We start from the raw sequence: 56,996 nt of genomic DNA on the forward strand, positions 1-56,996 counted from the left end.
CCCCCCCCCGAGCCCCCCGCCGCCCCCCCCCCCCCCCCCCCCCCCCCCCCCCCCCCCCCCCCCCCCCCCCCCCCCCCCCCCCCCCCCCCCCCCCCCCCCCCCCCCCCCCCCCCCCGGGGGGTGGGCGGTCAGAAGGGGTAGGCGGGCAGGTCGCCGCGCACGGTGACCCACTGGGTCTCGGTGAACGCCTCGACGTTGGCCTGCGGGCCGCCGTGGCGCGAGCCGGTGCCGGAGGCGCCGACGCCGCCGAACGGGGCGACCGCCTCGTCGTTGACCGTCTGGTCGTTGACGTGCACCAGGCCGCTCGGGATGCGCTCGGCGAGCTGGAGACCGGCGGCGACGTCGCGGGTGAGGATCCCCAGGGACAGCCCGTACTCGGTGCCACTCGCCAGGTCCACGACCTCGTCGAGGCCCGAGAAGGGCGTGACCGGGGCGACCGGGCCGAAGATCTCCTCGGCGTAGGCGGGGTGGTCGACGGCGACGCCGCCGAGCACCGTCGGCCGGTAGAAGAGCCCCTCGTACGTGCCGCCGGTGCGCACCGTGGCGCCCCGCTCGACGCTGGCGGTGACCAGCCCGTGCACGCGGTCGCGCTGGCCGGCGTCGATGAGCGGGCCGAGCGCCACCTCCTCGCGGAACGGGTCGCCGACCGGCAGCTCCTCGACCTTCTCGGTGAGCACGGCGGTGTACTCCTCGGCGATCGACTCGTGCACGAGGTGCCGGCTGGTGGCCATGCAGATCTGCCCCTGGTGGGCGAAGGTGCCCCACGCGCCGACGCTCGCCGCGGCGGTGACGTCGACGTCGGGCAGCACGATCAGCGCGGAGTTGCCGCCGAGCTCCAGGTGCGCCCGCTTGAGGTGCTGCCCGGCCAGCGCCCCGACCGCGCGGCCGGCCCTCGTGGAGCCGGTGAAGGCGATGACCCGGGTCTGCGGGACGGTGACCAGCGCCTCGCCGACGTCGGCGCCGCCGGGCAGCACCTGCAGCACCCCGGCCGGCAGACCCGCCTCCTCGAAGACCCGGGCGAACAGCGCGCCGCCGGAGATCGCGGTGCGCGGGTCGGGCTTCAGGACGACGGCGTTGCCGAGCGCGAGCGCCGGGGCGACGGCGCGGATGGCGAGGATGGTGGGCACGTTGAACGGCGCGATGACGCCGACGACGCCGGCCGGCAGGCGGCGGGCGAACGACAGCCGGGGGGCGCCGGTGCGCAGCACCTCGCCGTAGGGCAGGCCCGGCAGCGCGGAGGCCTCGTAGCACTCCTGCGCGCTGGTGTGGACCTGGAAGTCGCCGAAGGGCCGGATCGCGCCGGACTCCCGGGCCAGCCAGCCCGTGATCTCGTCGGCGTGCTCCTCGAGCACCTGACCGGCGCGGCGCAGGACGCGGGCCCGCTCCTCGAACGGCGCGGCCGCCCAGGCACGCTGCGCCCGCGCCGCCCGGCCGGCAGCCGCGGCGACGTCCTCGGGGGTCGCCCGCCCGACCGGCGCGATGACGTCGCCGGTGGCCGGCTCCACCGCGTCGTAGGTGCCGCCGGAGCCGTCGGTCCACGCGCCGGTCCAGACCCTGCCCTGCCACGCGCCGTCGTCCAGGAGTGCCACGTCGGTCCTCTCGCTCGGGTCGTTGCCGTCCCGATCCTCACCGAGGTGTCGTGGCCCCGCGCCGCATGCACTCTGGCGGAGCCCCGGACCGCGAGATCGGCGGACTCGTGGCCATCAGCCGCAGATCGCCACGAGACCGCCGATCTCGGTGCCGGCACTCAGCCGGCGCGCAGCTCCGCCAGCACGGTCGCGGCGACCGTGAACGCGTGGTTGGCGGCCGGCACCCCGGCGTAGACGGCGGCGTGCTGCAGCACCTCCGCGATCTCGGCCTCGCTGAGCCCGTTGCGCACCGCGGCGCGCACGTGCAGCGCGAACTCGTCCCAGTGCCGCAGCGCGACGCAGATCGACAGCGTCGCGATGCTGCGCTCCCGCCGCGCCAGCCCCGGCCGCTGCCACACGTCGCCCCACGCCGTCCGCGTGATGAAGTCCTGGAAGTCCGCGGTGAACGGCGTCGTGCCCGCCACCGCCCGGTCCACCCACGCGTCGCCGAGCACCTCGCGCCGGGTCCGCATGCCCGCCTCGCGGCGGGTGTCGTCGGAGTCGAGGGGCGCCTCGCTCACGCGTGCCGCCCCGCCGCGTCCAGGTGGGCCAGCAGCGCCCCGGTGACCTCCAGCGGCTGCTCCAGGTTGGGCAGGTGCGCGCCGGGATCGACGGTGAGCAGCGTCGAGCCGGCGATCCCGTCGGCGATCGCCTGCTGGTGCGGCGGCGGCAGCGCCGGGTCCTGCGCGCCGGACACCACCAGCGTCGGCGCGGTGACCCGGGCGAGGTCGCCGCGGCCGTCGAAGGTGCCGACCGCCTCACAGCACGCGGCGTACCCCTCGTCGTCGGCCCCGGCGATCATCGCCTCCAGCCGCGCCACCAGGTCGGGGTGCTGCGCGGCGTACGCCGGGGTGAGCCACCGGCCGACGATCGCCGGCGCCAGCGGCGCGGTGCCCCCCGCGCGGGCCTGCACCGCCCGGTCGAGGAACCCCTGCGGATCGGGCGCGGCCGAGGTACACAGCAGCGCCAGCCGGTCCACCCGCGCCGGCTCGCGCGCGGCCAGCCGCAGCGCCGTCATCCCGCCCAGCGACAGCCCGGCCACGTGCGCCCGCCGCACCCCGAGCCGGTCCAGCAGCGCCAGCACGTCGTCGACCAGGTCGTCGACGGTGCAGGGCCCGGGCGGCGCCGGGGACTCCCCGTGCCCGCGGGTGTCGTAGGTGACCACCCGGTAGCGCTCGGCCAGCGCCGGCACCTGCGGGTCCCACATCCCGCGGGTGGCGCCCAGGGAGTTGGACAGGACGACGACCGGCGCGTCGGCCGGCCCGTCCACGGTGTAGCTGACCTCGACCGCGCTCACGGCGCCCCCTCCACCAGCCTCTCGTGCTCGGCCAGCGCCGCGTCCACCTGCGCGCCGGCCTCCCCCACGTCCGGTGCGGCCGCGGCGAGCACCGCGGCGGCGTCGACGTCCTCGCGCGCGGCGACCAGCTCGGCCGGCGGCCGTCCCCGCTCCCGCGCCTCCCGGGCCACCGCGGCGGCCGCGTCGTGCGCAGCGCCCCGGCCCAGCGACGGCGCCAGCGCCTCGGCCAGCGCACCGGCCAGCGCCCCCTCGCCGGCCGCGGCCACGGTCGCCGCCATCCGCGCGACGTCGGGGCGCAGGACGCGCAGGCTCTCGGCCAGCCAGGACGCCGCCGACCCCACCGCGACCAGCAGGTCGGTGAGCGTGGGCCACTCGGCGTGCCAGGCGCCGGCCGCGCGCTCGTGCTCCTGCTCCATCGCGCCGAGCAGCGTGGCCACCAGCCCCGGCGCCCGCCGCGCGCACGCTCGCGCCGAGATCGCCGCCACCGGGTTGCGCTTGTGCGGCATCGCCGACGACCCGCCGCGCCCCTCCCCCGCCTCGGCGACCTCCGCGACCTCCGACTGCGCCAGCAGCACCACGTCGACGGCGACGGTCGCGACCACCCCGGCGGTCGCGCCCAGCGCCCCGGCGAGGTCGGCCACCGGCAGCCGCACCGTGGCCCAGGGCACGGCGGTCGCCACCAGCCCGAGCTCCCCCGCGAGCGCCGCCCGCACCGCGACCCCGGCCCCCGACGACGCCGCCAGCGTGCCCACCGCCCCGCCGTACTGCACCGGCAGCGTGGCCACCACCTCGGCCAGCCGCAGCCGCGCGCCGTCGAGCCCGGCCAGCCACGTCGCCGCCTTCAGCCCGAACGTCGTCGGCAGCGCCTGCTGCATCAGCGTCCGGCCCACGACCAGGTCGTCGCGGTGCTCGCGCGCCAGGGTCGCGCACCGGTCCGCGGCGACGGCCAGGTCGGCGTCGAGCGCGGCGACCGCCGCGCGGGCCAGCAGCACCAGCGCGGTGTCGACGACGTCCTGGCTGGTGGCCCCCACGTGCACCGCGACGGCGTCGCGCTCCCCCACCGCGTCCTGCAGCGCGCGCACCAGCGGCGGCACCGGGTTCCCCGCGTCGGCCGCGCGGGCGACGACACCGGCGAGGTCCAGCCGCGACGGGTCGGCGCACACCGCCGCCACCGCGTCGGCCGCGGTCGCCGGCACCAGGCCCACCGACGCCGCGGCCCGGGCCAGCGCCGCCTCCACCCGCAGCAGGGCGCGGATCCAGGCGTCGTCGGAGACGGCCGCCGCCGCACCGCCGCGGGCGAAGGTGCCGGCGAACAGACCCGTCACGTCGTCCTCCCCACCGCCGGCGCCGCCGCGCTCAGACGGCGAAGAAGACCGTCTCGCGGTCCCCCTGCAGGTGCACGTCGAAGCGGTAGCCGTCGTCGGTGGGCGTCGCCAGCAGCGTGGCGCGGCGGTCCTCGGGCAGCGCCCGCAGGACGGGGTCGGCGGCGTTGGCCTCCGCCTCGTCGGCGAAGTAGACGCGGGTGACGACGCGGTCGAGCAGGCCGCGGGCGAACAGTGAGACGTCGACGTGCGGCGCCTGCAGACCGCCCTCGCCGTCGGGCACGCGGCCGGGCTTGAGGGTGCAGACGGCGAACTCGCCGTCGGGCACCGTCTGCGCCCGGCCGAACCCGCGGAAGCCCGGGAACGCGACGGCGCCGCGCGGGTCGTCGGGGTGGTCGAAGCGGCCGTCGGGGTCGGCCTGCCACGTCTCGACCAGCGCGTCGGGGACGACCGCGCCCTCGCCGTCGAACACCGTGCCGCGGATCCAGATCGCGCCTGGGGTGCCGGCCGGGACGACGAACTCCCCGCCCTCCCAGGTCAGCCCGATCGCCAGGTACGGCCCGACGGTGGCGCTCGGGGTGAGCGGCAGCCGGGCGCTCACGCGACGTCCCCGTCGTCCTCGGTCTCGAACGGCGTCTGCTCGGCGCCGCGCAGCACGATGTCCCACTCGAAGGCCAGCGCCCAGGACTCGACGGTGCGGGCGTGGTCGTACCGGCTGACCGCCGCCGGCCGCGCGGCCTCGGGGATCGCGTTGTAGATCGGGTCCTGGAAGAACAGCGGGTCGTCGGGGAAGTACATCTGCGTGACCAGGCGCTGGGGGAAGGCCCGGCCGAACAGCGAGAAGTGGATGTGCGCCGGCCGCCAGGCGTTGTCGTGGTTGCGCCACGGGTAGGCGCCGGGCTTGACGGTGAGGAACTCGTAGCGGCCCTCGGCGTCGGTCAGCACCCGGCCCAGGCCGTCGAAGTGCGGGTCCAGCGGCGCCGGCCAGGTGTCGACGACGTGCCGGTAGCGGCCCGCCGCGTTGGCCTGCCAGACCTCCACCAGCGTGTGCGGCACCGGCCGGCCGTCGCTGTCGAGCACGCGCCCGTGGACGACGATGCGCTGCCCCACGGCCTCCCCGCCGGCCCGCCGGGTGAGGTCGGCGTCCTCGGGGCGCACGCGGTCCTCGCCGAGCAGCGGGCCGGTCACCTCGGTGAGCCGGTGCGGCAGGTCGACCGGGGTCCGCAGCGGCGCGCGCACCGCGGTGCTGCGGTAGTCGGCGAAGCCGACGGGGGTGCGCGCGGCGGGGTCCTCGCGCAGGTAGCGGGGCAGGTGCAGCCCCGCCGGAGCCGTCGCGGGGGTGGTGCGGGTCATACCGGCAACGTACGGCCGGGCCGGGACGGCTCCCAAGCGCTCCTCTCCGCTGGGCGGAAGGCGGCGGGGTCAGGTCCCGGCCGCGGCGCCGGAGAGCTCCGCGAGGTGCGCGTGCACCAGCGTCACGGCCAGCGCGCCCTCCCCCACCGCCGAGGCCACCCGCTTGACCGACCCCTGGCGCACGTCGCCGGCCGCGAACACCCCCGGCGTGCTGGTCTCCAGCAGCGCGGGCGGGCGGTCCAGCGGCCACGCCGGGGCGGCGTCGTCGTCGGCGAGGGAGGAACCGGTGAGCAGGAAGCCCCAGCGGTTGCGGGCCAGCGTCCCGGCCAGCCAGTCGGTGCGCGGCTCGCTGCCGATCATCACGAACAGCATCCCCGCCTCCTCGGTCTCCGCGCCGGTGTCGAGGTCGCGCAGCACGACGGTCTCCAGGACGTCGGTGCCGCTCCCGCCGACCACCTGGGCGCGGTACCGGATCTCGACCCGCGGCAGCGCGACCAGCTCCCGGATGAGGTAGTCCGACATCGTCTCGGTCAGCGACGCGCGGCGGACCAGCAGGGTCACCTTCTCCGCGTAGCGCGAGAGGTAGACCGCGGCCTGCCCGGCCGAGTTCCCGCCGCCGACGACGAACACGTGCCGGCCGGCCATCGCCGGTGCCTCGCTGACCGCCGCGCCGTAGAAGACGCCGCGGCCGGTGAAGGCCTCCAGCTCCGGCACGCCGAGCCGCCGCCAGGCGGCGCCGGTGGCCACCACGACCGTCCGCGCCTGCACGACCGAGCCGTCGTTGAGGGTGATCCGGTGCAGGCCGTTCTCGGTGGTCAGCGCCGTGGCGGTGCGCATGAAGGAGAACGTGGTGCCGAACGCCCACGCCTGCAGGTAGGCGGAGAACGCCAGCCGGCTGCCGCTGACGCCGGTGGGGAACCCGAGGTAGTTGCGGATCAGCGAGCTCGTGCCGGCCTGCCCGCCGACCGCCTCGCACTCCAGGTGCAGCGTGTCGAGCCCCTCGGACGCGGCGTAGACGCTGGCGCCCAGCCCGGCCGGCCCGGCACCGACGATGGCGACGTCGTGGACGGCGGTGGTGTCCAGCGGGTCGAACAGGCCGAACGCCTCGGCCACCTCCAGGTCGGTCGGGGCCTCGAGGACGGTGTGCTCCGGCCGGAAGCGGACGACGACCACCGGCAGCCGGGGCTGCTGGAGCTCCAGGTCGGCGAGCATCGCGCGACCCTCGGGCGAGCCGGCCTCGTAGACGCCGATCGGGATGCGGTTGCGGGTCATCTGGTCGCGCAGGTGCTGCGCGTGCGGGTCCCACCGGTCCCCGATGATCCGCACCGCCTCGAACCCGCCGCCCCGCCGCGAGGACCACTCGTCGAGGATCTCGGTGACCGAGCGGTGGAACTCCTCGTCGGCGCGGCCCTGCGGGGCGTACACCCAGCGGTCGAGCTGGCCCACGGTGATCGCCTCGAAGATGGGCCGGGCGGTCTCGAAGGCCCCCCAGCGCACCAGCGCCACCGCCACCGCGCCGGGGTACCGGCCGTGGCAGGCCCGCAGCACCTCCAGGCCGTCGGGGTCGGCCTCGCCCAGCCCGCCGAGCAGCACCGCCACGGGCGGGTCGCCGGCGGCGGTCAGCGCCGCCTCCACCTCGGCCGGGTCGTCGCCGGCGAGGACCCGGTAGTCGCTGCCGTAGCGGCGCTCCAGCTCCCGGGTGGTGGCCGTGCGGACGCCGGCGTCGCGGGCGACGACGACCAGCGCGGCGCCGGGCTCGTGGCCGGTCACGACGTCGCCCCGCGGGGACCGGGGGGAAGGGGTTGTCTCAGGGCACGGTGCACGAGGGTCTCCGAGTGCGCGCGTCCCCCGTGCGGTCGTCGGGCGCCGTCATGCAACCACCGTGGCAGGGGCGCTGTCACCGGGATACGGGACGTCTCGGCCGTGCCCGGGCCCCGCGCCCCAGGCCATAGACTCGCCGCGTCGGCGACCCGGACCGTCCGGGCGCCGGGCGACCGGGCGGGAGGTGCCCGTGACCGCAGCGGCGGACGTCCCCGGCGCCGCTCCGCCCGCCATCGCGACCCCCGACCGGCGGCTGCGGGTCTTCGTGTCCTCCACGCTCGAGGAGCTCGCCCCCGAGCGGCGCGCCGTCCGCGACGCCATCGCCCGCCTGCGGCTGACCCCGGTGATGTTCGAGCTCGGCGCGCGGCCGCACCCGCCCCGCGACCTGTACCGCGCCTACCTCGAGCAGAGCGAGGTGTTCGTCGGCGTCTACGGCGACAGGTACGGCTGGGTGGGCCCGGGCATGACCGTCTCGGGCCTGGAGGACGAGCTCGACCTGTCCGCCGGCATGCCGCGGCTGCTCTACGTCCGCACGCCGGCGCCCGACCGCGACCCGCGGCTGCGCGCGCTGCTCGAGCGGGTGCAGTCCGAGGGCGGCGTCTCCACCACCCCCTACCGCGACCCCGCCGAGCTCGCCGACCGGGTGGCCGACGACCTCGCGGTGCTGCTCAGCGAGCGCTTCGGCCGGCCGGTGGGCGCCCCGTCCGGGCTGGCGGCCGGCTGGCTGCCCACACCGCCCACGCCGATGGTCGACCGCGCCGCCGAGCTGGCCACCGTCACCGGCCTGCTGCGCGACGACGCGGTGCGGCTGGTGGCGCTCACCGGCCCGGGCGGCATCGGCAAGACCCGGCTGGCGCTGGCCGCGGCCGCCGCGGTCGAGGACGAGCGGGAGGGCGTCTGGTTCGTCGACCTCTCCGCCGTCCGGGACCCCGCCGACGTCCCCGGGGCCGTGGCCGAGGCGGTCGGGGTGTCGGCCGAGGGCAGCCGCCCGCTGCTCGAGCTGGTGGCCGACCGGCTGGCCGGCCGCTCCGCGCTGCTCGTCGTCGACAACCTGGAGCAGGTGACCGCGGCCGCCCCGCACCTGGCCACGCTGCTCGCCCGCTGCCCGGCCACGCAGCTGCTGGTCACCAGCCGCACCGTGCTGCGGCTGCGCGGTGAGCACGACGTGCCGATCGAGCCGCTCGGGACACCGGCCCGGGGCGCCGGGGACGCCGCCGCGGTGCGCGACGTCCCCGCCGTCGAGCTGTTCGTGGCCCGCGCCCGGCAGGCCGACCCCTCCTTCACCCTCACCGACGCCACGGCCGGGCCGGTCGCCGAGCTCGTCCGCCGCCTCGACGGGCTGCCGCTCGCGGTGGAGCTGGCCGCCGCGCGGGTGCGCACGCTCCCCCCGCGGCTGCTGCTGGCCCGCCTCGACCGCGCCCTGGACCTCGGCGACCTCGACGTCGACGTCCCCGACCGGCAGCGCACCCTGCGGGCCACGATCGCCTGGAGCCACGACCTGCTCGACGAGCGCGGCCGGGCGCTGCTGGCGCGGCTGTCGGTGTGCGCGGACGGCTGCACCCTCGACACCGCCGAGGCGGTGGGCGGCGACCTCGACGTCGTCGAGACGCTGTCGGACCTGGTCGGGCACAGCCTGGTGACCCCCACCGACACCGGCGACGGCGAGCCGCGGTTCCGCATGCTCGAGCTGGTGCGCGCCTACGCCGCCGAGCGGCTGCGCGAGCGGGGCGAGGAGGAGGCCACCCGCGTCCGGTGGGCGCAGCACCTGGCCGCGATGGGCGCCGACGCCGCCGCCGGGCTGGCCGGCCCGGCGGCGCAGCTGTGGCGCGCCCGGCTCGACGCCGAGACCGCCGACCTGCGGGCCGCGGTGCGCTGGGCGGTGGCCACCGACCGGGCCGAGCTCGCCGTGCGGCTGACCGCGCCGCTGACCCGCTGGTGGTGGGCGCGCGGGATGCTGCCGGACATGGCCGGCCTGGCCGAGCAGACCGCGGCGCTGCCCTCGGCCGCGGCCCTGCCCCCCGACCTCGCCGGGCGGCTGACCTGGTCGCGGGCCGCGATGCGGATCGCCCTGGGCTCCCCGGACACCGCGGCGCCGCTGGTCGACGGCGTGGTCGAGGACGCCCGGGCCCGCGACGACGCCTGGCTGCTCGGCCACGCGCTCGGCGCGCGGGCGATGACCCTGCCGCCCGGCGACCCCCGCGTCGTCCCGCTGCTCGACGAGGGCCTCGACCACCTGCGCCGCAGCGGCGACGGCTGGTCGGTGGCCTTCAGCGCGATGCTGCGCGGCGCGGTGGCGCTGGCCGGCGGTGACCTGCCCGCGGCCGAGCGCGTCGCCACGGAGGCGCTCGGCCTGGCCCGCGCCGCCGCCGACGACCAGCTCGCCGCGCTGCTCACCGACACCCTCGCGCTGGCCGCGCTGATGGGCGGAGACCTGGCGCGGGCGCGGGCCCGGCTGGACGAGGCCGCGGCCCTGCACCGCCGCACCCGCGACCTGGAGGGGCTGGCCTCCTGCCTGGAGGTGCTCGCCGGGCTGGCCCTCGCGCAGGGCCGGACCGCGGCCGCCGCCCGGCTGGTCGGCGCGGCCGAGGCCGCGCGCGCCGGGCTCGGGGTGGCGCGGTGGACCCCGCACCAGGCGCTGGCCGACCGGCTCCGCGAGGCGCTGCGCGGCGTGCTGGGTCCCGACGAGGAGGCGCGCGAGCGTGCCGCCGGCGCGGCGCTCGGCCCGTGGGCGACGCTGGACGCGGAGCTCGCGTCCGCCTGATCCAGTCGAAGGACCCCACTGCCCTCCACCGCTCGCAGGCTCGCGGCGGGCCCCTGCCAGCGGGGCCGTTCCAGCACGTCAGAGGACGGCTGCCTCGCGGTACTGGGGTAGAGGCCCGGTGCCGGGGTAGGCCACGGTGAACCGGCCGAACGCGGCGTCGCTGCCGGGGAACGGGGCGGCCGACACGCCGTCGACGGCCCCGAGCGGCCGGCCCGCCGGCAGCGTGCTGCGGTACCCGACGGCGCGGAAGGCCGTCAGCGCCGAGGAGGACAGCTCCAGCCGGCGCAGCCACTCGGCCAGCGGGTGCTCGCCCAGCACGAGCTCGGCCCCGCCGGGTCCCGGGTGCGCCTGCCACCGGGCGGCCACCGGGATGGTGGTCTCCAGCAGCCGCCCGTCCCGCACCGACCACAGCGTCCGCGACGGGCTGCCGCGCAGCGCCGGGCCGCGGGTCCGCACGGTGTGGGTGAGCACCTCGGCGCCGGCCTCCGACAGCCGGACGCGCTGCAGCGCGGGGGCGTCGAGGAAGTCCATGTCGCCGAGCCACTTGGGCAGCCCCCACGCCCCGCGGCCGAGGTCGCGCGCCTCCCGGGAGGTGACCGGCAGCTGCAGCACGAAGCCCCCGGTCGCCGGCCGGGCCCCGCCCCGCGCGGCCGGCCCGGCGAGGACGCCGGCGGTCACCCCGACCTCGCCGTAGGGCGCCACCGTGTGGGTCGCGCCGTCGGCGCCGGTCCAGGTGACCGTGCGGTAGCGGTAGGCGTGCACCGCCACCGGCGTGCGGCCGCCGGGCAGCGGGATCGGCCGCAGCAGCGGCCGGCCGCCCCGCCGCGGCAGCAGCGCGGCGACCGCCTCCGCCGAGGCGAGGTGGTATGAGCTGGCCACCGCGGTGTCGTGGTAGGCCAGCGGCAGCCGGACGGACTCGGTCATGCCCACCTCCCGGGCGTCGCGCCCAGCACACCGGTCCGCCGGTGGGAGCGGCAAGGCCCCGGTCCCGGGGCTTCCGCTGGGTGGGAGACTGCGCGCGTGGCAGGGGGTTCGGCGGAGCGCGGCCGGTCGGTGACCTCCCGCGCGCTGGCGATCCTCGACGCCTTCGACGCCTCGGCCCCCCGGCTGTCGCTCAGCGAGATCGCCGAGCGGTCGGGCACCCCGCTGACGACGACGCACCGGTTGCTCGCCGAGCTCACCGGCTGGGGCGCGCTGTCCCGCCGCGCCGACGGCCGCTACGAGATCGGCCGCAAGCTGTGGGACCTCGGCCTGCTGGCCCCCGTCTCCCTCGAGCTGCGGCAGGTGGCCGCGCCCTTCCTGCTCGACGTGCACACCGCCACCCGCGACACCGTGCACCTCGCCGTCCGCGACGGGACGAGCGCGCTCTACGTCGAGCGCATCTCCGGCCGCGAGTCGGTGCCGGTGGTCAGCCAGGTCGGCAGCCGGCTGCCGCTGCACGCCACCGGCGTGGGCAAGGTGCTGCTCGCCGCCGCCCCCGACGACGTCGTCGCCGAGGCCCTGGCCGCGCCCGTGCGAGCCACTCGGCACACCGTCGTCGACCCCGGGCGGCTGCGTCGCGAGCTCGGCGAGGTCCGCCGGCGCGGCTGGGCGCGCACCGCCGAGGAGATGTCGCTGGGCACGCTGTCGGTGGCCGTGCCGGTGCGGGTGGAGCGGGCCGGGAGCACCGTCGTCGCTGCGGCGCTGGGCATCGTCGTCCCCAGCCACCGGCGCGACCTGCCGCGGCTGGTGCCGGTGCTGGAGGTGGCCGCGCGGGGCATCGGGCGGGCGTTGGCCCGCACCGCGCCCTTCCGCTGACCGGGAGGACGCGGTGTCGCCGGGGGCGTCGCCCGGGTCACACTCGCCGGCATGCGCACCCAGGTGGGGATCATCGGCGCCGGCCCGGCCGGCCTGCTGCTGTCGCGGCTGCTGGCGCTGCAGGGCGTCGACTCGGTGGTGCTGGAGAACCGCTCGCGGGCCTACGTCGAGGCCCGCATCCGCGCCGGCATCCTCGAGCAGAACACCGTCGACGTGCTCACCGAGGCGGGGCACGGCGACCGGCTGCACCGCGAGGGCCTCGAGCACCGCGGCATCCACCTGCAGTACCCGGGCACCCGCGCCACGCTGGACTTCCCCGCGCTGTGCGGCCGCCGGGTCTGGGTCTACGGGCAGACCGAGGTGGTCAAGGACCTGGTCGCCGCCCAGCTCGCCGGCGGCCCGCCGCTGCACTTCGAGGTCTCCGACGTGGCGATCGAGGACGTCGACACCGACAGCCCGCGGATCCGGTTCACCGACGCCGACGGGGTCGCGCAGGTGCTCGAGTGCGACGTCGTGGCCGGCACCGACGGCTTCCACGGCCCGTCGCGCGCCGTCGTCGCGGCGGGCACTGCGCAGCGGCTGTGGGAGCGCACCTACCCCTACGCCTGGCTCGGGATCCTGGCCGACGCCGCCCCGGCCACCGACGAGCTGATCTACGCCTGGCACCCCGAGGGGTTCGCGCTGTACTCGATGCGCTCGCCGTCGGTGTCGCGGCTGTACCTGCAGGTGGACCCGTCGGAGCGGATCGAGGACTGGTCCGATGACCGCATCTGGTCGGGCCTGGCCACCCGGTTCGCGCACGAGGGCTGGGAGATCAGCACCGGCCCGGTGCTGGAGAAGTCGATCCTGCCCATGCGCTCGTTCGTCAGCACGCCGATGCGCCGCGGCCGGCTGTTCCTCGCCGGCGACGCCGCGCACATCGTGCCGCCCACCGGCGCCAAGGGCCTCAACCTCGCCGTCGCCGACGTCGTCCTGCTCTCCCGCGCGCTGGTGCGGCTGCTGCAGGAGAAGGAGACCGACCTCGCCGACGCCTACTCCGACACGGCGCTGCGGCGGGTCTGGCGGGCCACCCACTTCTCCTGGTGGATGACCTCGATGCTGCACACCACCGGCGACCCGTTCGACGCCGAGCTGCAGCTGTCCCAGCTGCGCCGGGTGTGCTCGTCGGAGGCCGCCGCCCGCGAGCTGGCCGAGAACTACACCGGCCTGCCGCTGTAGTCCTGGGGCGACCGCACCCGCTCAGTCGTCGGGCAGCAGCCCGGCGACGGCGTCGGCGGTGCCCGGCGCCAGCGGCAGGTGCGGCAGCACCCCGGTGACCTCCCCGGGCTCGAGCCCCTGCTCGAGCAGGACCGCCACCAGCCGGCCGGCACCGTCCGGCGGCACCGGCGTGGGCAGCCCGGACTCCCGGACGGCGGCCAGCGCGAGGAACAGCGCGCCCGACAGGTCCTCGTCGGGCTCCCGCGGCGGCGAGGGCTCCGCCGCCGCCCGCGCGGTGGCCTCGGCCGCGCGCACCAGCGACAGCGGCAGCCCCTCGGACTCCACCTCCAGCAGCGGCGCGCGGCCCAGCGCGGCCAGCACGAGGTGCTCGGCCTCGGTGCGCAGCGGCTCCTCCCACTCGCCGGCCCGCAGGACGTCGGCCGGGTCGGCGTCGCCGGGGTCCTCCCCCAGCTCGTCGAGCAGCTCGGCCCACTGGACCGGCCGGGTGCGGCGGGCGCGGTCGGCGGCGAGCACGCACGTCTCGTGCACGAACGGCTCGATCACCTCCCGGTCGAACCGGTCGGCGAACACCACACCGTCGGCGTCGACGGCGTTGAGCGCGTCCTGGAAGCTGCCGGGGCGGGCGTCGCCGAGCTCGATGCGGCCGTCCTCCTCCCCCGACAGCGGCTGGCCGTGCGCGGCGCGGTCGCCGATCGTCGAGCCGGTGGCCACCAGCCGGCCGCGCAGCCGCAGGTGGTGCGGCCGGTCGGACAGGCCCACGCTCCACGCGCACGCCTCGGCGATCAGCGCTGCCCGGCGCTCGCGGAGCACCTCGCGGCCGAGCAGGCCGAACCAGTCGGGTTCGTACGTCGTGCCGGGGAACACCCCACCGTTTCTACCCGGCCGTCCGCGCGCGCGGCCCGCGGACGAGGTCGGCCAGGGTGGCGCGGGTCCCCCGCCTCCGCAGCGAGGTCAGCGTGGCGGTGAAGGCGGCGGCCACCCGTGGGTCCTCGGCCAGGTCACCGAAGACGTCGGTCTCGCGGAGGAAGGCCAGCGGGTCGGCGTCGCGGACCCGGGCGAGCAGCGCGTCGCGCCGCGGGTCGCGGAGCTCCAGGGGCCGGCCGGCGTCGTCGGTGCCGTCCGCGGTGCGCGCCCAGGCGGCGAGGACGGCGACCGACCGGCGGAACTCCCGGCCCGCCGCGAGGTCGGCGCGCAGCACCGGCAACAGGAACTGGGGGATGCGGTCGGAGGCGTTCTCGCAGATCCGGGCCAGGGTGTCGCGGACGGCGGGGTTGGCGAAGCGGCCCACCAGGTCGGCCTTGTACCGCCGCAGGTCGAGGCCGGGCACCGGAGCGAGGGTGGGGGTGGCCTCGTCGTCGAGGTAGCCGAGCAGGAACTCCCGCAGCAGCGGGTCCTGGCAGGCCTCGTGCACGTACTCGTGGCCGGCCAGCCGGCCGAGGTGGCCGAGCACCTGGTGGCCGGCGTTGAGCAGCCGCAGCTTCACCAGCTCGTAGGGGGCGACGTCGTCGACGAGCTGCACGCCGACGTCCTCCAGCGGCGGCCGGCCCGCGGGGAAGCGGTCCTCCAGCACCCACTGCGTCCACGGCTCGCAGACCACCGGCCAGGCGTCCTCGACGCCCGTCGCGGCGAGCGCGGCCCGGTCGGCGTCGGTGGTCACCGGGGTGATCCGGTCGACCATCGAGCCGGGGAACGGCACCTCGGCGGCCACCCACTCCCCGAGCGCGGCGTCGCGCAGCGCGGCGAAGGCGGCGAACGCGTCGCGGGCCAGGTGCCCGTTGCCGGGGATGTTGTCGCACGAGGCGACCGCGAACGGGGCCAGCCCGCGCTCTCGGCGGCGCACCAGCGCCTCGGTGACCAGACCGAACGTCGTCCGCGGCGCCGCGCCCGGTCGCAGGTCGGCGAGGACGCCGGGGTCGGTGGTGTCGAAGGCGCCGGTGTCCGGTGAGGTGTTGTAGCCGCCCTCGGTGACCGTCAGCGTCACGATCCGGGTGCCGGGCGCGGCCATCCTCTCCACGACGGCCTCCGGGTCGTCGGGCGCGAGCAGGTACGCCACGATCGAGCCGACCACCCGCGCGTCCAGGAACCCGTCGGGGTGCTTGACCACCACCGTGTACAGGCAGTCCTGCGCCGCCATGACCTGCTGCATGCGCCGGTCGGCGGGCAGCACGCCGACCCCGCAGATCCCCCAGTCCCGCCCCTGCCCCGCCTCCAGCAGCCGGTCGACGTAGACCGCCTGGTGCGAGCGGTGGAAGCCACCGACGCCGAGGTGCACGATCCCGGTCGTCACCGCCGACCGGTCGTAGCGCGGGGTCCACACCGAGGGGCTCAGCCGGGAGAGCGTGGTGGCGTCGAGCCGGGTCATCGGGCGTCCTCCTCGGGGGCGGTCCCCCGGGCTACCCGCCCCGGCCGTCCTCACCCACCGCGCGCGGGGGCACCGGCACGCGCTGCAGGTCGGCCGCGACGACGAGGTCGCCGTCGTACTCGGTGCGGGCCTCGTCCTCGAACCGGCGGGGGTCGTCGTAGCGCTGCGAGAAGTGGGTGAGCACCAGCCGCCGCACCCCCGCCTGCGCCGCCACCCGCGCCGCCTGCCGCGCGGTCAGGTGGCCGTAGCGGTGGGCCAGCGCCGCGTCCTCGGCGAGGAAGGTCGACTCGACGACCAGCAGGTCGGCGCGCTCGGCGAGCGCGGCGACGCCGTCGCACAGCCGGGTGTCCATGACGAAGGCGAAGCGCTGCCCCGGGCGCGGGGCGCTGACGTCCGCCAGGCGCACCGTCGCCTCCCCCACCCGCACCGCACCCTCGCGCTGCAGCCGGCCGACGTCGGGCCCGGCCACCCCGGCCGCGGCGAGCCGGTCGGGCAGCATCCGCCGGCCGTCGGGCTCGACGAGGCGGTAGCCGAACGACGGCACCGGGTGCTCCAGCCGCCGCGCCTCGATCGTCCCGGCGGGGTCCTGCGCCAGGACGCCGTCGCCGTGCACCGGCTCCTCCCGGACGTCGACGAGGTCGGCGAAGAGCGAGGCGTGCCGCAGCCGGTCGAAGAAGACCTGCCCCGACGCCGGGTAGTGCGCCACCACCGGGTGCGCGACGCCGTCGAGGGACATCCGCTGGACGACGCCGGGCAGGCCCAGGCAGTGGTCGCCGTGGAAGTGGCTGACCAGCACCCGGTGGACGGCGCTGCTCGGCACCCCGGCCAGCAGCATCTGCCGCTGGGTGCCCTCGCCGGGGTCGAACAGGAAGCCACGGCCGTCCCAGCGCAGCAGGTACCCGTTGTGGTTGCGGGTGCGGGTGGGCGCCTGGCTGGCGGTGCCGAGCACGACCAGCTCCCGCCCCGCCACGGCCGGGAACCTACCGCCGCCCGGCAGGTGACGTGCTGGAACGGCCCCGCTGCAGGGGCCCGCCGCGAGCCTGCGAGCGGTGGGGGGCAGCGGGGTCCTTCATCCGAAGAGGTCGGACAGGAAGGACTCCTTGCGCTTCTTGCCGTGCGAGCCGTGGCCGCCGTGCCCCGACCCGTGCGACGACGAGCGGCCCACCGCGCCGAGCACCTCGTTCACCACCGCGCCCAGGCCCGCGCCGCCCGCGGCCGGGTACTGCGCGCCGTGCTGCTGGGGAGCGCCGTACTGCTGCTGGGGAGCGCCGTGCTGCTGGTGCTGGGGCTGCTGGTGCTGGGGCTGCTGCCCGGGCCGGGCACCGGCCGCCGCGCCGTGCCAGGAGTTCTCCGCGTCGATCAGCCGCTCGAGCTCACCGCGGTCGAGGAAGATGCCGCGGCACTCGGTGCACTGGTCGACGTGCACGCCGTTGCGCTCGTAGGTGCGCATCGCGCCCTGGCACTTGGGACAGACGAGATCCATGCCGAACGGTACGACGCTCGGAAGGGCCCCGGACAGCGTCGACCCGTGCCACAGTGCGCGCCCGTGACGACGACCCGCACGGTGACCCTCCGGTTCGGCTCGGCCTCCCGGGCGAGCCTGACGCACACCAACCTCTCCGCCGTCCGCAGCGACGGCCCGGTGCTCTGGGTCGCCGGCGACGAGACCGCCACCATCGAGCGGCTCGTCGCCGACGACCCCGCCTCCCCCACCTGCTACGGCGACCAGACCACCTTCTCCCTCGCCGACCTGGTGCCCCTCCCCGGCGGCACCGGCCCCGACGTCGAGGAGGAGGCCGACATCGAGGGCATCGCCCGCCACGACGGCGCGGTGTGGGCGGTGGGCTCGCACAGCCTGCGCCGCCGCCGGATCCGCGACGAGCACGACGGCGCCAGGGCGCTGCGCCGGCTGGCGACCGTGACCGGCCAGCCGCGGCGGCAGGTCATCGTGCGGATCCCGGTGGTCGACGTCGACGGGCTGCCCACCCTGGTCAAGGACGACGGCACCCGCAGCGCCGCCGTCTTCGGCGCCCGCGGCAAGGACCTGCGCGACCTGCTCGCCGACGACGAGCACCTCGGCCCGTTCCTGTCGATCCCGAGCAAGGACAACGGCCTCGACGTCGAGGGCATCGCCGTCGCCGGCGACCGGGTGTACCTCGGGCTGCGCGGGCCGGTGCTGCGCGGCTGGGCGGTCGTGCTGGAGCTGCGGCCCGAGGTCGACGAGCGCGACCCCGCCCGGCTGCGCCTGCGCAGGTTCCCCGACGGCCGCCGCTACCGCAAGCACGTGCTGCGACTGGCCGGCCTCGGCGTGCGCGACCTGTGCCCCCACGGGGAGGACCTGCTGGTGCTCGCCGGGCCGACCATGGACCTCGACGGCCCGGTCCACGTCTACCGCTGGCACGGCGCGCTGGTGTGCGAGGAGCCGACCGTCGTCCGCGGTGACCTGCTCACCCGCGAGCTGGTGCTGCCCTTCGGCGACGGCGACGACCACGCCGAGGGGATCGGCCTGCTCGGCGACCCCGCGGACGGCCGGCTGCTCGTCGTCTACGACAGCCCCGCACCCGAGCGGCTCACCGACGACGGCGGCGTGCTCGCCGACGTCGTCCCGCTGCCCTGAGCGCTCAGCCGATCCGCACCGGGCGGGCGGCGGCCACGCCGGCCGCCGCCAGCCCGGCGCCGAGCGCGAGCAGGAGCAGCAGCGGCGCGGTCCACCCGCCGCTCGCCTGCGACAGCGCACCCACGACGACGGGGCCCGCCGCGCCGACGGAGTAGCCGACCAGCTGGCTCATGCCCGACAGCCGGGCGGCGGTGCCGGCGTCGGCCGAGCGCAGCACGACGAGGGTCACCGCCAGCGCGATGCCGGCGCCCTGCGCGAGCCCGCCGAGTCCCGCCCACAGCGGCCAGCCGCCGGGGGCCACCAGCAGCCCGGCGACCGGCACGGTCCACAGCGCCGCGACGGCGAGCGCGAGCCCGGTCTGGCCCGGCCGGCGGGCGAGCACCGCGGGCACCAGCAGGCTGCCGGCGATGCCGAGCACCTGGAACACCGACGCGGCCAGCGAGCCGGTGGCCGCGTCGGCCCCGGCGCGGTCGGCCAGCAGCGTCGGCAGCCAGGCGGTGAGGGAGAAGTACAGCGTCGAGTGCAGGGCCTGCACCGCGGTCACCGCCCAGGCCAGCGGTGAGCGCCACAGCCGCACGGCGCCGGCCGGTGCCGCGGGGGCCGGGCCGGCGACGACGGCGTGCCGGGCGGCCCGCGCCCACACGACGGCGGCGACCACCGCCGGCAGCCCCTGGGCGGCCAGCGCACCGCGCCAGCCCAGCACGGCCGCCAGCGGCGCGGTGAGCGCGGCGCCGGCGGCGGCACCGGCCACCAGCGCCGCGGTGTAGAGACCGGTCACCGTGCCCGCCGACCGGCCGAAACCGGCCTTGACCACCGCCGGCAGGAGCACGTTGCCCACCGTCATCGCCGCGCCCACCAGCAGCGTGCCGGCCAGCAGCACCGGCGGCCCGCCGAGCACCCGCAGCCCCTGGGCGGCGGCGAGCAGCAGCAGCGACCCGAGGACGGCCGGCCCCGCGCCCAGCCGCCGCCCGACCGCGGCCGCCGCCGGCGCGAGCAGCGCGAAGCACAGCACCGGCAGCGCGGTCAGCAGCCCGGCGGCCGCCGCCGACAGCCCCAGGTCGGCCCGCACGTCGTCGAGGACCGGGCCCACCGCGGCGATCCCGGCGCGCAGGTTGACGGCGGTGAGGAGGACCGCGGCCAGCAGCAGGCGGTCTCCCCCGAGCACCGGCCCATCCTGGGGCCCGGACACGCCCGCGGCGCCCGGGGACTCAGACGTACTCCCGAGTAACCGGTGTGGGATCGTCGGGGGACACGTCGAGACGGCGTGCCAGGACGCCGTCAGGAGAGAGGTCCCATGCGGTTGCAGCTTTCCCCGGAGATGGAGGCCTTCCGGGATGAGATGCGCACCTTCTTCACCACCCGGGTGCCGCAGGAGATCCGCGACACGATCGCGGCCCACCGCCACCTGACCCGCGACCAGTACGTCGAGGCCCAGCGGGTCCTCAACGCCGCCGGGCTCGCCGTGCCGCACTGGCCGGTGGAGTGGGGCGGCCGGGACTGGACGCCGCTGCAGCGCCACATCTGGCGCGAGGAGATGCAGCTGGCCAGCGTCCCCGAGCCGCTCGCGTTCAACACCAGCATGATCGGCCCGGTCGTGGCGACCTTCGGCAACCAGGAGCAGAAGGAGCGCTTCCTGCCGGCCACCGCCAACCTCGACATCTGGTGGTGCCAGGGCTTCTCCGAGCCCGACGCCGGCTCCGACCTGGCCTCGCTGCGCACCACCGCCGTCCGCGACGGCGACGACTGGGTGGTCAACGGCCAGAAGACCTGGACCACCCTCGGCCAGTACGCCGACTGGATCTTCTGCCTGGTCCGCACCGACCCGACGGCGGAGAAGAAGCAGCGCGGCATCTCGATGCTGGTCTTCCCGATGGACTCCCCCGGCGTCACGCTGCGGCCCATCCAGCTCATCGACGGCGGCCACGAGGTCAACGAGGTCTTCTTCGAGGACGTCCGGGTGCCCGCCGAGAACCTGATCGGCGAGGAGAACCGCGGCTGGGACTACGCCAAGTTCCTGCTCGGCAACGAGCGGGTGGGCATCGCCCGCGTCGGCGCGACCAAGAAGCTCATCGCGCAGGCCAAGCAGCACGCCCGCGAGATCACCTCCGGCGGCCGCCCGCTGTCGGAGGACCCCCGCACCGCCGCGCGCATCGCCGAGCTGGAGAACGAGCTGCTGGCCTTGGAGCTCACCGCGCTGCGCGTCGTGGCCAACTCCGCCGACGGCAAGCCGCACCCGGCCTCCTCGGTGCTCAAGCTCCGCGGCTCGGAGCTGCAGCAGGCGGCCACCGAGCTGATCGTCGACATCGCCGGCCCGCTGTCGCTGGCCTCCTTCGCCGACGGCGGCTCGGAGGTCCCCGACTGGGCCCGGGTGGCCACGCCGCAGTACCTGAACTACCGCAAGGTCTCCATCTACGGAGGCAGCAACGAGGTCCAGCGGACCATCATCGCCGGCACGATCCTGGGGTTGTGAGGTAGTCGTGGACTTCACCTACGACAGCGAGCAGAGCGACCTGCGGGAGGCCGTGCGCGGCCTGCTGCAGCGGGCCTACGCCGACAGCGAGCGACGCCGCCAGGTCGTCGCCACCGACCCGGGCTTCGACGAGAAGACCTGGGCTCAGCTGGCCGAGATGGGGGTGCTCGGCCTGCCCTTCGCCGAGGCCGACGGCGGCATGGGCGCCGGCCCGATCGAGGTCGGCATCGTCGCCGAGGAGCTGGGCCGCGTCCTCGCGCCCGAGCCCTTCGTCGAGTCCGTGGTGCTGGCCGGCGGCCTGGTCGCCGCCGTCGGCACCGCCGCGCAGCGCAGCGCCGTCCTCGGGCCGCTGTCGGAGGGCTCGAGCGTGCTCGCGTTCGCGCACGCCGAGCCGGCCACCCGCTGGAGCGCCTCGGCGTCGGCCGTCACCGCCGCCCCCGACGGCGAGGGGTGGCGGCTGACCGGTGTCAAGGAGCCGGTGCCGGGCGGCGCCCGCGCCGACGTCCTGGTGGTCTCCGCCGTCGTCGACGGCGGCACCGCGCTGTTCCTCGTGCAGGGCGACGCCGCGGGGCTGACCCGCACCGGCTACCGCAGCCACGACGGCAGCCGCGCGGCCCACCTCGCCTTCGACGGCACGCCCGCCGAGCTGCTCGGGGAGGGGACCGCCGACCGCGGCGCCGACGTCGAGCGCGCCCAGGCCCTCGCCCGGATCGCCTACGCCAACGAGGCGGTCGGGGCGATGGACACCGCGCTGAAGACCACCGCGGAGTACCTCAAGACGCGCAAGCAGTTCGGCGTCACGCTCAACCGGTTCCAGGCGCTGACCTTCCGGGCGGCGGACATGTACGTGTCGCTGGAGCTGGCCCGCAGCACCGCGCTGTGGGCGAGCATGGTGGCCGACGCCGGCGGCGACGTCGTGGCCGCGGCGAACCGGGCGCGGCTGCAGACCAGCCGCGCCGGCCGCCACGTCGGCAAGGAGGCCATCCAGCTGCACGGCGGCATCGGGGTCACCGCGGAGTACTCGGTCGGGCACTACACCAGCCGGCTCACCGCGATCGACCACCTGCTCGGCGACGGCGACTGGGCCGCCGACCGCCTCGCCGAGTCCGTGGACTCCTACCCGACGGTCGACCCGCTGGGCGCGCCCTACACCGCGTGAGGACCTCCCTGCCCCCCGCCACTCGCGCGCTCGCGGCGGGACCCTGCAGGGAGGCCACGTGTCCGGCTAGCGGCCGGCGTCCCCGTACCGGGGGCGCCGGCCGCGGTCGCCCCGGGGCGCGCAGGACCTAGGGTCGCCTGCCGTGCACGTCGCCTGGCTGTCGGTCCCGCTCGTCCTCGGCGTCCTGCTGGCCTGGGCGGCGGCGCGTCCGGTGCGCCGCCGCCGCGGCCGGGTCGCGGCCGGGCTGGTGGCCGTCCTGGTGTGGACCGCGGTCGCCGCCGGCGGGCTGCAGCTGTGGGCGCGGGCGTCCCTGGACACCTCCGGGGTGGCGCGGGCGCTGGTGTGGATGGACGCCGACGTCGACGACCGCCTCCGCTTCCCCGCCCTCCCGATCCCCGCCGGGGACACCCCGCTGCCGCTGCGCTCCGGCGCCCTGCCGCCCGGCGTCCTCGAGGAGGTGACCGTGCCCGGGTCGGGCGAGGAGGACCTCGACGCGCTGCTCGACCGCACGCAGACGACGGCGTTCGTCGTGCTCCGCGGCGACGAGCTGCTGGTCGAGGAGTACGGCGAGGGCCAGTCCCGGGAGTCGCTGCAGACGTCGTTCTCCGTGGCCAAGTCGGTGCTGTCGACGCTGGTGGGCACCGCGATCGCCCGCGGGGAGATCGGGAGCCTCGACGACCCGGTCACCGCCTACGTCCCCGAGCTGGCCGAGCGCGACCCCGACACCGCCCGCATCACCCTGCGGCACCTGGTCACCATGTCCTCGGGCCTGGCCTACGAGGAGCAGGGCCTGCCGTGGAGCGACGACGCGCGCACCTACTACGACCCCGACCTGCGCGCGCTCGCCCTCACCGTCGAGGTCGTCGAGCCGCCCGGGCGCACGTGGCTCTACAACAACTACAACCCGCTCCTGGTCGGGCTGGCGCTGGAGCGGGCCGTCGGCCGGCCGGTCGAGGAGTACGCCGCCGAGGTGCTGTGGGGCCCGATGGGCGCCGAGGCCGACGCGAGCTGGAGCGCCGACAGCGAGGCCACCCGCTTCCCGAAGATGGAGAGCGGGGTCAACGCCCGCGCGGTCGACTTCGCCCGCTTCGGGTTGCTGTTCGCCCGCGAGGGCCGCGCCGGGGACGTGCAGGTGGTGCCCGCGGAGTGGGTCGCCGAGGCCACCCGCCGTGACACCACCACCGACCCGGCCGAGCACTACCAGTACTGGTGGTGGGTCGACACCGAGCGGGAGGGCCGCTTCTCCGCCCGCGGCAACAAGGGCCAGTTCGTCTACGTCGACCCGGCCTCGGACGTCGTCGTCGTCCGGACGGGGCGGGAGGCCGTGCTCGAGGACTGGCCGGCGGTGCTGCGCGACGTCACCGACCGGGTGCTCGCCGCGAGCTGATCGTCTCCGGCCGGAGTCCGGTCAGACGGCCTCCCTGCAGGGGCCCGCCGCGGGCGTGCGAGCGGTGGGGGGCAGGGAGGTCCTTCACCCGACGACGGCGCGGCGCAGGTCCTCGGCCGCGATGGCGACCTGCTCCAGCACCGCCGCGACGCCGTCCTCGCGCAGCAGCCCGCCGCCGAGCCGCTCCACCGGCACCGGCTCGTGCGCGGGGTCGGCGTGGCGGGCACCGAGCTCGGAGGCGACGCGCAGCAGCGCGCCGTCGGGCGCGGTGGGGTCGTCGGCGGCGGCCAGCGGGACGACCATCACCGGCGGGAACCCCCACTGCTCCAGGGCGACGGCCGACAGCCGCAGCGCCGAGATGCCGTAGCGGCACACCTCGGCGGTGCGGCGCGCGGCCGAGGAGCGGTGCGCGACGGCCAGCGCGCGGTAGCCCGCCGGGTCCTCGCCGTGCAGCAGCGCGGCCCCGACCTGGGCGAGCAGCCCGAGGCACAGGGCGTCCTGCGGCCGGGTGCCCGACCGCGGCGCGAGCACCGAGGCGGCCAGCGCCACACCGGTGCTGCGCGCCCAGAACCCCTCGGGCAGGTGCTCCTCGTCGTCGAGGCAGGTGAGCGCGACCGTCGCCATGGTCCGCACGGCGGTGAAGCCGACGACGGTGACGGCGAACTGCAGCGTCGTCGCCCGGCCGGTCATGCCGAAGTAGGCGGAGTTGGCCAGCTTCATCACCCGGCCGGCCAGGGCGACGTCGCCGGCGAGCACCTCGGCCAGGCGGGCCGCGCTGGCGTCGTCGGTGCTGGCGACGGCGACCACCTGGGCGGCCACCGGCCGCTGCCCGGCCATCGTGTCCATCCCGGCCAGCAGCCGGTCGAGGTCGACCGCCGGGGGCGTGCCCAGCGACAGCCCGCCCGCGGCCGGCACGATCGGCGACACCGCGGTCACCGGGCACCGACCCAGGCGGCCGTGGCGGCGCCGTCCATCGGCCGGGCCAGGGAGAAGCCCTGCAGGTAGGTGGCCCCGAGCTCGGTCAGCGCCGCGACCTGCGCGGGGGTGGCGACGCCCTCGGCGACGGTGGACAGCCCCAGGCTGCGGGCCATCGCGATGACGGCGGTGGCGATCTCGGCGTGGCCGTCGGCGAGCTCGGCGACGAAGGAGCGGTCGACCTTCAGGCAGGTCACCGGCAGGTGCCGCAGCGAGGCCAGTGACGAGTAGCCGGTGCCGAAGTCGTCGATGGCGACCGCCACACCGAGGTCGCGCAGGCCCTGCAGCACCGCGCGGGCGGCGGCGGGGTCGGTCATCAGCGCCGACTCGGTGATCTCCACCGACAGCCGGGCGGGCGCGAGGCCGTGCCGGTCGAGCGCGGCGACGACCGCGTCGCGCAGGCCGCCGTCGAGCTGCAGCGCCGAGACGTTGACGTTGACCCGGGGCGGGGCGGCCGGGCCGAGCTCGCGGTCCCACACCGCCACCTGCCGGCAGGCCTCGTCGAGCACCAGCAGGCCGAGCGCGCCGATCAGGCCGCTCTCCTCGGCCAGGGCCACGAACGTCGCCGGGCTGATCGGCCCGTGCTCGGGGTGCACCCAGCGGGCGAGCGCCTCGACGGCGTCGAGCGACCCGTCGCCGGCGGCGAGGATCGGCTGGTAGTGCAGGCCCACCTCGCGCCGCTCGATCGCGTCGCGCAGGTCGGCGACCAGCCGCAGCTTGGCGCGGGCCTCGGCGCGGCCGGCGCGGTCGAGCACCCGCACCCGGCCCTTGCCCCCGGCCTTGGCCTGGTACATGGCGATGTCGCAGTCGCGGACCAGGTCGGCGGCGTCGGCGTGCTCGGGCGCCTGCACGGTGACGCCGATGCTGGCGTGCGGCCGCAGCAGCACCCCGGCCAGCGACACCGGCGCGGCGAGCGCGGTGCCGATCCGCCCGGCCAGCGCCGTGGCGGCCGCCTCGTCGACGCCGTCGCAGACGACCACGAACTCGTCGCCGCCGAAGCGGGCCACGAGGTCGCCGGGGCGGACGGTGGCGCGCAGCCGGGCGGCGACCACCACCAGCAGCTCGTCGCCGGCGTCGTGGCCGAGGGAGTCGTTGACCACCTTGAAGTCGTCGAGGTCGAGGAACAGGCAGGCCAGTCCGCGGCCCCCGGCGGTGAAGCGGGCGGCGAGGTGCTGGTCGAGCAGGGTGCGGTTGGGCAGGCCGGTCAGCGGGTCGTGGGAGGCCTGGTGGGCCAGCCGCGCCTCGAAGGCCAGCCGCTCGGTGACGTCCTCGACGGTGCCCAGGAAGCCGGCGCCGGAGCCCGGGGTGAACACGTGACCCAGCCGCAGCAGGGCGGACCGCTCGGCGCCGTCGGCGCGCACCAGCCGGGCCCGCACCTCGCCCTCCGCGCCCGGGCCCTCCCCGCTCGCGAGGACGGCGGCCACCGCCTCGACGACGGCACCGAGGTCGTCGGGGTGCACGCAGCCGGTCCAGCCGGTGCCGAGCAGGTCCCCGGCGGGCCGGCCGACGAGCCGGCAGAAGGCGTCGTTGACGTGCGCCAGCCGCATGCCCTGCTCGGAGAGGACGGTCGGCACCGGCGAGCGCGCGGTCAGGGTGGCGAACCGGCGCTCGGCGGCCACGGCGGTCGCCCGGGAGGCGCGCTCGGCGTCGGCGGCCCCGGTGGTCACCGCCAGCGTCCACGACCGCCCGGAGGGAGCCGGGGTGGCCCGGACGACGGCGTCGACGAGCCGCCCGTCGGCGGTGCGCACCGGCAGCGCCAGCCGCGCGGTGCGGCCGCGGCGGAGCAGCACCGGCAGCTCCCCGACCGGCAGGGTCGGCAGCAGCGCGGGGACCGGCGTGCCGCCCGGCACGGGGCCCAGCAGCGCGGTGGCGCTGGCGTTCGCCCAGGTGACCCGCGGCGGGCCGTCGGCGGCCCCGACGACGACCAGCGCGGGCCCGTCGCCGCCGGCCGCCGCGGCGAACACGGCGGCCACCACCTCCGGGCTGGCGGGCACGGGGTCCTCCCTGCTGTCGGTCGGGCTGTCGGTCGGGCTGTCGGTCGGGCTGCTCGTCGGGCCCCGGTGCGGGACTCCCCGGGACCCTCGGCACGCGGCGGGCCGGACTCCACCCGCCGGGCGCGGCCCTCACCCGGGAGGGTGGGCGTGCGATCCACGTCACGAATCCGGACGGGGTCGCCCGGTTCGGCACCGGCTCCTGTCACCATGCAGCACCGGGGTCGGCCGCCCGCCCGCCCCGCGCAGCACCACCCGGTCCGCCGGCGGGGTCGCCGGCCCGAGCTGTCGATGGAGTGCGCGTGCTGATCGGTGTGCCGGCCGAGACCCGACGGAACGAGACGCGGGTGGCCGCGACGCCGGTGAGCGTCGGCCGGCTGTGCGCGCTCGGGTACGAGGTCCTGGTCGAGGCCGGGGCCGGGACGGCGGCCAGCTCCCCCGACGAGGCCTACGTCGCCGCGGGCGCGCGGATCGGTACGGCGGCCGAGGCCTGGGGCGCCGACGTCGTCCTGCACGTCAACGCCCCCACCCTCGACGAGGTCGCGCTGCTGCGCCCGGACGCGGTGCTGGTCAGCCTGCTCGCCCCCGCCCTCTCCCCCGGCCTGCTCGACGCGCTGGTCGCCCGCGGGGTCACCGCGCTGGCCATGGACGCCGTACCGCGGATCTCGCGGGCGCAGTCGCTGGACGTGCTGTCGTCGATGGCCAACATCGCCGGCTACCGCGCCGTCGTCGAGGCCGCGCACGCCTTCGGCCGGTTCTTCACCGGGCAGGTCACCGCCGCGGGCAAGGTGCCCCCGGCCAAGGTGTTCGTCGCCGGCGCCGGCGTCGCGGGGCTGGCCGCCATCGGCACCGCCAGCAGCCTGGGCGCGATCGTGCGCGCCACCGACGTCCGCCCCGAGGTCGCCGAGCAGGTGCGCTCGCTGGGCGGGGAGTACGTGGGCGTGCCCGCCGACGAGACCGAGCAGGCCGCCGGGCCGGGCACCGGGTACGCGTCGGTCACGTCCGAGAGCTTCGACGCCCGCGCCGCCGTGATGTACGCCGAGCAGGCCCGCGACGTCGACGTCGTCGTCACCACCGCGCTGATCCCCGGGCGGCCGGCGCCGCGGCTGCTCACCGAGGAGATGGTGGCGAGCATGAAGCCGGGCTCGGTGGTCGTGGACATGGCCGCCGCGCAGGGCGGCAACGTGGCCGGCTCGGTGCCCGACGAGGTGGTGGTCACCCCGAACGGCGTGACGATCATCGGCTACACCGACCTGCCCGCCCGGCTGCCGGCGCAGGCCTCGCAGCTGTTCGCCACCAACCTGGTCAACCTGCTCACGCTGCTCACCCCCGGCAAGGACGGGCGGCTCGTGCTCGACCTCGACGACGTCGTGGTGCGCGGCATGACCGTGGCGCGGGCCGGGGAGAAGCTGTGGCCGCCACCCCCGGTGCAGGTCTCGGCCGCCCCGGCACCCGCCGCCGCACCACCACCGGCGCCGCTGCCGGCTGCGGCTCCGCCGCCCGCGCCCGGCCGGCGGGCCGCGCTGGTCGGCCTCGGCGCGGCGCTGCTGTTCCTGCTCGCCGCCTTCTCCCCCGACCAGCTCATCGGCAACCTCACGGTGTTCGCCCTGGCCGTCGTGGTCGGCTTCTACGTCATCGGGCACGTCCACCACGCGCTGCACACGCCGCTGATGAGCGTCACCAACGCGATCTCCGGGATCATCCTGGTCGGGGCGCTGCTGCAGCTCGGGCACACCAGCACGGTGGTGACCGTGCTGGCCTTCCTCGCGGTGCTGCTGGCCAGCATCAACGTCTTCGGCGGCTTCGCGGTGACCCGCCGCATGCTCGGCATGTTCCGGAGGGCCTGACCGTGAGCGCCACCACCGCCGCATCCGCGGCCTACATCGTCGCCGCCCTGCTGTTCGTGCTCAGCCTGGCCGGCCTGTCGCGGCACGAGACCGCCAAGGCGGGCAACGCCTACGGCATCGCCGGGATGGCGGTCGCGCTGGTCGCCACCATCGGGCTGGCCGCCCGCGACGGCGACGCCCTGACGATCGGCCTCATCGCCGTCGCCATGGTGATCGGCGCCGCGATCGGCCTGTGGCGGGCCCGGATCGTCGAGATGACCGGCATGCCCGAGCTCATCGCGCTGCTGCACAGCTTCGTCGGCCTGGCCGCGGTGCTGGTCGGTTGGAACGGCTACCTGTCGGTGGAGGGCGCGCCCGCCGGCGAGGCGGAGGTGCTCGACCTGCCCGTCGGCATCCACTCCGCCGAGGTGGCGATCGGGGTCTTCATCGGCGCGGTCACCTTCACCGGCTCGGTCGTGGCCTACCTCAAGCTGTCGGGGCGGATCCGCAGCAACCCGCTGGTGCTGCCGGGCAAGAACGCGCTCAACCTCGGCGCGCTGGGCGCCTTCGCCGTCCTGACCGTCGTGTTCGTCGTCTCGCCGGGGCTGGGCGTGCTGGCGGGCCTGACCGTGCTGGCGCTGGCGCTGGGCTGGCACCTGGTCGCCTCGATCGGCGGCGGCGACATGCCCGTCGTCGTCTCGATGCTCAACAGCTACTCGGGCTGGGCGGCCGCGGCCTCGGGCTTCCTGCTCGACAACGACCTGCTCATCGTCACCGGCGCGCTGGTCGGCTCCTCCGGCGCCTACCTCTCCTACATCATGTGCCAGGCGATGAACCGCTCCTTCCTGTCGGTCATCGCCGGCGGGTTCGGCAACGAGGGCGCCACCGCCGCCGCCGGCGACGTCGAGGGCGAGCACACCGAGACCACCGCCGAGGAGGTCGCGCAGCTGCTGCGCGACGCCGACAGCGTCGTCATCACGCCCGGCTACGGCATGGCGGTGGCGCACGCGCAGAACGCCGTCGCCGAGCTGACCCGCACGCTCACCGACAAGGGCGTACTGGTCCGCTTCGGCATCCACCCGGTCGCCGGGCGCCTGCCCGGGCACATGAACGTGCTGCTGGCCGAGGCGAAGGTGCCCTACGACGTCGTCCTCGAGATGGACGAGATCAACGACGACCTGGCGAAGACGTCGGTGGTGCTGGTGATCGGCGCCAACGACACGGTCAACCCGGCCGCCGCCGAGGACCCGGCCAGCCCGATCGCCGGCATGCCGGTGCTGCACGTGTGGGACGCCGAGCACGTGGTGGTGTTCAAGCGGTCGATGAGCACCGGGTACGCCGGCGTGCAGAACCCCCTGTTCTTCCGCGAGAACACCCGGATGCTGTTCGGCGACGCGCGCGAGCGCGTCGAGGACATCCTGCGGGCCCTGTAGGGCCCCTCGCGAGAGGAGCACCGTGACCACTCACCCCACCGCCGCCGCGCTGGTCAGCCCGGCCTGGCTGATCGGGGGCCTGCGCAACGTCCCCGGCTACCTGGCCACCGCCCAGGGCGGGCTGACCTTCGTCAGCGACACCCCGGTCTTCGACGTGCCGCTGGCCGCCGTCAGCGACGTGTCGTGGCCGTGGTGGTGGTTCGGCGGCGGGCTGAAGCTGACCGCGGCCGGGCAGCGGTGGAAGATCACCTTCGTCCGGCCCAACGGGATGCCGCCGCCGCACCCGTCGATGCTCGACACCGGGGTCGGGGTGTTCGGGCTGCTCACCGGCACCTGGCACGACATCGACGCGATGCGCGGCCTCGCCGACGTCCGCAGCGGGCGCGAGGCGGGCCGGCGGTGGCGCGAGGTGCTGCCGGGCTGAGTTGCGGGCCGGTCGCCGGGGGCGCGACGGTTGCCGGTGTGGACCCCTTCCGCCTCGGCATGCCGAAGATCCCCGGCCTCACCGAGCTGCTGACCGCGCTGCAGGCGCAGACCGAGGCGCTGGCCCAGCTGCCGCGCACCCTCACCGACCTCAACGGCGCCGTCCGCGAGCTCATCGCCGCGACGACGACGGCGACGTCGGCGATCGCCTCGGCGCAGCGCACCGCCGAGCGGCTGGAGGACCTCGTCGGGGAGCTCGAGGAGCCGGTGCGCTCGCTCAAGCCGGGGCTGGAGCGGGTGGGCCGGGTCCTCGACGACCCCGCGGTCGACGCGGTGCCGGACATCATCCGCACCATCGACGAGGACCTCATGCCGATGATCGCGACGATCCGTCAGGCGCAGAACCGGGTCGCCGGCGTCACCGGCCTGCTGCGTCGCCGCGGCCGTCCCGACGACGACGGGGACGCCGTGCCGTGACCGGTGCGGCGGTCGCGGCGGTCGTGGCGGTCGTGGCGGTCCAGTGCGCGGGGCGCTCGAGCGCGGCCGGCAGGCGGGTGGCGCCGTCGCCGCGGGCCGCGGCCACCTGCGGGCGGGTGAGGAACAGCGCGCCGGAGAGGTCCGCGCCGCGCAGGTCGGCCGCCCGCAGGTCCGCGCCGAGCAGGTCGACGGCGGTGAGGTCGGCGCCGCGCAGGTCCGCGCCGATCAGGTAGGCGCCGCGCAGGCTGCTGCCGCGCAGGTCGGCGCGGCGCAGGTCGGCGCCGATGAGGTCGGCGCCGCGCCGGTCCCGCCCCCCGGGACGGACGGCGGCGCTGACCCGGCCGAGCAGCTCGCCGGCCTCGGCCCGCAGCGCAGCCGCGTCGACGGCGGCCAGCTCCGCCGGGTCGCCGGCGGCGAGCCGCTCGGTGCGCTCGGTGAGAAGGGCGACGTCGGTGCGCAGCGGCGCCGGCAGGCGCAGCGCGGCGGACTCGGCGAGGTACCAGAGCAGCTCGTGCAGCTGCCGCAGCACGGGGAAGGCCGCGGCCACGCCCGGGTCGGCCGCCGGTCGCTCGACGGCGGCGACCTGCACCAGCCGCTGGCCGGCGCCGAAACAGTCGAAGACCGTGCAGCCCGGGAACCCGCGCTGCCGCAGGTCGGCGTGGATGCCGCAGCGGGCGTCGGGGGCGAGGTGCACGCAGGCCCGCCCGGCCGGCTTGTCGATCGCGAAGTCGGCCGAGGCGGCGAAGGCGGGCAGCACGCAGCACAGGCCCGCGCAGGCGGAGCAGTCGGCGCGCAGCTCCCGCCGCCGGTCGACGGGGGCCGCCGCCGGGGAGGCGGGAGGGGTCACCGCTCGAGGGTAGGCGCGCGGGCGGTCCCGGCCCCTCCCCCGTCGAGATCGCGCGGTGGCGGCCAGGATGGGCGGCGTGGACGTGCTCAGCAGTCGCGTGCTCCTGCGGCCCACCGACCCCGACCGCTCACAGGCGTTCTACCGCGACGTGCTCGGGCTGGCCGTCTACCGCGAGTTCGGCCCGCCCGGGCACCGCGGGCTGGTGTTCTTCCTCGGCAACGGCCTGCTGGAGGTGTCCGGCCGGGCCGACGAGCGCCCGCGCGGCCTGGCGCTGTGGGTACAGGTGCGCGACCTCGCCGCCGAGGTGGACCGGCTGGCCCGGGCGGGCGTCCCCGTCGTCGACGGGCCGGACCGCAAGCCGTGGGGACTGCTGGAGGCCACGGTCAGCGACCCCGACGGCGTGGCGATCGTGCTGGTCGAGGTCCCCGCCGACCACCCGCTGCGGGCGGACGTGCGCCCGCCCGGCTGACCACCGGGCTCAGGACCTCTTCCCGCCCTTCTTGCCGAGCTCGCTCTGGGCGGCCGAGCTCTTGCGGGGGTTCTTCTCGCCCTCCTTCTCCGCCTTGGCGTTGGCCTTCTTCGCCGTGTCGCTGCCCTTGCCGCTCTTCGCCGCCATGCCGGCCTCCCGGTCGGGGGTCGCCGTCCGGGTCCGGACGGTCGGGGCGCAGCCCCTACCCCGGGCCGAGCAGCCGGAACACCGCGGCACAGCCGGCCGTCGGGGTGCGACGCCGGTCCGGCGTTCCCACGGAGACGTGACGCGGGGCTGCACCCTCGACGACGTTCCCGCGGGAACGCCCGGCACGGGCTCGTGGGGCTCCGCCCTGGTGAGCCGGCTCGTGCTCGCTCTAGCGTGAGCCATGCGCGCTGCGGTGATCACCGCGCTCACCGGGCCGGACGCGGTGCAGGTCCAGGAGCGGCCCGACCCCGTGCCGGCGTCGCACCAGGTGCTGATCGACGTCGAGTACGCCGGTGTCACCTTCCCGGACGTGCTGCAGACCCGCGGCCTGTACCAGCGGCGTCCGGACGTGCCCTTCACCCCCGGGTGGGAGGTGTCCGGGGTGGTGCGGGCGGACGCCGGCGGCTTCCGCGCCGGTGACCGCGTCGCGGCCATGCCGATGACCGGGGGCCTCGCCGAGAGCGTCGCGGTCGACGGGCACCTGGTGTTCCCGCTGCCCGACGGCCTGCCCTTCGACGAGGCTGCTGCCCTGCCGCTGAACTACCTGACGGCGCACTTCGCGCTGACCCGCCGCGCTCGACTGGAGGAGGGCGAGAGCGTTCTGGTGCACGGGGCCGCCGGGGGCCTCGGCACCGCCGCCTGCCAGCTGGCCGCGGCCTACGGCGCGCGGGTGATCGCGGTCGTGTCCACGCCGGAGAAGGGGGAGGTCGCCAGGGCGGCTGGAGCGCACGACGTCGTGCCCGTCGGCGGCTTCCGCGACGCGGTCCACCGGCTGACGGGGGGCCGCGGGGTGGACGTGGTCGTGGACCCGGTCGGCGGTGACCGGTTCACCGACTCCCTGCGGTCGCTGGCGCGGGAGGGCCGGCTGCTCGTCCTCGGCTTCACCGGCGGCGAGATCCCCACCGTGAAGGTCAACCGGCTGCTGTTGACCAACACGTCCGTGCTGGGCGTGGCCTCGGCCGAGTTCTGGGCCGACGAACCCGACTGTCCCGGCCGGCAGTGGCGCGAGCTGGTACCGCTGATCGAGTCCGGCGCGATCGACCCGCCGCTCGGGCCGCTCTTCGCGCTGCGAGACGCCGCCGCAGCGATCCGCGAACTGGACGAACGCCGCGCCGCCGGCAGGGTGCTCGTCCGAGTGCGCTGACGGGCAGGCTCGCTTCGAAGGCAGGTGTGTCTGGAGCCGGCCTCGGTCATGCGCCGGCGGGAGTGTCTCTGAGCGGCCCACTATGAGACACCTCTGAGGGGCAAAGGATTGTCGGGACGCAGGAGTGACGCGATGCGGACGGCTGCGTCGAGGCGCAGGTGGGTCTTGGCGTTCCTCTGCACGGTTCAAGATCCGATGCGTCTCCCATCCCCGCTTCGCCGACCCTCGGATGCGAAGGGTGAGAGACGCGCCTCGTGAACCGGGGTGCCGCTGTGACCCGTGTTCTTGGCCGCAGAACGGTGCCAGGGTTGCGTCCGCAGGCCCAGGTCCCGCGGGACCCCGCGGGGCCCGGTGCACCGCTCACAAGAAGGTGGCCACCATGGCAGCTGGCACCGAGACCGCGGGGATCCCGACCTGGATGCGCATCTACGTCGAGGCATGGAACAGCCACGACCCGGCCAAGGTCCTTGCCTGCATGACTGAGGACGTCCTCCGGGACGACAAGGGACTGGGCGAACGCCTGGAAGGGGCCGATGCCGTCCGCCAGTCGATTGTGGACACGGCGGAGAACTTCTCCAGCGACTACCGCATCGATCTTGGTGAACTCATACTCGCGACTGATGCGATGTACGCCGCCGAGTGGACGATGTCGGGCACCAACGACCGAGAGGACAAGGCACGAGGTCTGCCGAACACCGGCCGCCAGTTCCGCATCCAGGGGCTGTCGATCGGGCGGCTGCGCGACGGGAAGGTGGCCGAGGAACGCCTGTACTACAACATGGCCGATTACCTCACCCAGATCGGCCTGATGCCCCAAGCCCCTGCGCCGGCCACTGTCTGACCGTCACGCGTCGGAGTCGTCCTCCCAGGGAGGATTCCTCCCTGGATCAGGCGTCCCCAAGCCGCCTTCACGGCGGGCGCCCCGGTGTCCCTGAGCGGCCCACTCAGGGACAGCCGTGGCTCAGGAGTCGCGGAGCGGACGCGTTGGCCGGTGACGTCGCATGACGTTCCGGGTGCTCGTACCTACGGCGGACGACGGTCCCCGATGGCTGCCAGGTTGGGGGCAGAGCGCTGCAGGCCTGTCCAGGTGAGGCCGAGCCTCACAAGGCGCGCAAGAGGGCATAGCCTGAGTCTTCCGGAACCAGGTGCGCTGACTGGTGAGGACGGCGGCCATGAGACATGCCGTGAGGGGACGCGAGGACATCCCGCGCGCTGTTGCGGGCCTGAGCTGGGTCCTGCTGCTCTTCGGCCTTCTCTACCTCATCGCCGCAGCAGCGCCGGACAGCGGCATGTACTGGGACGTCGAGCGGCAGTCGACGACTGCGTGGATCGGCATCGGCTTGCTGGCCACGGCTGTGCCCGTGGGAGTGGTGGCCCTCGTCCTGGACCGGTACAACCACGTCCGCGACTACGCCCCCGGAGAGTCCCGCGCCGGGATCCGGCACCCGGTCGCGCTCGCCGCTGCTCTCGCCTTGGCCGCCCTGACAGCGGTGGTTCTCACCGTCATCGTGGCGCGTGCGTTCTGAGCCTGTACGCACCGTCCGCCGGCAACCGCCCGGCGACATCTGTACGAGATGACCCCGTGGTAAGCCATGGGAGGCCGCACCGTGATCCCTTTCTCCGGCTGTCCGATCGGCCGCCCTCCCGCGAGTCCGGCCCATGTGCCAACGCGGCCCACCATGAGGCAGGCACCCGACGCGGATCCCCAGCGTCCAGGTTGTCGGAACCCGCCCAGCGGACGGGGACCAAGGGCACTGCGATCGGCAAGGGCTGCTCCCTAGGTTCAGCGCCGTGACGAAGAAGCCACTGAGATGCCGACTCGGGCTGCACGCGTACGTCACGGAGCATCCCTCCGACGAGCGTCTCCATGGAGCCTTGGGGCGCCTATGCCGACAGTGCGGGAAGCGACAAGGCGATTACGGTGACGCCAACTTCTCCATCGGAGGGCCGAGCTGAGGTTGCCTTCCGCGGATGATCGGTCGCGTGCCCGTCTCTGGAGCCGCCTCTGAGGCCAGTCAGGCCGGCGTCCTCAAGCGGCCCACTGAGGGACACCCTCGCCATCCGGCCAACCAGGGGTCGCCTGGCAGCGTCGAGAGCTGCGCGTCGACGCCGCTATCGCGCCTGGGCGCGAGACCGCGCGGCGACGTCGAGCGGTTGGGCGAGTTGCGCGCCGCCATCAGGGAGTGCCTACCGGACGGCCAGCAGAAGCACGACAGGAAGACCTGCCCCCAGCATGATGTGAGCCGCCGTGGTCCCTATTGACTCCGGTCAGAAGCCGGGTCAAGTGTGCGGTCGACGCCAGGCAACCAGGAGCGTCAGAGTCGAAGTTCCAGCTGGAAACGAGGGCTGCTCACCTCCCTACTGCACGCCGCCCGGCGGAGGCATTCTCCGGCTGATCGCGGCGGTCCTTGCCGTCCGCTCAACGGCGGGGCTCTCGCTTCCTGCTCACCACAGCTGGCCCCGACTGGCGGAGGAGAGGAAGAAACAATGCGTCGTTCAGCCCTCATTGTCGGAATGATCGCCTGCGTCCTTGCCTTCGGGGTGGTCCCACTCGCGCAGGCAGCGCCTCCCGTCGAGCGGTTCCACGACACCGGCACGGACACCGACGACAACTTCTGCGGCACCGGCGAGGTGGTCACCGTCACCTTCGACGTCCGGGGAACCGTCCATGCGGATGACGGCCTGGACATCTTCGTGACCGCTCACGGCACCCAGACGTTAACCGCGGAGTCGACCGGACAGAGCGTCATCTTGCACTTCGCTAACCGGTTCGTCAGCCACGGCGTGGAGAACCCAGACGGAACCGTGTCATTCACGGACACGGTCACCGGCCTGCCCGAGCAGTTCCGCACCCCCAACGGCGGGGTGATCACGCTTGACGCGGGCCTGATCGTGTTCGAGGGGACGCTCGACGCCGACGGGGAATTTGTCGAGCAGCACATCGTGGTGGTCCACGGCCCGCACCCTCAGGCAGAGAGCGAATTCGAGCTCTTCTGCCAACTGATCCCGGAGGCTCTGGGCATCGGCTGAGGAGCCTCTACCGGTTTCTCCCGCGATCCTAGCCGTCGGCACGCGCTGTTCCTCGGCGTGTGTCGACGGCCAAGGTCCCGTGGTGGCCACGGGTAGCGTCGCCGAAAGGGCAAGGCTAGGCGAGGAGCAGAAGATCGACCCGCCTCGCCGCGTCCAAGTGAGCAAGCGAGCACCTCTGCTGTCCGACATTCTCCGGCGCCGCCGCGCCCTGGACCGAGAAAGGAAGAACAGTCGCTTCGGGCGTCTACTGGAACGTGCACAGCGGACTGTCCGTGAAGCCGCCTTCGAGGCCAGTCAGGCCGGCGTCCTCAAGCGGCCCACTCAGGGACACACCGATATTGGCCGGGGTGGGCGGTTTGGCGCCCACCCGGTTGCCTGCACGGGCCCGACTCGAACGGGCAGTTCCCCTCCACAACGGACGCATGAGCCAGGCGGGGCAACCCATGCGCCGAGGCCGCGGCCAAGGCCGACGGGCCAGCGACCCCGTCGACGTTTCGATTGTGACCGAGTACCGGCGGCCAGCGGCGTCACCAATCGGTGTGTCCCTGAGCGACCCCTCCGGGACAGGCTTCGGTGACGCCTGCCCCGCAGGCCGGACGGGTGCGAGCTCGGCGACAGCCCTTAGAGGACGTTGCGGAAGTCCATGCCGACCGAGCTCGTCGGCAGGCCACGCAGGTCAACCGCCCGTGGCGCCGCGCGCCGACCACGCACTGGCGCACTTCCGCAACGACTCCTTAGTCAACCAGCCTGTTCGAGGTGGAGCCAGCGACATATGGTCGGCGCCCGTCCCGTTCAAAGGAGTCACCCATGACACAGGTTGAATCCCGGCTGTCGTCTCCGGAATCGGTGGGGATGAGCGCCAACCGGCTGGAGCGCATCGCGCCTGCGCTCCAGAAGTACGTCGACGAGCGCGGCTATCCAGGCTTCGCGACGCTGGTGTCACGCCGCGGCCGGCTCATCCATGCCGGACTGGTCGGTTGGCAGGACCGTGAAGCAGAGGTGCCCCTGGCGGAGAACACGATCTACCGGTTGTACTCGATGACCAAGCCGATCATCTGCACGGCGCTGATGACGCTCTTCGAGGAGGGGAGGTTCCAGCTCGTCGACCCTGTCGCCAAGTGGATTCCGGCGTTCGGGGCAACGAAGATCGCCGGGCCCGGCGGGACGCTCGAGGACCAGTCGCCGCTGCGCCCGATGCAGATCCGCGACGTGCTCACCCACACGAGCGGGCTCACCTATGACTTTCTCGAGGACTTCCCGGTGGCGGAGCAGTGCCGCGAGCACCGGATCTGCAACGACCCGACGCGCACGCTGGAGCAGTTCGTCGACGAGCTCGCGACGCTCCCGCTCGCCTTCGCGCCCGGGACGCAGTGGCACTACAGCGTGGGCATCGACGTCGCGGCCCGTCTCATCGAGGTCATCTCAGGCCGAAAGCTCGGGGACTTCCTCCAGGAGCGCCTGTTCGGGCCACTCGGCATGACCGACACCGCCTTCGGCGTTCCCGAGTCAGCCCGCGACCGCCTCGCCGCCATGTACGGCCTGCCAGACATCGTCGGCAAGGACATGACCTTCAGCAAGCTCGCGATGGCGTTCGCCACGGGCGATCTCGGCCGCCGGGAGGTGGAATCGACCTACCCGAGCGACACGCCGGAGGTCTTTCAGCGCGGCGGCCACGGCCTGTTCGGCACCGCCTCGGACTACCTGCTCTTCGCGAACATGCTGCTCACGGGGAAGGCGGAGGACGGCAGCCGCATCATCGGGCGCAAGACACTCAAGCTGATGCACACGAACCATCTCACCCCGGCACTGCTCCCGTACGTGCTAGGGGGCATACCGGCGCCCGGCTACGGGTTCGGCCTAGGCTCTCGCGTCGCCATGGACATCGGCCAGACCGCGCTGGCCGGCTCCCCCGGCGAGTTCGGCTGGGCTGGTGCGGCGAAGACCTATTTCTGGGTCGACCCGGTCGAGGAGATCGTCGGCGTGCTCATGACGCAGCACATGGTCGGCTTCGACCTGCCCGAGGCCGACTTCCGGTCGGTCGTGTACGGGGCAGTCGAGGACTGACCAGCGGGTGCCGGGCGGCGGCGGCTTCTTCGCCGCCACCTGTGGTCGGTCATCGCGTACCACTAGTACGCCGATCAACTGCTCGACTCCTGCGCGAGCCAGTCGTGAATCGCAGGCCCGGCCCGTGGCGCGGATTGCCGACCAGTCCGCGCCTGGGTGTCTCAGAAGCCGCCTTCTGGGACAGCGGCGGAGGAGACGAGACCCGCGGGACGGGCGTCAGTCGTTGCCGGCCTCCATGGCGGCGCGGTCGAGCAGCTCGTCGTCGCCGGCCGGGCCACCGCGGGCGGCGATCGCCTCGGCGCCGCCCTGGGTCATGGCGCCGATGAGCCCGGTGGCGGCGGCCTGCGCGGCGCCGATGGCGACCCGCTCGGGGCCGGTGCCCACCATGCCCAGCGCCGCGTACTGCTCGAGCTTGGCCCGAGAGTCGGCGATGTCGAGGTTGCGCATGGTCAGCTGGCCGATGCGGTCGGTCGGCCCGAACGCCGGGTCCTCGGTGCGCTCCATCGACAGCCGGTCGGGGTGGTAGCTGAACGCCGGCCCGGACGTCTCCAGCACCGACCAGTCCTCGCCCCGCCGCAGCCGCAGGGTCACCTCGCCGGTGACCGCCATGCCGACCCACCGCTGCAGCGACTCCCGCAGCATGAGCGCCTGGGGGTCGAGCCACCGGCCCTCGTACATCAGCCGGCCGAGCTTGCGGCCCTCGGTGTGGTAGGCCGCGAGGGTGTCCTCGTTGTGGACGGCGTTGACCAGCCGCTCGTAGGCCGCGTGCAGCAGCGCCATGCCCGGCGCCTCGTAGATGCCGCGGCTCTTGGCCTCGATGACCCGGTTCTCGATCTGGTCGGACATGCCCAGCCCGTGCCGGCCGCCGATGGCGTTGGCCTCGAGCACCAGGTCGACGGCGGAGTCGAACTCCTTGCCGTTGATCGTCACCGGCCGGCCCTGCGCGAAGCCGACGGTGACGTCCTCGGTGGGGATCTCCACCGCGGGGTCCCAGAAGCGGACGCCCATGATCGGCTCGACGATCTCGATGCTGGCGTCCAGGTGCTCCAGGCGCTTGGCCTCGTGGGTGGCGCCCCAGATGTTGGCGTCGGTGGAGTAGGCCCGCTCGGCGCTGTCGCGGTAGGGCAGCCCGTGGGCGGTCAGCCACTCCGACATCTCCCGGCGCCCGCCGAGCTGCTCGACGAACGCGGCGTCCAGCCACGGCTTGTAGATCCGCAGCGACGGGTTGGCCAGCAGCCCGTAGCGGTAGAAGCGCTCGATGTCGTTGCCCTTGAACGTCGAGCCGTCGCCCCAGATCTGGACGTCGTCCTCGAGCATGGCGCGCACCAGCAGCGTGCCGGTGACCGCGCGCCCCAGCGGGGTGGTGTTGAAGTAGCTGCGCCCGCCGGAGCGGATGTGGAAGGCACCGCAGGTCAGTGCCGCGAGCCCCTCCTCGACCAGCGCCTGCCGGCAGTCGACCAGCCGGGCGACCTCCGCGCCGTAGGCGGTGGCGCGGCCGGGCACCGAGTCGATGTCGGGCTCGTCGTACTGGCCGAGGTCGGCGGTGTAGGTGCACGGGACCGCGCCGCGGTCGCGCATCCAAGCCACCGCCACGGAGGTGTCGAGACCGCCGGAGAAGGCGATCCCGACGCGTTCGCCGACGGGCAGGGACGTGAGCACCTTGGACACGGGGAAGATTATGCACGACCACGCATGACCATGCAGACAGGGTCAGGACGGCGGCGTGTCCCGGTCCGTCGGCGACCGGCGGACGACGTCGGCGAAGGACTCCTCCAGCCGCGCCCAGGTGGAGCTCCACTCCACCAGCGGGTCGAGGATCCGCTCGAAGACGGCGAGCTGCTCGTCGAAGGCCTGCAGCTGCCCGATCAGGCCCTCGATGAGCTGCCGCTGGGCCTTCACCGACGCGGCGACCGAGCGCACCTGGGCAGCCGACATCGCCCCGGGCGGCGAGGGCAGCCGCGGCAGCGACAGCCCCGACGGCACGGCGCCGGCGGCCAGCCGGGTGGCCCGGTCGGTGAAGCCGCGCAGCTGCGCGACGAACTCCTCGACCGAGCGGGCCACCAGCCCGCTGTCGCGGGGCCTGTCCTCGGACTCGCTCACGCGCACCTCCCCCGGCCCGCCCGCCCCGGTGGGCGGGAACCGGCCCCAGTCTCGCGGCTGGGGACCTCAGCCGCCGGTCAGCGCGCGCAGTGTCTCCGCGTTGCGCACGGCGTGGCCGTGGCCGTCGTTGTTGAAGTAGGCGTAGACGTCGCGGCCCTGCGCCGTCCACTCCCCCACCCGGTCGGCCCACCAGTGCAGGTCGGCGTCGGCGTAGGAGCCGGCGTAGAGGTGTCCGGGGTCGGGGCCGTGCAGCCGGACGTAGACGAACGGCGCCGTGGCCCGCAGCACGCACGGCAGGCCGGCGCCGCTCATGACGCAGTAGGCGGCGCCGTGCCGCTCCAGCAGCGCGAACACCGCGTCGTCGTGCCAGCTGGGGTGGCGGAACTCGACGGCCACCCGCACCCACTCCGGCAGCAGGGACAGGAAGAAGTCCAGCCGGGCGTCGTCCCGGGCGGCGGCCGGGTGCAGCTGCACCAGCAGCACGGCCCGCCGCGGCCCCAGCTCGTGCCAGGCCGCGGTCATCCGCTCCACCCACACCTCGGGGGCGTAGAGCCGCTTGGCGTGGGTCAGGCCGCGCGGTGCCTTGACCGACAGCTGGAAGCCCTCGGGCAGCCGGCGCCGCCACGAGGCGAACGTCGCCGTCCGCGGCCAGCGGTAGAAGCTGGCGTTGAGCTCGACGGTGCCGAACCGGCGCACGTAGTGCGCCAGCCGGTCCCGGGGCGGCGTCCCGGGCGGGTAGAGGACGCCGTCCCAGTGGTCGTAGCTCCAGCCGGAGGTGCCGACGTGGACGGCCATCGCCCGGTGCGGGCCCTCAGGCCCGGCGCAGCCCCGCCAGCCGGGTCGCCCCGGCGAGGAGGTGGCCGTAGGAGCCGGGTGCCAGCCGCACCAGGACGTCGGGGACGGCGGCGCTCGCGCCGATGAGCAGCCGCGGACGGCGCCGCTCGACCGCCGTGACGATCCGCGCGGCGGCCCGGTCGGCCGGGTAGCGCAGCATCTTCGAGAACTCGCGCTTGCCCTGCTCGGCCTCCGCCGGGTCCACGCCGCTGGCCACCCGGGCGGTCTCGGCGATGCGGGTGGCGATGCCGCCGGGGTGCACGCTGGTGACGCCGACGCCGTCGTCGGCCAGCTCGTGGCGCAGCGCCTCGGTGAAGCCGCGGACGGCGAACTTGCTCGACGAGTACGCGGCCTGCCCGGCCGGGGCCATGATCCCGAAGATGCTCGACACGTTGACCAGGTGGGAGCCGGGGTGCGCCTTGAGCGTGGGCAGCAGGGCGTGGCTGAGCCGGACGGCGGCGCGGAAGTTGATGTCGAGGACCCAGTCGAACTCCTCGAGGGTCACCTGGTCGAACCGCCCGCCCAGCGCGACGCCGGCGTTGTTGACCAGCAGCGTCGTCCCGGGGTGTCCGGCGACGATCGCCTCGCCGGCCTCGCGCACCTGCCCGGCGTCGGCGAGGTCGGCGACCACGGTGTCGACCGACCGGGCGGGGAAGGCCGCCCGCACCGCGGCCGCGACCCCGGCGAGCCGCTCGGCGTCCCGGTCGAGCAGGACCAGGTCGTTGCCGCGGGCCGCCAGCGCCGGTGCCAGCGCGGCGCCGATGCCGCTGGCCGCGCCGGTGACGACGGCGGTGCCGGTGAAGTCGTAGGGCCGCATCACGCCGCCACCTCGCCGACGCCGGCCGTGGCGGGCTCGCGGACCGGGCGGGTGAACCGGATGCCCTCGTCCTCCAGCGGCCCGCGGCGCATGAGCAGCACGTCGCGGACGTAGTTCTGGTACAGCTTCCACGGCGCCCGGGACCCCTGCTTCGGCAGCGCCGCGAGGCTGCGCTGCACGTAGCCGGACGACAGGCCGATGAAGGGCGCGGTGCCGCCCTCGGGCGGGGCGAGCGGGGTGGCCGCGGCGTAGCCGTTGCGGTCGAGGTGCTCCAGCAGCCGGCAGACGTAGCGGGCGACCAGGTCGGCCTTCAGCGTCCACGAGGCGTTGGTGTAGCCGATCGTCATCGCGAAGTTCGGCACGCCGGAGACCATGAAGCCCTTGTAGGAGACGGTGCGCGACAGGTCGACGTCCTCGCCGTCCACGCGCAGCGCCATGCCGCCGACGGGCAGCAGGTTCAGCCCGGTGGCGGTCACGACGACGTCGGCGTCGAGGTGCTCCCCCGACTCCAGCGCGATGCCGGTCTCGTCGAAGCCGGCGATCCGGTCGGTCACGATCGACGCCCGGCCCTCGCGCAGCACGCGGAACAGGTCGCCGTCGGGCACCACGCACAGCCGCTGGTCCCACGGGTCGTAGGGCGGGTTGAAGTGCGTGCCGACGTCGACGCTGCCGGGCAGCTCCTTGGCCGCCGCCTTGGCGAGGACCCGCTTCATCAGCTCGGGCCGGCGCCGGCTGAGCTGGAAGGACGCCATCGAGACCAGCACGTTCTTCCACCGGACCACCGGGTAGACGACGCGGTCGGGCAGCCGGCGGCGTAGCTTCTCGGCGAGCGCGTCGCGGCCGGGCAGGCTCACGACGTAGGTGGGGGTGCGCTGCAGCATGGTCACGTGCGCGGCCCGCTCGGCCAGGCTGGGCACGAGGGTGACGGCGGTGGCGCCGCTGCCGATGACGACGACCCGCTTGCCGGTCCAGTCGAGGTCGTCGGGCCAGTGCTGCGGGTGCACCACCTGCCCGCCGAAGCGCTCCTCGCCGGGGAACCGCGGGCGGTGGCCCTCGTCGTAGCGGTAGTAGCCGGAGCAGACCGACAGCCACGAGCAGGTCCACGTCTCGGTCTCGCCGGTGCCCGCGCGCTCGGCGGTGACCGTCCACCGCGAGTCCTCGGTGGACCACGAGGCGGCGACGACGCGGGTGCCGTAGCGGACGTGCCGGTCGACGCCGTACTCGCGGGCGGTGTCCTGCACGTACTCGCGGATGGAGGCGCCGTCGGCGATCGCCTTCGGGTCGGTCCACGGCCGGAAGGAGTAGCCGAGCGTGAACATGTCCGAGTCCGAGCGCACGCCCGGGTAGCGGAACAGGTCCCAGGTGCCGCCGATGGCCTCACGGGCCTCGAGGACGGCGTAGGTCCGGCCCGGGGCCTCGCGCTGCAGGTGGCAGGCCGCGCCGATGCCGGAGAGTCCGGCGCCGACGATCAGCACGTCGACGTGGCGGGCGGTGCTGGGCTCGGTCATGGCGCTCCTCGGGACGGCCGGGGTGACCTGCACGACGGTACTCGACACACTGTCGAGTCGGTCGACGGCGCGTCGGTCAACCGGGGGCGGCGGCCGGGCCGTCACCGCCGTAGACGGTGCGCAGCCACACGGTGAGCAGCACGTCGAGCAGGTCGTCCTCGGCCAGCGCGGGCGTCGTCCCGGTGGCGGTCGCGTGGATGACCCGCTCGTCCATCCAGTTCAGTGCGACGGCGAGGTCGCGGGCGGGCGGCCCGGGCGGGGCGGCGCCCCGGGCCCGCTCGGCCTCGATGGCGGCGGCGGTCTCGGCGACGAACTGCTCCATCACCTGCGACCACAGCGCGCGCACCTCGGCGCTGGTGGCCAGCAGGGACGCCGCCGCGGTGGTGAGCGCGCGGTGGGCGAGGAAGGTGTCGCGGACCGCCTCGAGCGCGCCCCGCCAGCCGGCGCGGACGTCGTCGCCGGCCCGCCGCAGCGCCGCGGCCCGGGAGGCGCGCGCCTCCTCGACCACCCGGTCGAGCAGCGCGAGCACGACGGCGTCCTTGGACGGGAAGTAGAAGTAGAAGGTCGGCCGGGAGATGCCCGCTCCCCGCGCGAGGTCGTCGACGGAGATGTCGGCCAGCGGACGCTGCCCGAGCAGCTCCTCGGCGGTGGTGAGGATGGCCCGCTCGCGGTCGTCGCCGGAGGGGCGGCGGGCGCGGCGTCCGCGGCTGCCGCCGGGCGGGACGGGGAGCGGTGCGGCCACGGCGGCGACCCTACCGAGCGCGGCTCGGTGCCCGGGGGCGCTCAGGGCAGCCGCCACACCGTGGTGCGGCGCAGGCCCGGGCCCTCGGTCTCGGGCACGTCGAGGACGGTGACCGGCTCGAGCCGCTCGTGCGGCAGGTAGGGCCGGCCCGGGTCGCCGACGAGGACGGCGCTGCCGCGGGCGCGGGCCCGGTCGAGGAAGGGCAGCACCCGCTCGGTCATCACGCGGTCGTAGCAGACGTCCCCGGCCAGGACGAGGTCGACGTCGGGGGGCTCGCGGTGCAGGACGTCGCCGATGACGCTGATCCCGGTGACGCCGTTGAGGACCGCGTTGACCGCGACCGCCGTCCGGGAGAACGGGTCGACGTCGCTGGCCAGCACGTGCCGGGCACCGGCGAGGACGGCGGCGACGGCGACCAGCCCGCTGCCCGACCCGAGGTCGAGGACGCGGCGGCCGGCCACCGGGACGGCGCCGTCGAGCACGGCCCGGGCCAGCGCCTGCCCGCCGGGCCAGGCCGCGGCCCAGAACGGCGGGTCCTCACCGGCCCCGCCGGCGTCCTCCATGGCCTCCCACAGCGCGACGACGTCGTCGGCGACGTGCAGCCGCACCTCCGGGACGAGGGAGGGCCGGCGGACCTGGGTGTGCGCGCGGACGAACGCCGCGGGCACCACCCTGGTCACCGGCCCTCCCTCAGTGACGTACCGGAACGGCCCCCCTGGGTGACGTGCTGGAACGGCCCCGGTGCAGGGGCCCCCGCCGAGCGGAGCGAGGTGTGGGGGGCAGCGGGTCCTTCTAGTACCAGCCGGTGGCCTGCGAGTGGGCCCAGGCCTCGCACGGCGAGCCGTAGCGGTCGTTGATGTAGATCAGGCCGGCGTCGATCTGCAGGTAACCGTCGGAGGTCTTGGCGATGCCGGTGCTGGCCCAGGTGGAGTCGAGGAACTGCGCGATGCCGTAGGCGGTGCTGGTGGGGTTCTGCGCGGTGGGGTTCCAGCCGCTCTCCTTGCCCCACAGCTTCTCCAGGCAGGAGAACTGCTCGGCGCCGACGAGGCTGAGCGCGTAGTCCTTGAACGACCCGCTCTTGGCGGTGCTCGAGCCGCTGCTGCTGGCGGCCGGCGCCTCGGTGGCCGCGGCGGCCGGCGCGGCGGCAGCGGCCTGCTCGGCAGCAGCCTGCTCGGCGGCGGCCTGCTCGGCCGCGGCAGCCTCGGCAGCGGCCTGGGCCTCGGCGGCGGCCTGGGCCTCGGCGGCGGCGCGGGCGGCCTCCTCCTCGGCGGCGACGCGGGCGGCCTCCTCGGCGGCGGCCTGCTCTGCGGCAGCCTGCTCGGCGGCGGCCTGGGCCTCGACGGCGGCGGCGTCGACCGCGGTGCGCTGGTTGCGCGAGGCGGCGAGGTCCTCGAGGGAGGCGAGGGTGTCGTCCCCGATGGCGCTGGTGGTGGCCGCGTCCTCGTCCTCGGACTGCGGCGGGATGCCCAGCGCCTCGGCGACGCCCACGGAGGCGCTCGCGGTGTCGGTCCCGGTGTCGGCGCTGCCGCCGGTACCGGTGGCGGTCAGGACGCCGACGAGCAGGGCGCCGGCGGTGGCGGTGCCGAGCAGCAGCGCCGGACGGCGGGAGCCGAGCAGGCCGCGGCGGCGGGCGGGGGCCTCGTCGACGTCGGTGACCTCGACGGCGGCGGCCTCGAGGGTCTCCGGCGTGTCGGAGGCGGTGTGGCGGTTACGGGGCATGAGGGTGGGAACTCCGGGGGGAGAGAGCACGCGGCGGCCCGGGGCGTGGGCGCGCACACGCGGTCGCGGTCTACGGGGTCTGGCGGAGTGCGGGTCTCCGGCGGCTCCGGCGGTGCCGGGCGCGGCAGGGCAGGGTCGAGCCGGCGTCAGGAGGACGCGAGGGCACGCTGCGCGCGCCGGCGGCTGCACCTGCGGGCCACGGGGGCCCGGAGGCGGGGCATGCGGAGACTCCGTTCCTTCCGTGAGCCGCCTACCGAGTTAGCTGACGGGTTCGGGCGGGAAGCAGCCCTACGCGCCGGCGAGCGGAGCTCGCCGGGTGCGATTCACCCCGGCACTGCGGTGGGTCCCCGGCTCGCGTCCGCGGGGACGGACACGACTCGGCGGCGTCCGGCCAGGTTCCCCGGACGGGGAGGGACGACCAACCGGACGCCCGCCACGGTAGAGGCCGTTACCGGTCCGTGACAACACGGGGACCGGAGGGACGGGCGGGACAGGTGGGGTGCAGGCGGGACGGACGCCGACCCCGCGGCCGGCGTCCGCCCTGCTCAGCGAGCCGGTCAGGAGGCCGCGGCGACCTCGGGCCGGCCGGCCCCGTGCAGCATCGTGAGCTGCGACGCATCACCGACGGCGACCGGGTCGCGACCGTCCGGCACTCCGGCGGTCCCCCGGCGCTCGGCGAGGACGGGGACGTCCTCGGGCAGCGCCCCGGCGACGACCGCGAGGGCCCGGTCGATCTGGCCGGTCAGCCCGAGCAGCCACTCGCGGGCCTGGTCGCGCTCGTCGCGCAGCGGCGCGAGCTCGGCCTCGGCGGCCAGCCGGCGCTCGAGCGCCTCGGCGTCGGCCCGGGCGCGCACCTCGGCGGCCTCCCGGTCCCGCTGCTCGCGCGCCTCGGCGGCCGCGCGGTCGAGCCGGGCGCGCTCCTCGGCCGCTGCCCGGCCCACCTCCGCCGCCTGGCGGCGGGCCGCCTCGAGCACGGCCGCGGCCTCGCTGCGGGTCTGCTGGCGCAGCGCGATGACCGCCTCGCGCATCTCGGCGACCCCGCGGAGCCGCGCCTCGGCCTCGGTGCGGGCCTCGGCGAGCAGCCGCCGGGCCTCCTCCTCGGCGGTCGAGGTGACCGCGGCGGCCTCCTGCTCGGCCCGGGCCACCAGGGCCCTGGCCTCCTCCGGCCCGGGCAGCGACTGCCGCTCGCGGACCAGCGCCGCGAGCCGGCGCCGGGCGTTCTGCAGCTCGGTCGAGCAGGCGGCGTAGCGGCTGAGGAGGTGGTCGTTCTCCCGCCGCAGGACCATGACCTCGGTCTCGGCCCAGTCCACGTAGGTGTCCACCTGCGCGCGGTCGTAGCCGCGCACCGCCGTCTTGAACACCGGCCCCGTGCCCAGCAGGCCGTCGAGCCCGCTCGGTGCCCGTCTCGGGTCGTCGTCCCCGGCCGCTGCGTGCCGTGCGCGCCCCTCACCCACCTGCGACATCCCGGTCCCCCTCGGTACGCCGTCCGATCCGGTTCCCCGCTGGCCGGTCGGAGTGATCACAATCTCCCACCCCGGGGGACCGGCCGGACCGGCCCGACGGGCAGCGGACCGGGCCGTCGGAGTGGGGTCGTCGCGACGTGCCGGGGTGATCACGCAGCGCAGTGGATGTGTCTCGGCACGGTCACGAGAGCCTGGGAATGGATCCGGGTGGCCGGGGGTTCGGCGGAGTGCAGTAGTTGCACGCTCAACCACATGGAGCACGAGATGCAGTTCGGCGTCTTCTCGGTCAGCGACATCACGACCGACCCCACCACCGGCCGCACGCCCAGCGAGGCGGAGCGGATCCAGGCCGTCGTCCGGATCGCGGAGAAGGCCGAGGAGGTCGGCCTGGACGTCTTCGCCCTCGGCGAGCACCACAACCCGCCGTTCTTCTCGTCCTCGCCCACCACGACCCTGGCCTACGTCGCGGCGCGCACGCAGCGGCTGCAGCTGTCGACGGCGACCACGCTGATCACCACCAACGACCCGGTGAAGATCGCCGAGGACTACGCGATGCTGCAGCACCTCGCCGGCGGCCGCGTCGACCTCATGCTGGGCCGCGGCAACACCGGCCCGGTCTACCCCTGGTTCGGCCAGGACATCCGCGACGGGCTGCCGCTGGCGGTCGAGAACTACGCGCTGCTGCGCCGGCTGTGGGACGAGGAGGTCGTCGACTGGTCGGGCCGCTTCCGCACGCCGCTGCAGGGCTTCACCTCGACCCCGCGCCCGCTCGACGGCGTCGCGCCGTTCGTATGGCACGGGTCGATCCGCTCGCCGCAGATCGCCGAGCAGGCCGCCTACTACGGCGACGGGTTCTTCTCCAACCACATCTTCTGGCCGAAGGAGCACACGCAGCGGATGGTGGAGTTCTACCGCCGCCGCTTCGAGCACCACGGCCACGGCAGCGCCGACCAGGCGATCGTCGGCCTCGGCGGTCAGGTGTTCGTGCGCAAGAACTCGCAGGACGCCGTGGACGAGTTCCGGCCCTACTTCGACAACGCGCCGGTCTACGGCCACGGCCCGTCGCTGGAGGACTTCTCCCGCGAGACGCCGCTGACCGTCGGCTCCCCGCAGCAGGTCATCGAGCGCACCCTCGGGTTCCGCGAGTACGTCGGTGACTACCAGCGCCAGCTGTTCCTCGTCGACCACGCCGGCCTGCCGCTGAAGACCGTGCTCGAGCAGCTGGACGTCCTGGGCGAGGAGGTCGTGCCGGTGCTGCGCCGGGAGTTCGCGGCGCTCAAGCCCGCGCACGTGCCCGACGCGCCCACCCACGCCTCGCGGGTCGCCGCCCGCGGCGGCGCGGTCGACCCCACCGTCCACGCGCCCGGTGACGACGTCACCGGGCGCACCGCCGAGGAGGTCTCCGCGTGACCACCCGCACCCTGGCCGTGGTCAGCGCCGGGCTGTCGACGCCGTCGTCGACCCGGCTGCTGGCCGACCGGCTGACCGCCGCGACGGTGGCCGCCCTGCGCGAGCGGGGCGAGGACGCCGTCGTCGAGGTCGTCGAGCTGCGCGAGCACGCGCGCGACCTGGCCGACGCCTTCGTCACCGGCTTCCCGAACGCGGCGCTGCGCGCGGCGATCGAGACGGTGACCGGCGCCGACGCCGTCATCGCGGTGACGCCGGTGTTCACCGCCTCCTACAGCGGGCTGTTCAAGTCCTTCGTCGACGTGCTGGAGAAGGACGCGCTCACCGGCACGCCCGTCCTGCTGGCCGCCACCGCCGGCACCGCCCGGCACTCGCTGGTGCTCGAGCACGCCATGCGGCCGCTGTTCGCCTACCTGCGCGCGGTGACCGTGCCGACCGCGGTGTTCGCGGCGAGCGAGGACTGGGCCGGCGGCGACGGTGCCGGCGGCGAGCTGGCGGCGCGGGTCGACCGCGCGGCCGGCGAACTGGCCGACGTCGTCACCGGACGGCCGGCGTCGGCTCGCCCGGCCGACCCGTTCGCCGACGTCCCCTCCTTCGAGGACCTGCTGCGCGGCGGCGCGGCATAGGAAGCGATCCCCACGTCCTGGCGCCCAGGACGTGGGGAGAGCTTCCTATGCCTGGGCGTCCTCCGAGGGGGGTGCCGAGCCGCCCTGGGGGGCCTCGGCCGTCATGACCGCGACGATCTGCTCGCGGTCGGCGGCCGAGGGCAGCCCCCACCCGGTCTCGTAGCCGTAGACCTCGCCCAGCGGGGTCGACGCCGTCCGCCCGGTGAGCACCTCGACCGAGCCGGTGTCGATCAGCCCCGGGTGCTCGACGCCGCAGGCCTCGGCCACCTTGAGCAGGTCGCGGCGCAGCGTGGCGACGTAGTTGGCCAGCCGCACCGACTTCAGCGCCGGGTCCAGGCCGTGGCTGAGCCAGGCGTTCTGCGTGGCGACGCCGGTCGGGCAGGTGTCGGTGTGGCACTTCTGCGCCTGGATGCAGCCGATCGCCAGCATCGCCTCGCGGGCGATGTTGACCATGTCGCAGCCGAGGGCGAACGCCACGATCGCGTTGTCGGGCAGCCCGAGCTTGCCGGCGCCGACGAAGGTGACCTGCTCGGCCAGCCCGCGCCGGGCGAAGGTCGAGTACACCCGGGCGAAGCCGAGCTGGAACGGCAGGGACACCGAGTCGGTGAAGATCAGCGGCGCGGCGCCGGTGCCGCCCTCGCCGCCGTCGACCGTCACGAAGTCCACCCCGCGGCCGGTGCCGGCCATGAGCGCGGTCAGCTCGTCCCAGAAGGCCATGTCGCCGACGGCGGACTTGATGCCCACCGGCAGCCCGGTCTCGGCGGCCAGCAGCTCCACCCAGTCGAGCAGGCCGTCGACGTCGCCGAACTCCGCGTGCCGGGACGGGCTGACGCAGTCGACGCCCTCCGGCACTCCGCGGGCGGCGGCGATCTCGGCGGTCACCTTCGCCCCCGGCAGCACCCCGCCCAGGCCGGGCTTGGCGCCCTGGCTGAGCTTGACCTCCAGCGCCCGCACCGGCGCGGACGCCACCAGGTCCTTGAGTCGCTGCAGGTCGAAGCGGCCTCGCTCGTCGCGGCAGCCGAAGTAGGCGGTGCCGATCTGGAACACCAGCTCCCCGCCGTGCCGGTGGTGCACCGACAGCCCGCCCTCGCCGGTGTTGTGCAGGCACCCGGCCAGCGCCGCGCCCCGGTTGAGCGCCTCGACCGCCGCGCCCGACAGCGACCCGAAGCTCATCGCCGACACGTTGACCACCGACGCCGGCCGGAACGCCAGGCGCCGCCCGCGCGGGCCGCCGAGCACCTTCGCCGAGGGCAGCGCGACGTCGGAGGCGGAGTGCGGGTGCGACGGCGGGACGGCGCGGCCGAAGGTGCGGTGGTTGATCACCGGGTAGCCCGCCGTGTACTCGAGGTCGTTGTCGGTGCCGAACCCGAAGTAGTTGTTCTGCCCCTTGGCCGAGGCGTAGACCCACCGGCGCTGGTCGCGGGTGAAGGGCCGCTCCTCGTTGTTGCCCGCCACCAGGTACTGCCGCAGCTCCGGCCCCATCGACTCCAGCAGGTAGCGGGCGTGCCCGATCACCGGGAAGTTGCGCAGCAGGGTGTGCTCCCGCTGCAGCAGGTCCCGGGCGGCCACCGCCGCCACCGCGCCCAGCCCGGCCACCGCGGCCCGCGCCGCACCCCTCATGTCGCACCTCCGCTTGCGGTCAGGGCGCCATCCTGGCGCGGGACGACGGCGTCCGCGCCTCGGTGGCGCGCGGTCAGACCGGGTGGCCCGACGGGGTGTCGTCGAGGGCGTCCAGCGTGGCCAGGACGTCGGCCAGCGCGTCGGCGGACCGCTCGACCAGCGGGCGCACCCGGCGGTAGAGGTCCGCGGCGGCCGGGTCGGGCTCGACGGGGTCGGAGACGCCGACGAGCGCGGTCGCCGCGTCGAGGTCGGGCAGCGCGCCGAGGGCGTGCAGGCCGAGCAGCGCCGCGCCCAGGCCGGTGCCCTCCGGCGAGTCGGCCACCCGCACCGGGAGGTCGAGCGCGGCCGCCAGCGTGCGCACCCACAGCGGGGAGGCCACCGCGCCGCCGGTGGCGCGGACCTCGGTGACCGGCACGCCGGTGGCCGAGAACGCGTCGCGGACCAGCGCGAGCTGCTGGCACACCCCCTCGACGGCGGCCCGCACCAGGTGCGGCCGGCGGTGCTCGCGGCGCAGGCCGACGTAGGCGCCGCGCAGCCCGGAGCGCCACCACGGCGCCCGCTCGCCGAGCAGGTAGGGCAGGCACAGCAGCCCCGCGCTGCCGGCCGGCACCTCCTGCGCCTCGGCCAGCAACCGGGCGTCGAGGGCGTCGGCGTCCTCCCCCGTGAGCGCCTCCCCGCCGGCCAGGGCCTGCCCCGCCCAGCGCACCACCGAGCCGCCGTTGTTCACCGCGCCGCCGACCACCCACTGGTCGTCGGTGAGCGCGTAGCAGAACAGCCGGTGCGCGGGGTCGGTCGTGGGCTCGGGGACGACGACCCGCATCGCGCCGCTGGTGCCCAGCGACACCGCGGCGACCTGCGGGCGGACGGCGCCGAGGCCGAGGTTGGCCAGCACGCCGTCGGAGGCGCCGATGACCACCGGGGTGTCCCGGGGCAGCCCGGTCGCCGCGGCCACCTCCGGGCGCAACCCAGGCAGCACCGCCGTCGTCGGCAGCACCACCCCCAGCTGGTCGGCGCGCACCCCGGCGATCTGCAGCGCCTCGGGATCCCAGGACCCGGTGCGCAGGCCGTAGAGGCCGGTCGAGGAGGCGCACGAGCGGTCGAGCACCTGCGGGCCGCCGTGCAGCGCCGCGACGACGAGCTCCTTCACCCCGCCCCAGCGCGGCACGCCGGCCAGCCGGTCGGGGTCCTCGGCGCGCAGCCAGGCGAGCTTGAGCAGCGGGGACATCGGGTGCACCGGCGTCCCGGTGCGGGTGTGCAGCCCGCCGGCGCGGCCGTCGGCGCGCAGCGCCCCGGCGAAACCGGCGGCGCGGTCGTCGGCCCAGGTGACCACCGGGCCCAGCGGCCGGCCGTCGTCGTCCATGGGCACCAGACCGTGCATCGCCGCGGACAGGGAGATCCCCACGACCCGGTCGCCGCGCCCGTGGACGGCGGCGCTGACGGCGGCGAGCGCCTGGACGGCGGCGTCGGCGAGGCGCCGTCCGTCGAGCTCGGCGCGGCCGGGCGCGGGCATCGACAGCGAGTAGCCGACGCTGACCAGGTCGCGGACCCGCCCGTCGACTCCCGCGGTCACCGCCTTGGTGGCCGTCGTCCCGCTGTCCAGCCCGACCACCACGTCCATGCGCGCGATCCTGCCCGCGGCGGCGGTGCGGACGCGAGGTCAGCGCATGATCTCGACGAGCAGCACCCAGGCGTTCGCGCAGGCCGCCGCGATCCCGCCGACGAGGGCCCCGGCCAGCCAGTACAGCCCGCCGCCGTCGCCGAGGGCGAGCGACCCCGCCGCCGCCAGCAGGGCACCGGCCGGCAGCAGCACGATGACCGCCCGGCTCACCCGCCTGCCCCGGGGACGGCCGGCCTCCCCCTGCACCGGGACCAGCTCGGCGGCCCCGGTGACGGCGAGCACCAGCCCTGTGGCGGCGAGCTCGGCGGCGAGCACCGACAGCGGCTGGCCGGGGACGAGGACGAACAGGCCGGCCGCCAGCAGTGCCACCAGCAGCACCAGCGTCGCCCCCGCGCGGCGGGGCAGCCAGGCGTAGGACAGGATCCGGTCGAGGTTGATCGAGACCGCGACGAACAGCAGCCCGGTCAGGGCCGCGGTGGCACCGACCGCCGCCACCGCCAGGTCGTGCCAGGCGTCGGGGCGGTAGGCGTCGGTGCCGCCGGCCTCCACGCCGGCCGATCCTGCCGCACGCTCAGCGGTAGGCCGAGCCCCCGCGCAGCCGGGCGGTGACGGCGGCGTGCAGCGGGGCGAGGACGACGCCGTCGCGGGCCAGCCGGGCGCGCAGCACGCGGCGGTGGCGCAGCACGCCGACCAGCCCGACCGCCCAGAACACGTACTGGACGGCGAACGCGGCGCGGAAGGCGCCGAGGTCGTAGGCGGTGGAGCCGCCCGGGGTGAGCGCGTCGAGGACCGCGCCGATGGCGAGGATCGTCAGCAGCGAGGCGACGAACCCGCCGACGTTGACCACGCCGCTGGCGCTGCCCTGGCGCTCGGCGGGGTTCCAGGTGCGGGCGTAGTCGAAGCCGATCATCGAGCCCGGGCCGTTGGTGCCGAGGACCACGACCAGCACCACCAGCAGCCACAGCGGCGCCCGGCCGGGCCACAGCAGCACCGCCGTCCAGGTGGTCGCGGTGAGGCCGAGGATGCCGAGCACGAGGACCGAGCGGCGCAGCGGCCACCGCCCGCACAGCCGGCCCAGCAGCGGGCCGACGGCCATGCCGACGACCACCAGCAGGCTCAGCAGCCCGGCCGCCGTCGCCGGGGCCAGCCCCTGGCCGAGGACGAGGAACGGATAGCCCCACAGCAGCGCGAAGACGGTGCCGGAGAACTGCGTGACCAGGTGGGTGTAGAGGCCGATGCGGGTGCCGGGCTCGCGCCAGGTGAGGGTCAGGCTGCGGCGCACCTCGGCCAGCCCGGCGGCGCTGCTCGCGGGTGTGCCGGGCGGGGCGTCGCGCAGCGTGGCCGACGCCAGGACCACGACGAGCACGCCGACCGCCGCGGCGCCGAGGAAGGTGCTGCGCCAGCCGGCGGCGTGCAGCAGCGCGACCAGCGGGTAGGCGGCCACGATCTGCCCGACCTGCCCGAGGATGCCGGTGAGCTGCGTGACGACCGGGACGGTGGGGCCGGGGAACCAGAACCCGATCACCCGCAGCACGCTGATGAAGGTCATGGCGTCCCCGGCGCCGACGAGCACCCGGGCGGCGACCGCGGTGGGGACGTCGGTGGCGATCGCCAGCACCAGCTGGCCGGCGGCCATCGTCAGCCCGCCGGCGAGGATCAGCCGTCGCGAGCCGAACCGGTCCAGCGCCACCCCGACCGGCACCTGCAGCCCCGCGTAGACGGCCAGCTGCAGCACGAGGAACAACGACACCGCCGAGGCGCCGGCGGAGAACCGCTCCTGCGCCTCCACGCCCGCCACGCCGAGGGAGGCGCGGTGGAAGACCGCGACGACGTAGGCGGCCAGCGCGGTCAGCCAGACGGCGTAGGCGCGCAGCGGCGCACGGGCAGGCGTCGGGGGCGTCACCCAGGGGACGACAGCCCCCGGCGGCGATGTGTTCCCGGGGCGGGCGGTGAACCGCCTCACCGCCGCCGCCGGCCGCGGCGTCGCGGGCCGGTCCGGGGGCCCGGCGGCCGTAGCATCCCGGCCGTGGAAGCCCTGGTCTCGCCGGCCGACCTCACCGAGGAGGACGCCGCCCGCCGGGTGCGCATCATGCTGGCGCTGGCCACCTGCATGGCGGCCAAGGGCTACCGCGCCACGACCATCTCCGACATCGCCCGCGAGGGCCGGGTGTCCAAGACCGTCGTCTACGCGCACTTCCGCGACAAGGAGCACTGCCTGCTCGAGCTCTACACCCGGGCCAGCGACAAGATGCTCGCCACGGTGCGGGCCGCCCAGGCCGCCGCGGCCGGGCTCCCCTGGCGCGACCGGCTGCGGACGGCGGTGCGCGCCTACCTGGAGGTGCTCGCCGCCAACCCCGAGGTGGCGTGGGCGTCGCTGGTCGAGGTGCAGGCCGCCGGCCGCCCGGCACTCGCGCTGCGCCGGCAGGTCATCGACCGCTACGTCGAGCTGATCAGCGGGGTCGCCGCCGACCTGGCACGCCGGCACCCCGGCGAGGTGCGCCCGGTGGACCGCGCGCTGGTGCTCGCTGCCGTCGGCGGGCTCAACGAGCTGATGCTGGCCCGGGTCGAGCGCGGCGAGGCCGCGGCGCTCGCCGAGGACACCGACGTCGCCACTGAGGTGCTCGTCCAGCTCGTCGCCCGCACCGCCTGAGCCGGCTCACCCGGCGGCGGGCTACCGGCCGGTAACGTCGCTGGTTACCCTCCGTCGAGACCTCGCTCACAGCGATCGGAGTTCCATGGCCTCACCTGCGGACGTCGGCGTCCCCGCCGCAGAGCCGGCGACCGGGACGGCGCCGCGGGCGGGCTCCCCGCGCACCGTCGTGCAGCTGCGGGTCGACCGCGAGGCCCTCGTCCCCGCCGTCGCCGCGGCCCTGGTGGCCGTGCACCTGCTGCTGCGCGCCTGGACGGCGGCCGGCGGCTGGCTGACCCGGCAGGACCTGCTCGCGCCGGCCTCCCTCATCGGGCTGACCGGCGAGGTGCCCGGCCCGCCCGCGGCCGCCGCCCTCGCCCGCGGCGTGGCCTCGGTGGCGCCCTACTCCTGGCCCGGGCTGGTGGCGCTGGAGGTGGCCGGCCAGCTCCTCGTCGACCTGCTGCTCTACCGGCTGCTGGTCGAGCTCGCCGGCCGCCGCCCGGCGGTGCTGCTGCCGTTCACCGTCTACCTCACCAGCTCGCTGCCGCTCGTCGGCGGGCTGTGGTGGAGCGCCGCGCTCGTCCAGCTGCCCCTGCAGCTGGTCCTGCTGACGGCGGTCGGCGCGCACGTGCGGCACCTGCGGACCCGCGCCCCCGGACCGGCGGTGGTCGCCGGGCTCGCGGTGGCGGGAGGGCTGCTGTTCGCCGGCTGGGTGGCGCTCGTCCCGGTGCTGCTCCTCGCCGGCACGCTGGCGTGGGCCACCGCCGGACCGCTGCGGGAGCGCGTGCGGGCGCTCGCGCGGTGGCGCACCGCGTGGGCCGCGCAGGCCGCCGGCGTGTTCGCCGGGCTGCTCGCCCGGGTGCTCACCGACGCCGGCCCGCTGCTCGACCCCACCCGCCTCCGCGCGGCGGCCGGGGCGGCCCCCGGCGAGCTGGCCCGCACGGTGCTGCCCGGCCTGGTCGGCGGCCCGTGGGGGTGGCGGCCGGTGGCGCTGCCGTTCGCCGTCCCCGAGCCCCCGCCGGCGCTGGTGTGGGGCGCGGGCGCCGTCGTCGCCGCCGTCGTGGTGGGCAGCGTGGTGCTCGCCGGCGGCGCGCTGCGGGCGTGGCTGCTCGCGGCCGCGGCCGGCGCGGTCGTCCTGCTGGCCGAGGGTGCCGCGCCCGACCGGGCCGACGTGACCGGCGGGCTGCCCGCCGGCACCGTCGCGCCGGCGACCCTGGCGCTGCTGGCGGCGCTGGGCCTGACGCTGGCCGTGCTGCCCGTCGTCGGCGCTCCCCCGGTGCTCCGGCGGCGCCGGGCGGCGGGTCTCCCCGCCCGCCTCGCCCGCCCGGCGCTGGGCGTGGCGGTGGGCGGCGCGCTCGCCGTCGGCTGCGTGCTGTCGACCGCCGGGTTCGCCTCCTTCTGGTCGGTCAACGCCACCCGCGACTACGTGGCGGAGGCGCGGGCGTCGGTGATCGGGCGGCAGGACCTCGTCGTCGCCGACACGACCGTGCCCGAGGAGGTCGTGCCGGGGGCGCTCGCGCCGGCGAACCGGGCCTCGGTGGTGCTCTCCGGGCTGCCGGCGCAGCCGCACTTCCTGCAGGTCGGCGAGGTGACCCACCAGCTCGCCGCGCTCGACGACCGGGGCCGCGGGCAGCTCGCCGCCGTCGACCCGGTGACGACGTCGGGCCCGGGGCCGCAGCCGGACTGCGGCTGGCAGGTGGCCGGCGCGCCGGTGACCGTCCCGCTGCGCCAGGCGGTGCCGCCGGGCCGGTGGATCGTGCAGGTCGCCTACATCGCCGGCGGCGCCAACGCCGTCACGGTGCAGGCCGGGGACACCCTCGGCGGCACGCTGGTCG

The 56,996-nt window shown here is 75.8% G+C and carries 51 protein-coding genes and 1 riboswitch (1 of these 52 running past the window's edge); of the genes, 21 read left to right on the plus strand and 30 right to left on the minus strand.

Features of this window, described 5'->3' with window-relative positions; all coding sequences use genetic code 11:
- Positions 1 to 128: 128 nt before the first annotated feature.
- From ACI8AD_RS11905 to ACI8AD_RS11935, 7 genes are all read right to left on the minus strand, one after another.
- A complete protein-coding gene (locus ACI8AD_RS11905) occupies positions 129 to 1,589 on the minus strand; it encodes a benzaldehyde dehydrogenase (RefSeq protein WP_456870733.1) in 1,461 nt (486 codons plus the stop codon).
- Between the two features lie 158 nt (positions 1,590 to 1,747).
- Complete coding sequence (gene pcaC / locus ACI8AD_RS11910) at positions 1,748 to 2,149, minus strand: 4-carboxymuconolactone decarboxylase (RefSeq protein ID WP_456870734.1); 402 nt, start codon at positions 2,147 to 2,149, stop codon at positions 1,748 to 1,750.
- Positions 2,146 to 2,925 (minus strand): 3-oxoadipate enol-lactonase, encoded by a 780-nt coding sequence (pcaD, locus tag ACI8AD_RS11915; protein ID WP_456870735.1) that lies wholly within the window; start codon positions 2,923 to 2,925, stop codon positions 2,146 to 2,148. The genes pcaC and pcaD overlap by 4 nt, the downstream gene beginning before the upstream one ends.
- Positions 2,922 to 4,250, minus strand: a complete 1,329-nt coding sequence (pcaB, locus tag ACI8AD_RS11920; protein WP_456870736.1) for a 3-carboxy-cis,cis-muconate cycloisomerase — start codon at positions 4,248 to 4,250, stop codon at positions 2,922 to 2,924. Before pcaB ends, pcaD begins: the two co-directional genes overlap by 4 nt.
- A gap of 31 nt (positions 4,251 to 4,281) precedes the next feature.
- Positions 4,282 to 4,848, minus strand: a complete 567-nt coding sequence (gene pcaG, locus ACI8AD_RS11925) for a protocatechuate 3,4-dioxygenase subunit alpha (protein ID WP_456870737.1) — start codon at positions 4,846 to 4,848, stop codon at positions 4,282 to 4,284.
- Positions 4,845 to 5,600 (minus strand): protocatechuate 3,4-dioxygenase subunit beta, encoded by a 756-nt coding sequence (gene pcaH, locus ACI8AD_RS11930; protein WP_456870738.1) that lies wholly within the window; start codon positions 5,598 to 5,600, stop codon positions 4,845 to 4,847. The genes pcaG and pcaH overlap by 4 nt, the downstream gene beginning before the upstream one ends.
- A 69-nt stretch (positions 5,601 to 5,669) precedes the next feature.
- Positions 5,670 to 7,370, minus strand: a complete 1,701-nt coding sequence (locus ACI8AD_RS11935; protein WP_456870739.1) for an FAD-dependent oxidoreductase — start codon at positions 7,368 to 7,370, stop codon at positions 5,670 to 5,672.
- A 241-nt stretch (positions 7,371 to 7,611) separates the two neighbouring features.
- On the opposite strand from ACI8AD_RS11935, the gene ACI8AD_RS11940 reads away from it, so the two are divergent.
- Positions 7,612 to 10,182 (plus strand): ATP-binding protein, encoded by a 2,571-nt coding sequence (locus ACI8AD_RS11940; RefSeq protein WP_456870740.1) that lies wholly within the window; start codon positions 7,612 to 7,614, stop codon positions 10,180 to 10,182.
- A gap of 78 nt (positions 10,183 to 10,260) precedes the next feature.
- Here the strand turns inward: ACI8AD_RS11940 and ACI8AD_RS11945 are convergent, their stop codons facing one another.
- Complete coding sequence (locus ACI8AD_RS11945; protein WP_456870741.1) at positions 10,261 to 11,106, minus strand: acetoacetate decarboxylase family protein; 846 nt, start codon at positions 11,104 to 11,106, stop codon at positions 10,261 to 10,263.
- Between the two features lie 96 nt (positions 11,107 to 11,202).
- Between ACI8AD_RS11945 and ACI8AD_RS11950 the strand changes: the two genes are divergently transcribed.
- Together ACI8AD_RS11950 and ACI8AD_RS11955 are read left to right on the plus strand one after the other, a co-directional pair.
- Complete coding sequence (locus tag ACI8AD_RS11950; RefSeq protein WP_456870742.1) at positions 11,203 to 11,979, plus strand: IclR family transcriptional regulator; 777 nt, start codon at positions 11,203 to 11,205, stop codon at positions 11,977 to 11,979.
- Between the two features lie 51 nt (positions 11,980 to 12,030).
- Entirely contained in the window at positions 12,031 to 13,197 is a 1,167-nt protein-coding gene (locus ACI8AD_RS11955; protein ID WP_456870743.1) for a 4-hydroxybenzoate 3-monooxygenase, read from the plus strand.
- Positions 13,198 to 13,218: 21 nt separating this feature from the next.
- On the opposite strand, the gene ACI8AD_RS11960 is transcribed toward ACI8AD_RS11955, so the two are convergent.
- The 4 genes from ACI8AD_RS11960 to ACI8AD_RS11975 all read right to left on the minus strand — a co-directional run bounded on the left by ACI8AD_RS11960 (position 13,219) and on the right by ACI8AD_RS11975 (position 17,042).
- Positions 13,219 to 14,061, minus strand: a complete 843-nt coding sequence (locus ACI8AD_RS11960; protein ID WP_456870744.1) for a hypothetical protein — start codon at positions 14,059 to 14,061, stop codon at positions 13,219 to 13,221.
- Between the two features lie 10 nt (positions 14,062 to 14,071).
- Complete coding sequence (locus ACI8AD_RS11965) at positions 14,072 to 15,559, minus strand: mannitol dehydrogenase family protein (protein WP_456870745.1); 1,488 nt, start codon at positions 15,557 to 15,559, stop codon at positions 14,072 to 14,074.
- Positions 15,560 to 15,590: 31 nt separating this feature from the next.
- On the minus strand, positions 15,591 to 16,529 hold the full coding sequence (locus ACI8AD_RS11970; protein WP_456870746.1) for a ribonuclease Z: 939 nt from the start codon (positions 16,527 to 16,529) through the stop codon (positions 15,591 to 15,593).
- Positions 16,530 to 16,628: 99 nt separating this feature from the next.
- Positions 16,629 to 17,042: a TFIIB-type zinc ribbon-containing protein gene (locus tag ACI8AD_RS11975; RefSeq protein ID WP_456870747.1), complete on the minus strand. Its 414-nt coding sequence runs from the start codon at positions 17,040 to 17,042 to the stop codon at positions 16,629 to 16,631.
- Between the two features lie 63 nt (positions 17,043 to 17,105).
- Here ACI8AD_RS11975 and ACI8AD_RS11980 point away from each other — a divergent pair, with 63 nt between their 5' ends.
- The gene (locus tag ACI8AD_RS11980; RefSeq protein WP_456870748.1) at positions 17,106 to 18,176 is read left to right on the plus strand and encodes a DUF3616 domain-containing protein; all 1,071 of its coding nucleotides are present in this window, start codon (positions 17,106 to 17,108) and stop codon (positions 18,174 to 18,176) included.
- Between the two features lie 4 nt (positions 18,177 to 18,180).
- Here ACI8AD_RS11980 and ACI8AD_RS11985 read toward each other — a convergent pair whose 3' ends face one another.
- Complete coding sequence (locus ACI8AD_RS11985; protein WP_456870749.1) at positions 18,181 to 19,341, minus strand: MFS transporter; 1,161 nt, start codon at positions 19,339 to 19,341, stop codon at positions 18,181 to 18,183.
- 129 nt (positions 19,342 to 19,470) lie between these two features.
- On the opposite strand from ACI8AD_RS11985, the gene ACI8AD_RS11990 reads away from it, so the two are divergent.
- The 3 genes from ACI8AD_RS11990 (at position 19,471) to ACI8AD_RS12000 (ending at position 23,192) form a co-directional block, all read left to right on the plus strand.
- On the plus strand, positions 19,471 to 20,646 hold the full coding sequence (locus tag ACI8AD_RS11990) for an acyl-CoA dehydrogenase family protein (RefSeq protein WP_456870750.1): 1,176 nt from the start codon (positions 19,471 to 19,473) through the stop codon (positions 20,644 to 20,646).
- 7 nt (positions 20,647 to 20,653) lie between these two features.
- Positions 20,654 to 21,805 carry an acyl-CoA dehydrogenase family protein gene (locus ACI8AD_RS11995; protein WP_456870751.1) on the plus strand — a complete coding sequence of 384 codons (1,152 nt, stop codon included), beginning with the start codon at positions 20,654 to 20,656 and terminating at the stop codon, positions 21,803 to 21,805.
- A gap of 142 nt (positions 21,806 to 21,947) precedes the next feature.
- The gene (locus tag ACI8AD_RS12000; RefSeq protein ID WP_456870752.1) at positions 21,948 to 23,192 is read left to right on the plus strand and encodes a serine hydrolase domain-containing protein; all 1,245 of its coding nucleotides are present in this window, start codon (positions 21,948 to 21,950) and stop codon (positions 23,190 to 23,192) included.
- An 84-nt stretch (positions 23,193 to 23,276) separates the two neighbouring features.
- Here ACI8AD_RS12000 and ACI8AD_RS12005 read toward each other — a convergent pair whose 3' ends face one another.
- Both ACI8AD_RS12005 and ACI8AD_RS12010 read right to left on the minus strand, forming a co-directional pair.
- Complete coding sequence (locus tag ACI8AD_RS12005) at positions 23,277 to 24,119, minus strand: HDOD domain-containing protein (RefSeq protein WP_456870753.1); 843 nt, start codon at positions 24,117 to 24,119, stop codon at positions 23,277 to 23,279.
- Positions 24,120 to 24,124: 5 nt separating this feature from the next.
- Positions 24,125 to 26,161, minus strand: a complete 2,037-nt coding sequence (locus ACI8AD_RS12010; protein WP_456870754.1) for a putative bifunctional diguanylate cyclase/phosphodiesterase — start codon at positions 26,159 to 26,161, stop codon at positions 24,125 to 24,127.
- 311 nt (positions 26,162 to 26,472) lie between these two features.
- On the opposite strand from ACI8AD_RS12010, the gene ACI8AD_RS12015 reads away from it, so the two are divergent.
- From ACI8AD_RS12015 to ACI8AD_RS12030, 4 genes are read left to right on the plus strand one after another with little or no spacing between them, the layout of a single operon-like run.
- A complete protein-coding gene (locus ACI8AD_RS12015) occupies positions 26,473 to 28,005 on the plus strand; it encodes a Re/Si-specific NAD(P)(+) transhydrogenase subunit alpha (RefSeq protein WP_456870830.1) in 1,533 nt (510 codons plus the stop codon).
- A 2-nt stretch (positions 28,006 to 28,007) separates the two neighbouring features.
- Positions 28,008 to 29,417: a Re/Si-specific NAD(P)(+) transhydrogenase subunit beta gene (gene pntB / locus ACI8AD_RS12020; RefSeq protein ID WP_456870755.1), complete on the plus strand. Its 1,410-nt coding sequence runs from the start codon at positions 28,008 to 28,010 to the stop codon at positions 29,415 to 29,417.
- 22 nt (positions 29,418 to 29,439) lie between these two features.
- Positions 29,440 to 29,841 carry a hypothetical protein gene (locus ACI8AD_RS12025; protein WP_456870756.1) on the plus strand — a complete coding sequence of 134 codons (402 nt, stop codon included), beginning with the start codon at positions 29,440 to 29,442 and terminating at the stop codon, positions 29,839 to 29,841.
- A 38-nt stretch (positions 29,842 to 29,879) separates the two neighbouring features.
- Positions 29,880 to 30,317, plus strand: a complete 438-nt coding sequence (locus ACI8AD_RS12030) for a hypothetical protein (RefSeq protein ID WP_456870757.1) — start codon at positions 29,880 to 29,882, stop codon at positions 30,315 to 30,317.
- Here ACI8AD_RS12030 and ACI8AD_RS12035 read toward each other — a convergent pair.
- Positions 30,259 to 31,164 (minus strand): pentapeptide repeat-containing protein, encoded by a 906-nt coding sequence (locus tag ACI8AD_RS12035; protein WP_456870758.1) that lies wholly within the window; start codon positions 31,162 to 31,164, stop codon positions 30,259 to 30,261. The genes ACI8AD_RS12030 and ACI8AD_RS12035 overlap by 59 nt on opposite strands.
- Before the next feature lie 76 nt (positions 31,165 to 31,240).
- Between ACI8AD_RS12035 and ACI8AD_RS12040 the strand changes: the two genes are divergently transcribed.
- Complete coding sequence (locus tag ACI8AD_RS12040; protein ID WP_456870759.1) at positions 31,241 to 31,633, plus strand: VOC family protein; 393 nt, start codon at positions 31,241 to 31,243, stop codon at positions 31,631 to 31,633.
- Between the two features lie 9 nt (positions 31,634 to 31,642).
- Here the strand turns inward: ACI8AD_RS12040 and ACI8AD_RS12045 are convergent, their stop codons facing one another.
- A complete protein-coding gene (locus ACI8AD_RS12045; protein ID WP_456870760.1) occupies positions 31,643 to 31,780 on the minus strand; it encodes a hypothetical protein in 138 nt (45 codons plus the stop codon).
- A 241-nt stretch (positions 31,781 to 32,021) separates the two neighbouring features.
- Here ACI8AD_RS12045 and ACI8AD_RS12050 point away from each other — a divergent pair, with 241 nt between their 5' ends.
- The 5 genes from ACI8AD_RS12050 to ACI8AD_RS12070 all read left to right on the plus strand — a co-directional run bounded on the left by ACI8AD_RS12050 (position 32,022) and on the right by ACI8AD_RS12070 (position 38,078).
- Positions 32,022 to 32,984, plus strand: coding sequence for an NADPH:quinone oxidoreductase family protein (locus ACI8AD_RS12050; protein WP_456870761.1), 963 nt, complete (start codon positions 32,022 to 32,024; stop codon positions 32,982 to 32,984).
- 379 nt (positions 32,985 to 33,363) lie between these two features.
- Positions 33,364 to 33,825, plus strand: coding sequence for an ester cyclase (locus ACI8AD_RS12055; protein ID WP_456870762.1), 462 nt, complete (start codon positions 33,364 to 33,366; stop codon positions 33,823 to 33,825).
- 343 nt (positions 33,826 to 34,168) lie between these two features.
- Positions 34,169 to 34,510, plus strand: a complete 342-nt coding sequence (locus ACI8AD_RS12060) for a hypothetical protein (protein ID WP_456870763.1) — start codon at positions 34,169 to 34,171, stop codon at positions 34,508 to 34,510.
- Positions 34,511 to 35,471: 961 nt separating this feature from the next.
- The gene (locus ACI8AD_RS12065) at positions 35,472 to 36,014 is read left to right on the plus strand and encodes a hypothetical protein (RefSeq protein WP_456870764.1); all 543 of its coding nucleotides are present in this window, start codon (positions 35,472 to 35,474) and stop codon (positions 36,012 to 36,014) included.
- Between the two features lie 807 nt (positions 36,015 to 36,821).
- On the plus strand, positions 36,822 to 38,078 hold the full coding sequence (locus tag ACI8AD_RS12070; protein WP_456870765.1) for a serine hydrolase domain-containing protein: 1,257 nt from the start codon (positions 36,822 to 36,824) through the stop codon (positions 38,076 to 38,078).
- Positions 38,079 to 38,294: 216 nt separating this feature from the next.
- Here the strand turns inward: ACI8AD_RS12070 and argG are convergent, their stop codons facing one another.
- The 9 genes from argG to ACI8AD_RS12115 all read right to left on the minus strand — a co-directional run bounded on the left by argG (position 38,295) and on the right by ACI8AD_RS12115 (position 47,261).
- On the minus strand, positions 38,295 to 39,746 hold the full coding sequence (gene argG / locus ACI8AD_RS12075) for an argininosuccinate synthase (RefSeq protein WP_456870766.1): 1,452 nt from the start codon (positions 39,744 to 39,746) through the stop codon (positions 38,295 to 38,297).
- 42 nt (positions 39,747 to 39,788) lie between these two features.
- Positions 39,789 to 40,178, minus strand: a complete 390-nt coding sequence (locus ACI8AD_RS12080) for a hypothetical protein (RefSeq protein WP_456870767.1) — start codon at positions 40,176 to 40,178, stop codon at positions 39,789 to 39,791.
- Between the two features lie 66 nt (positions 40,179 to 40,244).
- Positions 40,245 to 40,973, minus strand: coding sequence for a DUF72 domain-containing protein (locus ACI8AD_RS12085; RefSeq protein WP_456870768.1), 729 nt, complete (start codon positions 40,971 to 40,973; stop codon positions 40,245 to 40,247).
- A 16-nt stretch (positions 40,974 to 40,989) separates the two neighbouring features.
- Positions 40,990 to 41,829, minus strand: coding sequence for an SDR family NAD(P)-dependent oxidoreductase (locus ACI8AD_RS12090; protein ID WP_456870831.1), 840 nt, complete (start codon positions 41,827 to 41,829; stop codon positions 40,990 to 40,992).
- Positions 41,829 to 43,337: a flavin-containing monooxygenase gene (locus tag ACI8AD_RS12095; RefSeq protein ID WP_456870769.1), complete on the minus strand. Its 1,509-nt coding sequence runs from the start codon at positions 43,335 to 43,337 to the stop codon at positions 41,829 to 41,831. The genes ACI8AD_RS12090 and ACI8AD_RS12095 overlap by 1 nt, the downstream gene beginning before the upstream one ends.
- A 76-nt stretch (positions 43,338 to 43,413) precedes the next feature.
- Positions 43,414 to 44,079, minus strand: coding sequence for a TetR/AcrR family transcriptional regulator (locus tag ACI8AD_RS12100; protein ID WP_456870770.1), 666 nt, complete (start codon positions 44,077 to 44,079; stop codon positions 43,414 to 43,416).
- 41 nt (positions 44,080 to 44,120) lie between these two features.
- Complete coding sequence (locus ACI8AD_RS12105) at positions 44,121 to 44,759, minus strand: class I SAM-dependent methyltransferase (RefSeq protein WP_456870771.1); 639 nt, start codon at positions 44,757 to 44,759, stop codon at positions 44,121 to 44,123.
- A 112-nt stretch (positions 44,760 to 44,871) separates the two neighbouring features.
- A complete protein-coding gene (locus tag ACI8AD_RS12110) occupies positions 44,872 to 45,798 on the minus strand; it encodes an aggregation-promoting factor C-terminal-like domain-containing protein (protein ID WP_456870772.1) in 927 nt (308 codons plus the stop codon).
- A 231-nt stretch (positions 45,799 to 46,029) separates the two neighbouring features.
- Positions 46,030 to 46,191, minus strand: a riboswitch (cyclic di-AMP (ydaO/yuaA leader).
- A gap of 164 nt (positions 46,192 to 46,355) precedes the next feature.
- Entirely contained in the window at positions 46,356 to 47,261 is a 906-nt protein-coding gene (locus ACI8AD_RS12115) for a DivIVA domain-containing protein (RefSeq protein WP_456870773.1), read from the minus strand.
- 252 nt (positions 47,262 to 47,513) lie between these two features.
- Here ACI8AD_RS12115 and ACI8AD_RS12120 point away from each other — a divergent pair, with 252 nt between their 5' ends.
- Together ACI8AD_RS12120 and ACI8AD_RS12125 are read left to right on the plus strand one after the other, a co-directional pair.
- Positions 47,514 to 48,671, plus strand: coding sequence for an LLM class flavin-dependent oxidoreductase (locus ACI8AD_RS12120; protein WP_456870774.1), 1,158 nt, complete (start codon positions 47,514 to 47,516; stop codon positions 48,669 to 48,671).
- Positions 48,668 to 49,294: an FMN reductase gene (locus tag ACI8AD_RS12125; RefSeq protein ID WP_456870775.1), complete on the plus strand. Its 627-nt coding sequence runs from the start codon at positions 48,668 to 48,670 to the stop codon at positions 49,292 to 49,294. The genes ACI8AD_RS12120 and ACI8AD_RS12125 overlap by 4 nt, the downstream gene beginning before the upstream one ends.
- A gap of 45 nt (positions 49,295 to 49,339) precedes the next feature.
- On the opposite strand, the gene ACI8AD_RS12130 is transcribed toward ACI8AD_RS12125, so the two are convergent.
- From ACI8AD_RS12130 to ACI8AD_RS12145, 4 genes are all read right to left on the minus strand, one after another.
- Entirely contained in the window at positions 49,340 to 50,914 is a 1,575-nt protein-coding gene (locus ACI8AD_RS12130; protein ID WP_456870776.1) for an FMN-binding glutamate synthase family protein, read from the minus strand.
- Between the two features lie 73 nt (positions 50,915 to 50,987).
- Entirely contained in the window at positions 50,988 to 52,532 is a 1,545-nt protein-coding gene (locus ACI8AD_RS12135) for a gluconokinase (RefSeq protein WP_456870777.1), read from the minus strand.
- A 39-nt stretch (positions 52,533 to 52,571) separates the two neighbouring features.
- The gene (locus tag ACI8AD_RS12140) at positions 52,572 to 53,081 is read right to left on the minus strand and encodes a hypothetical protein (protein ID WP_456870778.1); all 510 of its coding nucleotides are present in this window, start codon (positions 53,079 to 53,081) and stop codon (positions 52,572 to 52,574) included.
- A 22-nt stretch (positions 53,082 to 53,103) separates the two neighbouring features.
- Positions 53,104 to 54,435 carry an MFS transporter gene (locus ACI8AD_RS12145; RefSeq protein ID WP_456870779.1) on the minus strand — a complete coding sequence of 444 codons (1,332 nt, stop codon included), beginning with the start codon at positions 54,433 to 54,435 and terminating at the stop codon, positions 53,104 to 53,106.
- A 123-nt stretch (positions 54,436 to 54,558) separates the two neighbouring features.
- On the opposite strand from ACI8AD_RS12145, the gene ACI8AD_RS12150 reads away from it, so the two are divergent.
- Together ACI8AD_RS12150 and ACI8AD_RS12155 are read left to right on the plus strand one after the other, a co-directional pair.
- Positions 54,559 to 55,182 carry a TetR/AcrR family transcriptional regulator gene (locus tag ACI8AD_RS12150; protein WP_456870780.1) on the plus strand — a complete coding sequence of 208 codons (624 nt, stop codon included), beginning with the start codon at positions 54,559 to 54,561 and terminating at the stop codon, positions 55,180 to 55,182.
- Positions 55,183 to 55,267: 85 nt separating this feature from the next.
- On the plus strand, positions 55,268 to 56,996 hold the 5' portion of the coding sequence (locus tag ACI8AD_RS12155) for a hypothetical protein (RefSeq protein WP_456870781.1). The gene runs 143 nt beyond the window's last position; the window shows 1,729 of its 1,872 coding nt (coding positions 1-1,729); it begins with the start codon at positions 55,268 to 55,270; its stop codon lies beyond the right edge, outside the window.

The sequence above is a fragment of the Geodermatophilus sp. SYSU D00766 genome (assembly GCF_054049915.1).

Excerpts from the sequence above, each read along its gene's own strand:
- pcaH (WP_456870738.1), bottom strand. The coding sequence starts at position 5,600 with ATGACCCGCACCACCCCCGCGACGGCTCCGGCGGGGCTGCACCTGCCC.
- ACI8AD_RS11945 (WP_456870741.1), bottom strand. The coding sequence starts at position 11,106 with ATGACCGAGTCCGTCCGGCTGCCGCTGGCCTACCACGACACCGCGGTG.
- ACI8AD_RS11955 (WP_456870743.1), top strand. The coding sequence starts at position 12,031 with ATGCGCACCCAGGTGGGGATCATCGGCGCCGGCCCGGCCGGCCTGCTG.
- ACI8AD_RS11965 (WP_456870745.1), bottom strand. The coding sequence starts at position 15,559 with ATGACCCGGCTCGACGCCACCACGCTCTCCCGGCTGAGCCCCTCGGTG.
- ACI8AD_RS11975 (WP_456870747.1), bottom strand. The coding sequence starts at position 17,042 with ATGGATCTCGTCTGTCCCAAGTGCCAGGGCGCGATGCGCACCTACGAG.
- ACI8AD_RS11990 (WP_456870750.1), top strand. The coding sequence starts at position 19,471 with ATGCGGTTGCAGCTTTCCCCGGAGATGGAGGCCTTCCGGGATGAGATG.
- ACI8AD_RS12045 (WP_456870760.1), bottom strand. The coding sequence starts at position 31,780 with ATGGCGGCGAAGAGCGGCAAGGGCAGCGACACGGCGAAGAAGGCCAAC.
- ACI8AD_RS12050 (WP_456870761.1), top strand. The coding sequence starts at position 32,022 with ATGCGCGCTGCGGTGATCACCGCGCTCACCGGGCCGGACGCGGTGCAG.
- ACI8AD_RS12055 (WP_456870762.1), top strand. The coding sequence starts at position 33,364 with ATGGCAGCTGGCACCGAGACCGCGGGGATCCCGACCTGGATGCGCATC.
- ACI8AD_RS12065 (WP_456870764.1), top strand. The coding sequence starts at position 35,472 with ATGCGTCGTTCAGCCCTCATTGTCGGAATGATCGCCTGCGTCCTTGCC.
- ACI8AD_RS12070 (WP_456870765.1), top strand. The coding sequence starts at position 36,822 with ATGACACAGGTTGAATCCCGGCTGTCGTCTCCGGAATCGGTGGGGATG.
- ACI8AD_RS12085 (WP_456870768.1), bottom strand. The coding sequence starts at position 40,973 with ATGGCCGTCCACGTCGGCACCTCCGGCTGGAGCTACGACCACTGGGAC.
- ACI8AD_RS12090 (WP_456870831.1), bottom strand. The coding sequence starts at position 41,829 with ATGCGGCCCTACGACTTCACCGGCACCGCCGTCGTCACCGGCGCGGCC.
- ACI8AD_RS12095 (WP_456870769.1), bottom strand. The coding sequence starts at position 43,337 with ATGACCGAGCCCAGCACCGCCCGCCACGTCGACGTGCTGATCGTCGGC.
- ACI8AD_RS12110 (WP_456870772.1), bottom strand. The coding sequence starts at position 45,798 with ATGCCCCGTAACCGCCACACCGCCTCCGACACGCCGGAGACCCTCGAG.
- ACI8AD_RS12115 (WP_456870773.1), bottom strand. The coding sequence starts at position 47,261 with ATGTCGCAGGTGGGTGAGGGGCGCGCACGGCACGCAGCGGCCGGGGAC.
- ACI8AD_RS12120 (WP_456870774.1), top strand. The coding sequence starts at position 47,514 with ATGGAGCACGAGATGCAGTTCGGCGTCTTCTCGGTCAGCGACATCACG.
- ACI8AD_RS12130 (WP_456870776.1), bottom strand. The coding sequence starts at position 50,914 with ATGAGGGGTGCGGCGCGGGCCGCGGTGGCCGGGCTGGGCGCGGTGGCG.
- ACI8AD_RS12135 (WP_456870777.1), bottom strand. The coding sequence starts at position 52,532 with ATGGACGTGGTGGTCGGGCTGGACAGCGGGACGACGGCCACCAAGGCG.